We start from the raw sequence: 57,671 nt of genomic DNA, 5'->3' as shown, positions 1-57,671 counted from the left end.
TTTAAAAGAGGATTATAAATACTTTCTTTCAGATGGCAGTAAAAATCTGTTATAGTTAAAAATTTTAAAAACTTGAAACTAGTCAAGCTTTTTTCGATATATTAAGTTCCTGTGTAAATGCAAAAGTCATACTTTCAGTTTTTAAAGAAATATTTTGATAGTTGTCTAATATATTCCTAACGTTGGCCAAACCTATACCGCGATGATCCCCTTTACTGGAGACACCTCTCTCAAAAAGTGAGGTGATCGAAATGAATTCTTCCCGGGTCGAGTTTTGGACAATAAAGAGCTGTTTATTACCATGGTTGAAGTAGCCAATATGCATTTTTGGTATGTCAGACTGAATCGATGCTTCCATCGCATTGTCTAGAAAGATAGATATGACAGTAATAAAATCGACCATCTCCATACCCTCAAGTTTGATAGTTTTAGGAATATCTAAGGAGACATCAATGTTATTTTCTTCTGCCTCTAGGAACTTAGCTGCAAGTAGGCTTTTAATAGTGTTATCTTCTATGTTTATTAAGCGAGTTAAATCAAATGTTTTCGATTTTAAATGCTTATCGGAATCTTTTAAAACTGAGTCGTAGACTTCTTTTACAATAGCTATATCATTTTGTTCGATACCAAGTTTGAGTGTTGTTAAAATATTGGCATAATCATGACGAAAACTTCGAACCGACTGATAGAGGTTTTCAATCTGTTTGTTATAATTCTTAAGATGCGATAGTTGAATGTCTTTTTGAAAGTCCAATTGACTTTGTATTGTTGCTCGGATATTTCTATCTAGTAAGATAAGCATGATAAAGGACAAGACTAGATAAATAACCACAATTAACTTTCTGATTATCAGAGTGGATGTATGAGTAGTGTTTTCGAGGTAGACGAGATATTGCTGGGTAAATGTATAACCAATCATAATGAAATCAGCAACAATAATACTCTTTGATATGAGAGGGGCTAATCGTCTTTTTTGTATAACTCCAAAGCTTTCTTTGAATAATTTTATTAAAAGAAAGGATAGTAAAATAGTTAGGAAAGAAGATGAGACAGCTATAAGATAATTAACTTTTATTGTTTCAACACTGATTCCAAACAAAGGAAATATAAAGAAAATGATTACTCTAAAACTGATATTATTAAGAGTTGTGAGGAGAAGAGCATTGAATATTTTAAGCTTTGATTGTAAGTAGGGCTTTCGTGATATAAAAAAAGATAATAAAAGATAGAATATTTCTTCGTTAAAGTAGAATAAGAATTTCCAGGATAGACTGTTACATATTTTGGTATATGCTATGCGACAAAATAAGATAATAAGAAAATGCCTAATTGAAACTCTTTTGTTTATTAAGTAAAGAAACAGGCAAATATTGAAACATTCAGAGACAACAGTAAGCAAAAATAAAAAAATAATCATTGAAGGTTCCTTCTTTTAAAAGTATCTATCAGCATTTTAGCTTTGGTACGTGAAAAAGGACAGATACTACCATCAGTCATTTCGACTTCACGTTTTAATTTGTTGATTCTTAAAATGTTTTTAGGATTAATGAGATACGAACGATGGCAAGATACGAGTGAAGGACTAGCTTTTTCAAGATCCTTTAGATTTGCACGAAAGGTCATTTGGTTGTTTGTACCATGAAGTATTACATAATGCTTTTGAGGAGAAGTTTCAATATAAATAACTTGGTTTAAAGGGATGCGAATAGCTGTATGTTGTGTTTGAAAATCAAAAATCTCGTCATTCTCTATTCCAAGTGGTTTCATAGTTATAGCTAAAGCTCTGGTTATCTTTTTCCTAAATTCTATTTCAGAGAGACTTTTGTCGATATAGTCTAGGGCAGATACTTGGTAATCAAAAACTAGTGGCATGAACTCTGAGTGAGTAGTGACAAAGATAATAGTAGCATAGGGATTTTTTCCCTAATGATTTTAGCAATATCAAGCCCTTTTAATTTTTCTCCTTTAATTTCGATATCAAGAAAAAAGAGCTGGTTAGAAGTTGTTGACTCAAACGCTTCTATAAGTTGCTTAGGCTTATCAAACGTGTGGACAATAGATAAGTCTTTGTTGTATTTTTTTAACTCTTGAGACAATACCATCTCCAGTCTTCCTTGTTGAATGAGATTGTCCTCTAAGATATATATATCCAATCGTAGTTCCCTCCAAATTTTTGTATGCTGTTGTTTTTATACTCATAAATATGTAATATTATACCATAATTTACATATTCCATCCAACTATTCTTAAAAAGATTAGAAATAAATGTGATTCATTATCTATCAATACCATTTAGGACATATATTGGTAGTTTGTGACAATATTTAATTTTCTTTAATAAGATTGTTATATTACAATTGTGGTTGAGATATCACAATAAATTTATAAAGGAGGTTGTATAGATTTTTTCCGAAGGATTTAAGTTCATGTGCCACAGCCTCTTCCAAGCGACCCATCTGAATAGGATTATCTTCTAATAGGTAAATTCTCAAGGTTGAGTCCTCCCTTTCATGACGAATACTGTTTATTGAAAAATTGTAACATAAAGAAACGGTTTTTCAATTTTTTATTAGTGGAAAATGAGATTTTTCTTTTTTCTGAATTTTAGAAACAATATACATTAGGAATTACCATTCGGGACATATAGCCACTTTTTGGGACGCTAGCTCTGATAGAGACACTTGAATGCTATACTAAAGATGTGATTGAGAGATCACACGATAAAAATTTTAGGAGGTAGTTGCCATGGCAACTCAAACAATTGAAAACTTTAACACCCTTGACCTCGAAACACTTGCTAGTGTTGAAGGAGGTGGATGTAGTTGGAGAGGCGCAGGTGGAGCGGCTGCTCAAGGAGCTATCGGAGGAGCTATCGCAGGAGCGTTTGGAGGTAATGTAGTTTTACCAGTTGTAGGCTCAGTTCCTGGTTGGGTCGGTGGTGGTGCTCTAGGTGGTGTAGGTGGTACTGTTGCCTATGGAGCAACCTGCTGGTGGAGCTAATCTATGGTATATTTTATTATAGGTTTTGTTGTTGCTTTGTTAGGTAATATCTTTTTCAACAAGGTCAATAAAAATAAACATAAATAATCATCTTGAACATATACGGGTATTTTCATAACAATTTTTAATAATTTGTTTATAAGATAGTGTTATTTTCTTTGAACAAATAGTTTATTTTTATGTAGATGGGGAGTTAACTAATGATTACAGAACTAACATATAACGACCTTGAAACCATCCAAGGTGGAGTATCTTGTATTATGCCTAGAACAAATAATAAAGCTGGTGGTAGCTACGACCCCTTTATAGACGGTAGGGTATCGCCACCTAGATATCGAAGTGGCGAAGCCTATCCGATGGTATATCTTCCTATCTGTGTTCTTATGTAGGAAGTTGAAATCAAGGTTCTTATTCGATAATGACTATTAAGATCACTTTATCATCTTAAAGTGGTCTTTTATATTTTTTTACCGTTCGGGACATATAGCCACTTTTTGGGACGCTAGCTCTGATAGAGACACTTGAATGCTATACTAAAGATGTGATTGAGAGATCACACGATAAAAATTTTAGGAGGTAGTTGCCATGGCAACTCAAACAATTGAAAACTTTAACACCCTCGACCTTGAAACACTTGCTAGTGTTGAAGGAGGACGAGTCAATTGGGAACGATGGGGAGTGTGTGGGGCCTCTGTCGCCGTAGGTGCTTCAGAAGGATTCTCTGCAGCTGCAGGTGGAACGGCTTTCTTCATTGGACCGTATGCAATTGGAACTGGTGCAGTAGGTGCAGCTATTGGAGGTGGAGTAGCCTTACTTGGCTGTTAAGGAGAACAACAATGACACATAGAGTTTCAAAAAGGGATATAGTGCTATTTGTCATTGCCCAAGTAGTTAGCATATCCTTACTGGTACTTTTTTTTAGTCAATTACTTCATAACTTATCATCCGTATTCCAATTGGTCTACATCGTAGCAGCCCTCTTAGTGGTTGTGGTTGATATATTGCTCATTCGAAAAATAATGACAAGAAGAGAAGAACCAACTGTGTTAAATCAATTAAAAGCTTCCCTAGCTTGTTTCTTGTTACTGACACTTAGTTGCCTTCGTTTTTTGACAACAGATTTCTATTATCAAAAAGTTATCGCTATATTTGTAGGTTTTTTTTCATTATTGGGTTTCGTACTATTTTTATGGGGCATCAAGTATATCAACCATAATATAGAGAAGTAAGTAATTGACAAAATAAGGAGTATAAGCAATGTTTACAAAATTAACTCATAACGACCTTGAAGTAATTCAAGGTGGTGCTGTTTGTCTTATGCCAAATGTGAATAACAAGGAGGGTGACCCCCTTAAAGACGGTTGGGTATCACCACCTAGATATCGAAGCGGTGAAGCCTATCCCATGGTATATTTACCTGTCTGTGCTATTATGTAAGAACTTTAATTTAAAGGCTCTTATTTGATAAGAATATAAAAGTCCCCTTATTACCCGAACCTTCTGGTGATAGTGGGATTTTTTATATTCTTACCATTCGGGACGTATAGTCACTTTTTGGGACGTTAGCTTCTATGAGAGTTGTAAATTGTTAAACTAGACTAAGTAATCGAAAGGAGTTTATGATGAAAAAACGGACATTAACGCTATGGCTGATGAGTTCAGCCTTGTTACTGAATCTATCGGTAGGAACTGCTTTAGCGGATGAGGTGGTAGAAACGGGAGTTGATAATTCTCCAAAGGTTGAAGCAACTGAACCTACTCCAGTAGAACAACCATCAGATAGTCAGGAGCAGTCAAAACCTGAGGATAGTCAGACATTACCTACCACTGAATCGGTAGCCTTGGCTGAGTCCGAGGAGGAGACTGCAGATGATATTCCTGAGGTCTCTCGTGAGGAATACGAGGCCAATGTTGCAGATTTATCTAAGATAAGCTTAGATGATGTGCGTAATGCTTTCACTGAGGATGGTCAGGCACATACGATTTATTTTGGACGTGGAACCTGTTATTATTGTCGTCAATTTTCACCAGAGTTGAAGGTCTTGAACCAACTGATGGATGGTCGTTTAGAGTATTACGATACAGATCGTGAGGATTTTGACCGAAACTATGTGTTTGGTGAGATTGGTATTCCAGGTACACCTACACTACTTTATCTGGAAAATGGTCAGCTATTATCAGGATGGGTTGGTGGTGGACCTGCTCAAACAGTTTATGACCATTTAGCCAGCTCTAGTCCACGTTTTATGACTTTGAATCAGGAACAAACAACCATCTCTGAACCTCAAACTAAAACTGTTCGTCCTACACGAGTAACCGAAGAGAGTACGAAAGAGAAATCTTTGCCAACTGTTCAACCACAGCCGATGTCAACGGTTCAGAAGGAACTGAACGCTCAAACAGGGCAAATGGCACCAATGACTGATAAAGTAGCAGACACAAAAGAACTTCCTAAAACAAATGATGGTGAGCAATCACTTGTCTCTTTTGTGGGGGCATTAGCAATCTTAGCTTCACTCATGTTAGCACTGAGATATTATATTAAATAAGTAAAAAGATTGAGTATCTCCCTCAATTTTTTTCATTTTGTATATGAATGACCATTCAGGACGTATAGCCACTTTTTGGGACGCTGGCTTTTAAATGACTATCAGGGTGCTATACTAAAGATGTGATTGAAAAATTAGTTGAAAGAAATAAGGAGGTTTTCTTAATGACAGGACTTAAATGGTTTGCAGGAGGCAAAGAGAGACGAGAACAAGCAGTAGCTATCATCGATGAAGTAATTGAAACTATTGGAGATAAGCCAGATTATGCTGATTTGAAGCAGGTCCTGCATTCCTACCGAACGGAACTTGCAGACTCTCGTTCAGCCACTCCCTATATCTTAAGCAGGATGTCACTGGAAATATCCGAAGTGGTCAGAAAAGACCAGCTAACCTTGTCTCCATTTATCGAGGAGCGAATGGCAGAGTTGCGGAAATTGCTAGCGATTCGTTATGGCTATTGATGTCATTAGGGAGGATTTCTTGGTTTTAAGGTTGAGTTGTCCATTGAGAAAAGGAAAATGGGGCAAAAAGGTTCTTTTCCAACCTGTTGAGGAGCAGAGAAAGACCCTTAAGTCCTAGTTATGATTATGCCAAGCGGACAAGTGATTGTGATGAAAGAATAGCCGATACTTTCGATGATAATGCCCTTATAACTTGTTTAAATTGCTCTAGTAGAAAAGGAGTAAAAATGGTGATATTACAAAAATTTAGTTCTGCTGTGTTACGTTAGTTACGTTTCCTATCAGCAATCTAAGGGGTAGTCATTGGGAATATAGCTTTAAATCCTCTATCTAGTCAGCATCCAATCTGGATTTGGCTACCTTTGGCATTGCTATCAATCTTTTTACTTGTGTTGCCCCTGTTGATTAAGCGAGAGCTTGACCGTCGTCCACTTGAAGAACGACAGTTTACTCTTAAACAAATTTACGCTGGTATGGGCTTGGCGCATTTGGCTATTATTTTAGCTGGTATTTATCGTTTGCTGACGGTGAGAGATGCCGAATGGCGCCTAATCATTATTGTTGTGATTGTTTTGGATATTTGTTTACTAGCTTTTCTGACGCCCAGAGTGCTTAAAATCATTAAACAAAGTGAACGAGGTTAGAATAGCAGTTTATGATAGATGCGCTTATAAAAATAGCGAGGCTGTAAGTACTTATCTATGCTTTGGTAACTTTCTAGGTGTTGTGAAAACTTTCTGTTTGAGAGAAGTGTGAGGTTTCAGTTTTATGTCAAAAAGTCTACGTGCTCTTACGGCCATTGTTTTGTCCCAATTGCTTATTGAGTGGATGGGATTCTTTTTAGGTATTCCTCTAAGTAAGATTCTGGTTTTAACAGTACTTAGCAGTCTAGTAGAGATCTTGATGCATCTTTTCCTAAGCAAAAAATCTAAAGTTACTTTGGGGGATAAAGAGATATGGCATCAATATTTGTTATTCGTTAAGAAGACGCTGTGGTTCTCTATTTTATTAGTTGCAATTTTTCTTTTTATACGATAATCAAATCTGATAGCTTTATGCTCTATTTTTACTGGCATATCTTTGTGTTGTTCCACTGTCTTGGCTACATCATTTGTTTAAATAACATTAAAATGAATCGTAAAAATTGAAGACTAAATCTTGTTTATTTCCACACAATAAAAAAATCCCATGGGAGTTCTCATCCTATGGGATTTTTGCGATAAAGACTAATAAGGCAATGTCATCTGACTTTGGCTTAGGTCCACAGTTAATTCATAGTCACTATTGTCACGAATAGTGTGTTCAAAGTCTGTGGTATAGAGAACAAGTCGGAGTTTGTCGCCCTTGTTGAGTTTGTAGATGGTTGGTTGCAAGTCCAAACCGATAGTCATCCATTCATTTGGAGTGACATTCTCAATGCTAAGGAGGTTCTTGCGATTTTGCAGGTTAAGGTGTCCTTTGGTAATGACACGATATTTTGCCTGCTTGAATGGCAATTCACGTAAGACTTCTTCCTTGAAGAGACGGCCGTTATCTAGATTCATGCGTTTGAGTGCGGGAATAGGTGCGAGATACTTCTTGTCACCCATTTCTAAAACTTGGGCCGAAATGAGACCACGGTTTGTGTTAGACTTAACCTTGAGCTCTAGGTGGACACGACCATTGATTTGGATATCTTGGTCCAGTTCAAAGTCCAAGGTAATGGCATTGGCTTTGTCTGCAAAGAGGTCATCCTTGAAGCTTTGGTAAGCTTTACCATATTTGGTGAAGGTTTCCTCTTCGTAATGGTTAGCGATGTTAGCTTCAGCCTCACCAAGCTGAATGTTTTTCCCATTGTCGTGTCCAAAGTTATCGAGGACTTCCCAGGTCTGTTCAGACTGGTTGTTCTGCCAGATAAGAGTAGGCAGTGTGTAGCCGTTATCTAAACCGAGAAGTTTTTGACAAATTAAAGCATTCATACTTTCTCGGAAGTCAATAGACTGCCAAGCGTTCATGTAAACGTGGGCACCATTGTGGAAGAAGAGGTGTTTTTCAAGAGATTCTGGAAGGGCTCTGAACATTTGATAGACGTTAATCGGTTTAACGTTCCAGTCTTGGCTACCGTGTGTAAAGACAACAGTGGCTTTGACACGATCTGCGAATTGCACATAGTTACGGTCATGCCAGAACTGGCTATAATCACCATGCTTACGGTCAATAGCCGTGCTTAGCTCCTTAAGGTAGGTCTCATAATCTTTTTGGTGGCGTAGGTATTCTCCAGCTAATAGGGCACGAGAATAGGTGAATTCAGTCAAGGTATCGAGATCCTCACCAGGGTAGCCTCCAGGGCTGACGAGGAGCCCATTTTCACGATAGTAGTCGTACCAGGAAGAAATACCTGCTTCAGCGATTACCATCTCCAAACCGTCAACGCCAGTTGTAGCAAGGGCGTTGGACATGGTACCCAAGTATGATAGTCCAGTAGTAGTCACTTTACCAGAAGCCCAATCTGCAGTGATTGTATGCTGTCTGTTGCGGCTAGTAAAGGCGCGTGCACGACCATTGAGCCAGTCAATGACAGCTTTATAGGCCAGAACCTGTTGATAGTCTCCGGAGGTCATGAAACCTTCAGAATTGAAGGTACCGACACCCGATACATAGATAGAAGCCACGCCACGAGCCAACATGTAATCATTGAGCGTGTAGGTATCTGTGTGAGCAAAACGCTCCTGAGCCTTTGTGACAGGATTGATAGGCGTAAGGTCTGCTTCAGGTGCCTTGATTTCAGGGTGGCTAAGAGAGATATCACCAGCTGTTTTGACGAGCAAGTCTCCCTCCATCTTGTGGGTGAGCTTATCTGAAGCAGGTTCATTAGTCCCTTGTTGATAAGGACTTGCGGTCATCATGGCTGGAACTGGGAAGTTCACATTAGGGCGTAAGATAGTTACTTTGACCAAGTCTAGCTGCCCATCTTTGTCGGTATCTACTGGTGCTTCCACATAAACCACCTCACGGTGAAGTTGGTTAGTGTCAAATGTAGCCAAGCTCTTACCATTAAAGAAGACGTAATCATTACTTACAGGGATTAAATCTTGGGCTACCAACTGATCAATTAAGGTATTGCCAGACTGTGTGCGTGTCGCCAACAATTGATGCAGGTTATTAAGACTACCATCAAAAGTGATTGGGAAGGCCATTTTCTCTAGGAAAGCCGCACTGTCTGTAAAGTCTACATTAGGGACAAATCCTAGCAGTTGAAGAGCTACCAAACCAAAGACGTCAGCAGTCAAAGGACGGTCTGATTGGAAGAAGGTTAGGAGGTCAGTCTCCCCATCAGCAATCCAATTTTTCAAAGCTAAGTCGGTGTCTTCAAAGAAGAGGAAGGACTTACGAACAAAGGCTTCAAAATTATCCTTGGCACTAGCGTTTAAAGAGACTTCAAAGCCCAAAGAACGGAGTTCCTGACAAGCCATTTCAGGACTTACTGGGATGTAACTAAACTGATTAAATTTCATACTTTAAAACCTCAAAAAAAGAATACGTAAACATTTCAGAAATATCTTTACATCAGACATTATACTTGATAAAATGATAGATGTCTAAATTATTGTAAAATGTGAAAGGAAATAAAGAGACAAATGAATGATTTTCTAAAAGAAGCGCTCAGTCATGATTGGATTATAAAGTACATCACTGAGTTTATTGGGACAGCTTTGATGGTTGCACTTGGTAATGGTTCGGTTGCCAATGTTGAGCTTAAAGGGACTAAGGGTAATAAGTCTGGATGGCTTGTTATTGGTTTTGGTTATGGTTTTGCGGTAATGATGCCAGCACTTATGTTTGGTGATGTTTCTGGTAACCACATCAACCCAGCCTTCACAATTGGTCTTGCGGTTGCAGGTATCTTCTCTTGGGTAGCCGTTCCAGGTTACTTGATTGCTCAACTTCTAGGAGCTTTCGTTGGTCAAGCTATCGTGGTTTGGGTTCACCAACCTTATTACCTTCAAACTGAGAATCCTAACAACATCCTTGGTACTTTCTCTACAATCTCTGCTGTTGATAATGATGATGAAACTCCAGAAAATCACAAACGTGCTTGGCTTAATGGTTTTGCCAACGAGTTTGCAGGTTCATTTATCTTGTTCTTCGGTGCGCTTGCTATGACAAACAACTATTTTGGTCATAAGTTGATTGCACAAGCCACACAACTTGGCTATGATAAAGAAGCTATCGCAGGTCAAATGGCTAATGGGGCACTTGCGGTTGCCCACATCGGTGTTGGTTTCTTGGTTGCAGCTTTGGTTATTTCATTTGGTGGTGCAACAGGTCCAGCTCTTAACCCAGCCCGTGACTTGATGCCACGTCTTCTTCACCACCTCTTGCCAACATCAGTTCTTGGTGAACACAAAGGTGATTCTAAATGGTGGTATGCTTGGGTTCCAGTTGTAGCTCCAATTGTTGCGGCGATTTTGGCTATCTGGTTGTTCAAATCACTCTACCTTTAATAATACTTAAAAATCTGAAGTTTAAGCTTCAGATTTTTTTATGCTTAAAATATTGAAAGTAATAAAAAACTGAGAAAATATTCTCAGTCACATCGGATTAGTCATTACTAGAATGGTAGCACCTAAGGTGTAAAGATTCCATAAAACATGAAGTGTGATACTTGCAGATAAGTTCTCTCTTTTTTGGTAGACCATAGAGAGAGCCAAGCCCATTCCGATATAAAGAGTGAGGTAGGCAAGATTAGTTGGCATATGAAAGAGACAAAAGAGCCCAGTGCTGACTAGCACAGCTGTTTTCGAATAGGGGGCCAACCAGGTGAAAATCCACTTGCGAAAGAGGATTTCTTGGAGGAAGGCTGTCGTCATCATACCAATCGCTACAGGTAGGATAGGAATTGTTGTGAGCGTCTTTTGAAGTTCTGCATGGTAGTTGGTATGGGTCAGTAACATGAGGTTACTTCCGATGAGTTCCATCAAGAAGATAATGGCAAAGCCCCAGATAATGGCTTTAATATCCTTTCGATTTAAGCTAAAGTTGTGAATCATACCCTCACTCTTAGCCCAGAGATAGGTAAGGTAAAAAATGATAAGATTGATAGCAATGATTCCCCAGCTTTCAGGGTTCGTAAAAGTCAATCCAGTCTGACTATTGTAGGAGGTCATCAGACTCAAAGCAAAGTTTGGGATAACAATCATTAGCATTAAAAACAAACCTTGATAGGTCCGCCTAAATACTATGTGATTAACGAGAATTTTCATACTCTCAATTATACCCTAAAATGAGGAAATAGCTACTCAAAAAGTGAATAAACTATAATGTTTTTCACAATTTATGCGAAAGAAAGTGAAAAAATTACAATCCTATTTTTTCTTTGGAAAATCCTTGTCACACAGCCTCTTTTTGGATAAAATAGAAAAGAATGGAGGTTGTCATGACGCAATCAGGGAATTTTAAGTTTCACACACCAATCTTTCGTGTGAATAACAGACAAGAAAATATTGAGTTTTACCAAAATACACTAGGATTTAAACTATTAACAGAAGAAAATGCTCTTGCCGTCTTCACAGATTGGGCAGACCACCAATCACTCTTTGTGATTGAAGAGTCTCCAGCTTACCGTTGCCGTGCAGTTGAAGGCCCTAAGAAAATTAATAAAGTGGTTATTAAGGTTTCAGATCCACTTGAGATTGAGTACCTTTTGGCGCGTGACGATCACCAAGCCAAGGCTATTTTCCAAGGGGAAAATGGTTATGCCTTTGAAACAGTTTCACCGGAAAATGGTCTTATTTTGATGCACGCGGAGGATGACTTGTCAACGCTCAAGACAATCGAGTATGCAGATGTTGAAGAAAATGAAGACTTTAAAGGTGTTTCAGACTTTACCGTTCAATCCTTGACTCTGAATGTTGTGGATACGGTTAAAGCAGCCTTCTTTTATGACAATCTTTTTGGTGAAGAACTACCTTTATCTATCCACTTTGAAAAGGCAGAAGGCCCTGACCTTCAAGTAACTCCTGATCAAACTTGGGATTTGGAAATTCTCGAGTTTAAGGTGGCAGAAGACTATGACTTAGTTGCCTTGCATGATAAACTTGAAGAGGAACAGTTCTCAAGTTACTTGGATAGCAAAGGACACCTACTTGCGTTGACTGATATGAGTAATATTGAGGTTTGGCTAACAAAATAATGACTGATTTTCAACAAACATTAGCAACAATTACAGACTACATCAAGGCTGACATCTTTCCGGGTGCCAGCCTTGCCCTTTATGATGGAAAGGCTTGGCAGGAGTACTACCAAGGGACTCAAGATGGCTATGTTCCAGTAGTTTCAGGTCTCACCTATGACCTAGCCAGTGTATCCAAGGTGGTCGGGGTTGGGACCCTCTGCCTTTTCTATCTGCAGACCAATAAATTAGACTTGGATGAGAAGCTGTCAACCTACTACCCCGCAGTAGAAAATAAGACGTTAACATTACGTCAGCTCTTGTCTCATAGTAGTGGGATTGATCCTTTCATTCCTAATCGTGATGAATTAGATCAGGAGGGTTTGATTGCTGCTATAAACGCCATCAAGGTTAGGGATGATAAACCTTTCTTGTATACCGATATTAACTTTATTCTTTTAGGGCTGATGCTTGAGAAACTATCTGGACAAAGTCTGGATAAGCTCTTTGACTCCGAAGTTTTTCAACCCTTTGGTATGTCTGAAACACAGTTTGGGCCAGTTGGGGTTGCTGTTCCTACGGTTAAGGGCATTCCAGGCGGAACTGTTCACGATCCCAAAGCTCGTGTTCTTAAAGAGCACACAGGTTCAGCAGGTCTCTTTTCAACCCTTAAAGACTTAGAAATTTTTGTTAATCATTATTTAACGGATGATTTCGCTAAGAATCTGACAAAAAATATCAGCCAATCCAAGAAGGAACGTAGTGTCGCTTGGGACCTTCAAGGAGATTGGATTCTTCATACTGGTTATACAGGGACCTTTGTTCTGATTAACATCCCAGCTCAACGTGCGGCGATTTTCCTAAGTAATCGTACCTACTACAAGGATGAGAGAGCTCAATGGATTAAGGATAGAGATGCCTTGATTGAGATAATAAAGGAAGAGTTGATCAGTGAAGCGGTCAAGTAGGCACTCCAAGGAAAGAAAGCTTGTCTCTTGGTTTCTGAGTCTGCTCTTTTGCATACTTAATGGGAGTAATCTCTTTGTCTGTGGTATGTTTTTTGTAGTGATAGAAGGCTTGTTAGCGTTTGATAAAGATTCCTTTTCTTTATCTTCTTTTCTATTTTTAAGTATAGTGTCCGCTGTAACCGCTTCTTCCTATATTTTGATAAGAGAGCTACTATACAAACTGATTCATTACCTTGGTTATCGTGCCCAACCTGATTTGAAAGTCATTCGTATGAGAAGAGGGCTTGATATTTCCTTTCCTGTATTTGAAAAGTACAGTCAAGACTATAGGTTACTGTATAAGAAGTGTTCTAAGAAGCTTCAAATAGGGTATTTGCTGATATGTTTAGGATACTTTAGTGGACTTAGTCTTATAATGATCATCTGTACAGTCCTATTGAGAGGACTGTTTGAGCTCCTAGAACTAGAATCAAAACTGTCATCTTCTGAATATAAACAATTTCTTGGTTTTTTGGTCTACATGGGAGTATTTGTCCTTCTTTTTACAGGGCAGAAATACTGGAGAAAAATCGTAGAGGCTTTAAAGAAAAGAGAAAATGTGACAGTGCTTGCTGTCGAGCATGGTTATCCGATATTTGCGACAAAAGAAGAAGCTTAAGCAGTTGCTATACTGCTTAAGCTTTTTACTTATTAAGGATTTTTTAACAGTAATATGTTGGATTCCAGCTTCTTCAAAGATTTGACCGACTTCTTGATAGCCATTATTAAGGTAGAACTTAAGTGCCCCGAGTTGAGCATGGAGAGAAATAGATTTAAAGCCCTGTTCTTGGGCAAAATCTTCAGCCTCTTTTAGGAGGATGCTCCCTAGCCCTTGACCTTGGTAGGCATCAAGCACAGCCATGCGTTGGAGGGTGACCTGAGTCAAATCCTTGTTGGGCAGTAAGCGCACGGTTGCAGCAGCCTGGCCCTTATCATCATAGAGGACAAAGTGAATGCAGTAGGCTTCATTGGCATCAATTTCGATGGAGCGTGGGACTCCTTGTCCCTTAACAAAAACAGTGTTTCGAATGGCTACGGCATCTAGGTAAGTTTCTGAAAGTGTATCTCTTGTATGTTTAATGATCATAGGGTCATTGTAACAAAGCTTATAGCTAATCGTCAATGGAAAATAGCTTGATGAGAAGAGGGGACATCAAGCTTTCTGTAAGCCTTTATTCTTTGATTTTTCGACCGTTTGTTTCTTGGATAGGACGATTATTTTCAAATCCAAGGGTTTGGGTGAATTTTTCCACCTGTTCCTTGCTGACAGTTTCTTGGTTTTTGAAGACAATCCAATTAACACCTTCGGTACATGGTGGGGTTGTTAAGGAGCCTTCAAAGTTGTAGTAGCCTTTGTCTTCAGGATAGAAATCATCTAGTGAGATAGGCTGAGACAACTCAGTTTCAGTATTAGCAGCCTGAGGCATCTTATCCCAGATTTGTTTCAAGGCTTGGTTTTCATCCCCATAATTATAGAGAACAGAGACAACAGTGATTTTACCAGTATCGGTTTTGTAGACGAAGTGTCCTTCAAGAGGATAGGTTTTGCCGTCAATTTCATTCTCACTGGGTGCGTGAAAATGAAACTGTTGCAATTTATAGACATCATCATCAATCGTTAGGCTATTCTTAGGATTTTTAAAGCTGACTTCAATCGTATGACCATTGTTTTCAACTTGGCCTTTTGATTCTTGATTATGAAGGTTTAGTTCTGGGAGATCAACATCTTCAGCTCCTGTGATATTGATTGGAGATTGTTCTTTACCATTTTTGCTGAGTTCATAATCTTTGGAGAGGTCACCCCAATGTTCAGGACCAGTTGCACCAGTATACCCCCATGGAACATCTTTGGATTTAGAGGTTTCAGTGTCAGTCTTGGATTGGCAGGCTACGAGTAGAACGGCACTAGCCATGAGTGATAGTACTCCAGTTAAGGTTGAACATTTCTTAGTCATCTTTCCTCCTTGTCGTCCCTAGTCCCATCACAAAGAGCTACACTTGTCATTAGTAATGTCTCTTTATTATGACAGTGATTAAGGCTGATGTAATGATAGCTCTTCTGAGAAAGAAGTGTTTGGAAATTCCAAACGGAAATGCTTATATTCTATAGCTTATCTAATAAAATGTCAATATATATTATAAATTAGTTATAATAATATGATAAAATAACATGATTTTTTATAAAAATAAAAGAACTCGCACTAGCGAGTTCCTTATTATTTAGCTTATCCCAAAGCATCGTCCATTGAAAGAACTTCGTGGAAGACACGTTGAGTCAATTCAGTTTTTTGTTCTGGAGTGAGGTATTTAGTGTTTACACAGTAACCAGAGATACGAACGATAACGTCCTCACCATTCATAATCTTTTCGTAAACGTCTGACAAGTCCATAACGTTCAAGTTAACGTGTTGTCCACCGTTTTCGAAGTAACCATCAAGGATTGTTACCAAGTTGTCGACTTGTTCGTCACGAGTTTTACCAAGAGCACGAGGTGATACTTGAGTTGTCAATGAGATACCGTCAGCAGCATAACCGAAGTCAAGGCTAGCAAGTGAGTTCAAGTTTTGCAACCATCCACCTTTAGCTTTGTTAGATGGGTTAGCACCTGGTGAGAAGAATTCAAGTTTAGACAAGTTCACTGAACCATCTTCGTTGAGGTATACCCCTTTGTGAACTGGAGAGTTACCAGTTTGTTTAGAGTAGGCAACGTTTGAAGTGATTGTAAGAAGTGAAACTGTAGCTTCTGCATCTTTGTAAAGTTTGTGGCTACGAAGACGAGTAGTGTAAGCTTCAATCAACCATTCTGCCAATTCGTTAGAACGTGGGTCATCTTCACCCCAACGTGGGTAATCACCGATTGTTTCGTAGTCGTAGATGTAGCCATCTTCGTCACGGATTGGTTTAACAGTAGCGTACTTGATAGCTGCCAATGTATCAACAGTATTTGCGAAACCACAGATACCGAATCCCATGTTAGCACGTTGTTTAGTTGGCAAGAAGGCCATTTGAACAGCTTCGTAGTTGTACTTATCAGTCATGTAGTGGATGATGTTAAGGGCATCTACGTAAGTGTCAGTCAACCAGTCAAGAGATTTTTCGAAGTTAGCTTTAACAGTATCAAAGTCAAGAACTTCGTCACGGATTGGATCGATGTCAAATACTTTGTAGTCTTTATGAACATCGTCGTAACCACCGTTCAAACCAGTAAGAAGGGCTTTAAGAACGTTAACACGAGCACCGAAGTATTGGATGTTGTGGCGTTGTTCTTCGTTTTCTGGGTCAAGTGGTGATACACAACATGAGATACAGCTCATTTCACCGTATCCGTCTTTAGCCATAGTAGTCACACCTTCGTATTGGATAGAAGAGTGTTTGTGAGACATTGACATACAATAACGACGGAAAGCGTATGGCAATTTATCAGTCCAAAGAACAGTCAAGTTTGGTTCTGGAGAGTTACCAATGTTGTCCAAAGTGTTCAAGAAACGGAAGTCCATCTTAGTAACACGGTGGCGTCCATCAGCACCCATACCAGCCATTGAAGTTGTGATGAATGTTGGGTCACCTGAGTACAATTCGTCGTAAGCTTTAGTACGAGCGAACTTAACTGTACGCAATTTCATAACGAAATCGTCAATGAATTCTTGGATTTCTGATTCAGTGTAAGTACCACGAGCAAGGTCACGTTCTGCGTATACGTCAAGAACGATTGGCACACGTCCAAGTGAAGTAGCGGCACCATTGATGACACGACATACTGCCATGAAGGCGATGTTTGTCCATTGGATAGCTTCTTTAGTATCGAAGGCTGGACGACGAACATCTACTCCGTAAAGGTCACCAAGAGCAACGACTTGTTGAAGTGCTTGATATTGAAGGTTAACTTCTTCACGAAGACGGATAGTTTCTTCGTCGATTTCTTTGATAGCATTCCAGTCGTTAACTTTTTCTTGCATCAAGTAGTCAGCACCATAAAGGGCAAGACGAGCGTAAACCCCGATGATACGTCCACGTGAGTAAGCATCTGGAAGACCAGTAACTGTGTGAGCGTGACGTGCACGACGGATGTTTGAAGTGTAAGCACGGAAGATACCGTCATTAACTGTAGTTACGTATTTAGTAAAAATTTCGTGTACAGCTGGATCTGGTTCATAACCGTGTTCTTTCAAAGCAGTTTCCGCCATACGGATACCACCTTTAGGCATAAAGTTCAATTTGAAGAGCTCATCATTTTGGATACCATAGATAAGTTCATCTTCTTTTGAAATGTAACCTGCAGGGATGTCAGCGATTGAAGTTGGACGAGTATCCATTGGGAAGCGTCCTTCAGCTTCATATCCTGCTTTAGTTTCATCTACGATTTTTTAATTTTTAGAGAGCGTTCAGTTGGTCCTGCAAGGAAGCTTTCATCACCATCATAAGGTTTGTAGTTTGCTTGAACGAAGCGAGACACACTTGCTTTTTCTTTCCAATCAGTTCCCTTAAAGCCTTCCCACGCTTTTTCGAAAACATCAGTGTTAGTTTTTACGGTTGCCATAGTTTGTACTCCTATAATTCTAGTAACAAATCATCTGTTACATTCTCTAAAAGTATTCTATCACACAGTAACCGCTTACACAACTTTAAAACTGTGATTTTAGAGACATTCTTTTATAATACAGATTTGAAAATACGTAATCTGTATTATAAATTTCTGTTTTGTGATAGATTTTGGTATTATAAGAAGAGAATGCTTTGTAGGCCCAAAGTTTTCTGTGAAGAGCTTTACAAGGAGACACATCTGAGAAAGGAGGCGGTAAGCCATGTTAGAATTTCCTCTGATTAACGACACGAGCCGAAAGATTATTCATATTGACATGGACGCCTTTTTTGCTCAGGTCGAGATGAGGGATGATCCCAGCCTTAAGGATAAGCCGGTTATTATCGGTCATGACCCTAGAAAAACAGGAGGTCGTGGGGTGGTGTCTACTTGTAATTATGAGGCTAGAAAATACGGTGTCCACTCAGCCATGTCTTCTAAGGAAGCTTACGAACGTTGTCCAAATGCTGTCTTTATCTCAGGCAATTATAGCCATTACCGTGAGGTAGGGATGCAGATACGTGAGATTTTTAAGCGCTATACTGACTTGGTTGAGCCTATGTCTATTGACGAAGCCTATCTCGATGTGACGACCAATAAACTTGGCATTAAGTCGGCTGTTAAGGTCGCTAAACTCATCCAGTATGATATCTGGCAGGAACTCCATCTGACCTGTTCAGCTGGTGTTTCCTACAATAAATTCATTGCCAAACTCGCCTCTGATTTTCATAAGCCTGCTGGTTTGACGGTGGTATTGCCAGAGGAAGCTCAGGACTTTTTGGAAAAGCTACCCATTGAAAAGTTTCATGGGGTAGGTAAAAAATCTGTGGAACGTCTCCATGATATGGACATTTACACTGGTGCAGACCTTTTGAGGATTCCCGAGATGGACTTGATTGACCGTTTTGGACGCTTTGGATTTGACCTCTTTCGCAAGGCTAGGGGGATTTCTAATAGCCCTGTCAGGCCCAACCGTGTCCGTAAATCTATCGGAAGTGAGCGAACCTATGGCAAGCTGCTTTATAATGAAGATGACATCAAGGCTGAGTTGACTAAAAATGCTAGGAGGGTAGCTGATAGCGCCCAGAAGGCTAAGAAAGTCGGACGTATCATTGTCATCAAGGTCCGCTATTCGGATTTTTCGACCTTAACCAAGCGTATGACCTTGGACAAATCAACCCAGGACTTTGATACCATTGAAAGGATTGCTCACACCATTTTCGATCAACTGGAGGAAAATAGCAGTGGTGTTCGCCTCTTAGGTGTTACCCTGACAGGTTTGGAAGACCAAGAGGGCAGGCAGTTAGATTTGGATGATTTGGAGTCATGATTTGAAAACAATTTAATAGGTAGAGTTTTACTTCATACCCTGAAAAGTGACCTTGAAGAATCATCAGACCTATGCTATCTTAAATAGTAACCAATAGAAATGAGGGAATAATCTTAATGAAAAAACTGTTTACTTACTTAGGACTCGTCCTAGCAGCATGTTTGATTCTCGTAGCCTGTGCGTCAAACAAGCCAGCGGAAAAGAAAAAGGCCGCACCAACACCAACAGAGCGTGCCAAGGCTGATGCGACAGTCTTGATTGATACCATGCTTGGAAAATCAAGTAATGGTTTCTCAAAACTCTACGGAAAAAATTACGAAAGTTGGACCGAATCGAATGTCTTCGAGAAGCAGGTCGCAGATACTATTGAAAAGGAAGGCTATACTCCTGAAGCTGACTATACCTTTAAGTATATTGAGGGCTATGATGCCAAAACACCAACCCAAGTGCTCTCTAAGTTTCTTAAGGTTCGCCGTAATATGATTGGGAAAATTCAGGACTATAAACTGAAGGATGTCAAAGTTAAGGGCAATGAGGCGACGGTTACCTTTACGTCACGATCTGTCAGTGCCTATGGAGCTGCAGCTGCCGTTCGTACTCTCCTGATGAGCCTCTATGATAACGATATTGATAAGTTGAAACAGTGGAATCAAGCTGACAAGAATGACGATGAAAAGGGTAAGGCCAAAGATCTCACAACGAAGTTCCTTTATGGTGAAAACTTTAACGGTGATTTAACGCAATTTAAGGATATTGATAAAGAAATGTCCTATACACCTTTAACCGGTGCTGATGATCTGGAAAAGACCTTCAAGCTTACCAAAGATGATGGGGGTAACTGGACTATTTCTGTAGAAGATTATAAAGAGCTTGCCGAAGCCTTGGTCGACCATGACGAATCAGGAAGCAGAGCCGTTTACGCCGAACGTATCCATAAGAATTTGTCAGACTATCAACCTGAAGACAGTAGCGACTCAAGCAGTAAGTCATCAGATAAGGATAAGTAGTGTTTTAGCACAAATTGATTTTATCCATCACCACCCCAGCCTCTCGCTGGGGTTTTCTAATACCCAAATCCTAATAATTTTGTCCCTCTCATAATGTCATGAAAGCTTATTTTCCATGGTATAATGGATATTGTAGTCTGTATTCAGAATATTTTGATAAATGATTTAGCGAAGATTTTGGAAAGGATAGGTTGTGACAGAAAACTCTCATCTCTAGACGAAAAAAATTTATAAGGACAATATTGATAATGAATTTAACTAATACTAAGCATGAAGATATTTTCAAGAGAGTTTATGCTTTCAAGCTAACTATACTTATTTTAGGAATAGCTATTTTTTGTCTTGCAACATATAGTTACTTAGCTGATAACTTAGTGCTTCTCTGCTGTTGTGCTGTGTTGATGTATTTTCTTTTGGCATTAAAGATTTATGCAAATTATTTGATTACTTCTCAAATGAGGGAGATTCTATTTACTCTGACTGAACTTGATAAGTATCAAAAATATTTTGAATATGCTTATCGTCATACATTTAAACAGGATAAAAAAGCAGTACTACAAGAATCCTACCTAGCAGATGCTCAGTATCACTATTTTCGAGGAGAATTTGATCAGTCCTTGCAGTCACTGAATGAAATTAATATAAAAAAGGCGAGGTGGAAGCGACGCAAAGTATTGTTAACAAGCCTTTCCTACTATCGTATACTTAACAAAATTAATCAAAAAGATTTTGCTGATTTTGAGGATAGCCTTGCCTTGTATCGCAAAATGAAAGGGAAAAATGTTCCAGAACGTTCTGCAAAATTGTTAGCTATCTATAGGGTTGTTTCAGGTCAATCGACTGATTATTTTGAGAGGATAGCACCAAAATATAAGCTTTACCAAATTGAAGCTAAGTATTATGATGGTCTCAGTTATCTCAACCAAAGCCAACCCGAAGAAGCCAAAGCCTGCTTCCAAGAAATCGTCAACGAAAATCCAGATTTGTTTTACGTGAAAGAGGCTAAGAAGTATTTGGAGGAATTAGCATGATTAAAGCAACAGAGACCCAGGAACGTCAACACTTGCCTATTGGTAGTGTTGTTCGAGTCCATGGCAATGACAACAATATGATGATTACCAGTCTATTTCCAGTAACAGAAAAAGGTGGTGAGCAAGGCTACTTTGATTTTGGAGCAGTCCTTCTACCTCTTGGTGCTGTTACTAGGGATTTAATGTTCTTTAACAAAGAAGACATCGACCAGATTATTTATCTAGGCTATGTGGATGTGCATTTCCAAGAACTCATCGCAAATTATGATGAGCTTGTTGATAAGATTGAATATCCAAAATTTACAGTGCAGGAGTTCAAAGAAATGGATGACCAAAATCCTTTCAAAAAGAACTAAGTAAGAATTCAATAGAGTGAACCAACCCGAAAAGTTAGGTTTTTAGAGTTGTCACATGAGTGGCAGCTCTTTTCTATCTTGTTATTTCTACCCTTACCCCTATAACCATTTTCTATCACCACTTAGGTTTTTATTATTAGACGACTAAGGATGAAGATGGTAAACTGTTATCACTAACTATTAATGAAAGTTTCGAGGAATATAGATATGAAAAAATGGCTTGCAGGTTTAGGAATTCTTGGCTTGTCAGTTCTGACTTTGGCTGCTTGTGGAAACAAGAGTGACGGTAAGGCATCTGGTGAGAAGCAGACGATTACTGTTGCGACAGACTCTGATACGGCGCCCTTCACTTTCAAAAAAGGTGACGACTTCAAGGGGTATGATATTGATTTGGTCAAGGCTATTTTCAAGGATTCAGACAAGTATGAGGTCAAGTTTGTGACGACACCTTTTGATTCCATCTTGACAGGGGTGGATTCTGGACGTTATCAGATTGCGGCTAATGATTTCAACTACAATGAAGAGCGTGCGCAAAAATATGGTTTCTCAGATCCGATTTCACGTTCTAACTACGCCATCACTAGTGCTGAGGGGACCAAGTATACCAGCCTAGACGATTTGTCTGGTAAGACGACAGAAGTACTTCCTGGCTCTAACTATGCTCAGTTGCTTGAAAATTGGAATCATGCCAATGCGGACAAGACACCAATTACAATCAACTACGCTTCTAGCTCAACTGGTCTTTCAACACGTGTTCAACATATTCAAGAAGGAAAAATTGATTTTATCCTTTATGATGCTATTTCGTCTGAGTACATTGTCAAAGATCAAGGCTATAAGTTGGCTGTAAACAAGATCAAAGACGATATCGGTATGAAGACTGATGGTCTTGAATATCTTCTTTTCTCAAATGATAAGCAAGGTAAGGAACTCAAGACTTTTGTCAATAAACGTATCAAAGAGCTTAAGAAGGATGGAACCCTTGCCAAACTCAGCAAGGAATACTTCGGTGGCGATTACGTCAGTGATTTGAAATAAGACTGTTAAAAGTTGAGACTGCTGTCTCAGCTTTTTGACGTTAATAAAGCTGAATTATCAGTGATATGATTTCCTTATCACTTTGATAAGAAAAGACTATTTCACAGACTTTCTGAGTCGTGCTAAAATGAATATTATAAAATTTATGATAAGATATTTGAACGGTTAGCACTAGGCTAACCGACTTTTTTAGAAAGAAAGGGCGACATTGTGAAAAAGAGTATAGAAGCATTTAATCGGTCACCTTGGTATCTCCAAGTTGTCTTTGGCTTAATTGGTTTAGCAGTAGTTGTTGCTTTGGCTATTCCCTTATCATGGTTAGTGGAAATCCTTTGGGGTTATATTTTGCAATTGGTTGCAATTGTCTTCAAATGGATTGCATCTTGGATGCCAGCTGGTAAGCTCTTCTCATGGAAGGCTGTCTTTGATGCGGTTCCTAAGATTGTAGAACGCTTGCCTTTAACCTTGGGCTTGACCATTGCAGGTGCCTTCTTTGGGTTGATTTTGGCCCTCGTCTTTGCGGTGGTTAAGATTAACCGAGTACGTATCCTTTATCCGATTCAAGCTGTTTTTGTGAGCTTCTTGCGTGGGACACCAATTCTTGTCCAACTCATGTTGACTTACTATGGTATTCCACTCTTCCTTCGTTACTTGAATGGTGAGTTTGGTTTGGACTGGAACATTAATGAGATTCCGCCAGCTATCTTCGCTATTACGGCCTTTGCCTTTAACGAAGCGGCTTACATGAGTGAAACCATTCGTGCAGCGATTCAAGCTGTGGATGCTGGAGAAATCGAAGCTGCCCGCTCTCTTGGGATGACATCAGCACAGGTCTACCGTCGTGTCATTATTCCAAATGCGGCGGTTATTGCGACACCAAGTCTGATTAACAGTTTGATTGGTTTGACTAAGGGAACATCACTTGCCTTTAGTGCAGGTATCGTCGAAATGTATGCGCAGGCTCAAATCTTGGGTGGTGCTGACTACCGTTACTTTGAACGTTATATCTCAGTAGCCCTCGTTTACTGGGGCATCTCAATCTTGATTGAAAATATTGGTCGTTCGGTTGAAAATCATATGGCCATTAAGGCACCTGAAGTAACTGACATTTCTGGAATTGGAGGTGACCGCTAATGATTAGCATCAAAAATTTGACCAAGGAATTTTCAGGTCAAAAGGTTCTTGATGGGATTAACTTTGATATCGAAAAAGGCGAAGTGGTAGCGCTTGTCGGTGCCTCTGGTGCAGGTAAGTCAACCATCCTTCGTAGCTTAAACTATTTGGAACAACCTGATTCTGGCACCATTGCCATTGATGACTTTAAGGTGGATTTCGAAGCAATTACCAAGGAGCAAATCCTTACCCTTCGTCGTAAGTTGGCCATGGTATTCCAACAGTTTAACCTCTTTGAACGTCGCACAGCCTTGGATAATGTTAAGGAAGGTCTTAAGATTGTTAAGAAACTTTCTGACGAAGAAGCTACCAAGATTGCGAAAGAAGAGCTCGCTAAGGTTGGGCTGTCTAATCGTGAAAATCACTACCCACGTCATTTGTCAGGTGGTCAAAAGCAACGTGTGGCCTTGGCCCGTGCCCTTGCCATGAAGCCTGATGTGCTCTTGCTTGACGAACCGACATCTGCCCTTGACCCTGAGTTGGTTGGTGAGGTTGAAAAATCAATCGCTGATGCAGCTAAGTCAGGTCAGACCATGATTTTGGTTAGTCACGACATGAACTTTGTTTATCAAGTGGCTGACAAGGTGCTCTTCCTTGAGAAAGGGCATATCCTTGAACAAGGAACACCTGAAGAACTTTTCAACCACCCAAAAGAAGAAAGAACGAAAGAATTTTTCGCTTCTTATTCAAAACAATATCTTTAAGATGGGATTTTTGTTACAATAGAAAAAGGTGATACGACAGGACTCCATTTATAGTCCGTAGTCGGATCCTGTAAGGATGATTAGGAGCTTTTGGAATTTTTGAAGATGCCCCGAAAGTCCAATCAGATACTGCCTTCGGCAGTTATTACTAATCGGATTCAGAGGTTGGAGAATGTTGTCTCAGCCTTTTCTATTTCTCACTTTAGGATGATTTATGTTATTAAATATTTTTAAATTTTACCTTTTGGGCCTTGTGATTGCTTTCTTTATGTGCTTGGTGATTGGTGCCTTTTGGCTTGGATGGCGTGCCCTACGTCGTGCTGACAAGACGGTTAAGGAGCGTCAAGGTGCCCTCTATGATGCTATCATGATGTCGATGGTTTCGATTCCTGTCTTGGCTTTTGCTTTTATGGCAATCCTCATCGTGCTGAATGCATAATACTAGCTTTGATGGCCTATTAGGTGTAAGATATCTCTACAAGAAATGCGTAAAAGGAGTGACTCATGTACGATACGATTATTATTGGAGCTGGTCCTGCAGGGATGACAGCAGCGCTATATGCAGCCCGTGCCAACCTTAAAGTGGCAACTTTGGAGCAAGGTGCTCCTGGCGGACAGATGAATAACACGTCTGAGATTGAAAATTACCCTGGCTTTGAAAATATCTCTGGTCCAGAATTGTCTATGAAGATGTTCGAACCTTTGGAAAAATTGGGCGTTGAAAATCTTTACGGTATTGTGTCTGGTATCGAGGACAAGGGTGACTATAAAGTCGTCAAAACTGGTGACGAGGAGTACCAAACCAAGACAGTTATCATTGCGACGGGGGCCAAGCACCGCCACATCGGTGTTGCTGGTGAAGAAGAGTACAACAGCCGTGGGGTTTCTTACTGTGCGGTATGTGATGGGGCTTTCTTCCGTAATCAAGACCTCTTGGTCGTTGGTGGTGGTGACTCTGCCGTTGAAGAAGGAATTTATTTGACACGCTTTGCCAATAGCGTAACCATTGTTCACCGTCGTGACGAGTTGCGTGCCCAAAAGGTCCTTCAAGACCGTGCCTTCGCCAATGAAAAGGTCAAGTTTATCTGGGATTCTGTCGTTGAAGAAATCAAGGGTGATGACATCAAGGTTCGCAGTGTTGATATCAAGAATGTCAAAACTGGTGAAGTGACTAATCACGAATTTGGTGGTGTCTTTGTTTATGTCGGACTTGATCCGGTTTCAGATTACGTGACAGGTCTGGGTATCACTGACCAAGCTGGTTGGGTTATTACAGATGATAAGATGGCGACAAGTATTCCTGGTATCTTTGCCATTGGGGATGTCCGCCAGAAAGACCTTCGCCAAATCACAACAGCCGTAGGGGATGGTGCCACAGCTGGTATCGAAGCTTACAACTACGTGACTGCACTTGCTGATAAGTAAAATAAATGAAAACTCGGGAGGCTCTCGAGTTTTTTGTGTTTGCTTGATGGTTTTCAGCTTGTCTAGCATCCTTTGAAGCAACATCTATGTGTGGTTTTTTGGTATAATAGAAAAGTCTTACTAAAATCAGTAAAAATGAGGTGACCAACTTGCGTGTTGTAGCAGGTGATTTTGGCGGGCGTCCGCTTAAAACGTTAGAAGGCAAAACGACTCGTCCAACAACGGACAAGGTCAAGGGTGCCATTTTCAATATGATTGGTCCTTTCTTTGATGGAGGGCGTGTTTTGGATCTTTTTTCTGGGAGTGGTAGTCTGGCCATTGAGGCTATTAGTCGTGGCATGTCGTCTGCTGTTCTCGTGGAAAAAGACCGTCGGGCACAAGCTATTATTCAGCAAAATATTAAGATGACCAAGAGTGAGAAACAGTTTCAGCTTTTGAAGATGGATGCGGCGCGTGCACTGACCCAATTGACAGGTCAGTTTGACTTGGTGCTTTTAGATCCGCCTTATGCCAAAGAGCAGATTGTGGCTAATATTACTCAGTTAGAGGATCAAGGGCTCTTGGCTAAAGAAGTGATGTTGGTTTGCGAGACAGATAAGGCTGTAGACCTGCCTGAAGAAATTTCAAACTTTGGGATTTGGAAGCAGAAAACCTATGGTATCAGTAAGGTGACGGTTTACGTGCGCTAGGTACCTGTAGCGGGTGTAGAAAGGAAATGCGATGACCCAAATTGCTATGTTTACGGGGTCTTTTGATCCGATTACCAATGGGCATATGGATATCATTGCCAGAGCCAGCAAGCTCTTTGACGAGCTTTATATTGGCCTTTTTTATAATAAAACAAGCAGGGCTTCTGGGATGTTGCGACTCGCAAGCGTATCTTGGATGAGGTTGTGGCAGATTTTCCCAATGTCAAGGTCATAACGGCTCACGATAGTCTGGCTGTAGATGTTGCCAGAGACCTTGGCGTGACCTATTTGGTTCGAGGCCTTCGTAATGCGACAGATTTTGACTATGAGGCCAATATGGACTATTTCAATAAGGGGCTGGCGCCTGAGCTTGAAACGGTTTATTTGATTGCTAGTCATGAGGTGACACCAGTCTCCTCAAGTCGTGTGCGTGAGTTGATTTATTTTGAGGGGGACATTAGTTCTTATGTTCCTCAAGCAGTTGTTAAGGAAGTGGAGGCCAAGCGTGGCAAACAAGACAAAATCTAAATCGCTATTAGGGAAAATGTGGCGGATTAAGTGGTGGCTCTTAGGTATTTTTACAGTACTTTTCCTCCTTTTTGCCCTCTTTTTCCCGCTCAATAATTACTATGTAGAGCTTCCGGGTGGTGCTTTTGATACCAAGGAAGTCTTGACTGTGGATAAGAAAGCCGATGATTCAAAAGGTTCCTACAATTTTGTGGCGGTGGCCCAAACCAAGGCGACCTTGGCCCTCATGCTCTATGCTCAGCTCAATAATTTCGCTAAGCTTCAAACGGCTGAAGAGGCAACGGGTAATTACTCTGATGAAGATTACATGCGTATCAACCAATTTTACATGGAGACTTCCCAAAACCAAGCCATTTATCAAGGCTTGACGCTGGCTGGTAAAAAGGCGAGCTTGGACTATATGGGTGTCTATGTGCTTCAGGTCAATGATGATTCCAGCTTCAAGGGCGTTCTTAATATTGCGGATACGGTGACGGCTGTCAATGACAAGACCTTTAATAATTCGGCTGATTTGATTAAATACGTTCAGGGACTTAAGTTGGGTTCAAAGGTTAAGGTCACTTATACGACAGATGACAAATCAAAGTCGGCCACAGGTAAGATTATCAAGATCGCCAATGGTAAGAATGGTATTGGTATCGGCTTGACGGACCATACTGAGGTCAAGAGTTCTGAGAATGTGAAGTTTAAACTTGATGGTGTCGGTGGACCAAGTGCGGGTCTTATGTTTACCTTGGCTATTTACGACCAGGTTTCTGGTCAAAACCTCAAGGATGGTCGTAAGATTGCTGGAACGGGAACCATTGAAAAGGATGGTTCTGTCGGTGACATTGGTGGTGCCTACCTTAAGGTGAAATCAGCGGCCGATAGCGGTGCAGACATTTTCTTCGTGCCAAACAACCCAGTAACCAAGGAAATGAAAAAGGCTGATCCGGATGCCAAAACCAACTATCAAGAGGCTAAGGAAGCTGCCGAGAAACTGGGAACCAAGATGAAAATCGTTCCTGTAAAAACAGCTCAAGAAGCCATTGATTATTTGAAAAAGACGAAATAAGAAGAGAGAGTAGGACAGGCAGAAATCCTTGATTTTTGTCTCTGTCTTACCCTCTTTTTTAGGTCAAAGTGTTATAATAGTCCTTATGAAAAAACGTTATAGAACAGTTAATGATTACTATCGTGAGCTTTTTGGCGAAAAGATTTTCAAACTACCAATAGATGCGGGCTTTGATTGCCCCAACCGTGATGGTACGGTGGCTCACGGTGGCTGTACCTTTTGTACGGTTTCGGGATCTGGGGATGCCATTGTAGCTCCTGAGGCACCGATTCGTGAGCAGTTTTACCATGAAATTGACTTCATGCATCGCAAGTGGCCAGAAGTTCAGAAATATCTGGTTTATTTTCAAAACTTTACCAATACCCACGCGCCGCTTGAGGTTATCAAGGATCGCTACGAACAGGCTATCAATGAGCCTGGTGTTGTTGGCATCAATATCGGTACCCGCCCAGACTGTTTGCCTGACGATGTGATTGATTATCTGGCCGAACTCACAGAACGTATGTACGTGACCGTTGAACTTGGACTGCAGACCACTTATGAAGAAACGTCAGAGCTCATTAACCGAGCACACAGCTATGATCTCTATGTAGAGACGGTTAAGCGTGTGCGTGAGCGTGCGCCCAAGGCTGAGATTGTATCGCATTTGATTAATGGTTTGCCAGGAGAAACCCACGAGATGATGGTGGAAAATGTTCGCCGTTGTGTGACGGATAATGACATTCAGGGGATTAAACTCCACCTCCTCCACCTGATGACCAATACCCGTATGCAAAGAGACTACCACGAGGGGCGTCTGAAATTGCTGAGTCAGGAAGAATATGTGTCCATCATCTGTGACCAGTTGGAAATCATTCCTAAGGATATCGTCATTCACCGAATCACTGGTGATGCGCCCCGAGACATGCTGATTGGTCCTATGTGGAGTCTCAACAAGTGGGAAGTTCTTAATGCCATTGACAAGGAGATGGAACGTCGTGGCTCATGGCAAGGCTGTAAAGTAGCTAAGGAAAAGGAGAAAGAAGCATGATGAAACGTCCGATTCAGATGTCTCATGATTTTCTAGCTCAAGTGCTAGATGATGGGAGTATCGCTGTTGATGCGACTATGGGAAATGGCAATGATACCGCCTTTTTAGCTGGTCTTGCCAAGAAGGTCTATGCCTTTGACGTGCAGGAGCAGGCGCTTGAAAAGACCAGTCAACGCTTGTCAGATTTGAAAATTGACAATGCAGAACTCATTTTAGATGGGCATGAAAATCTGGACCGATATGTCACGGAACCTATTCGAGCTGCTATTTTCAATCTGGGCTATCTGCCATCTGCAGACAAGAGTGTCATCACCAAGCCCCACACGACTCTTGAGGCTATTGAGAAAATTCTTGACCGCTTAGAAGTTGGTGGTCGCTTGGCGATTATGATTTACTACGGTCATGATGGTGGTGATATGGAGAAAGATGCTGTTCTTGAATATGTCATTGGTTTGGACCAACGTGTTTTCACAGCCATGCTTTACCAACCCCTCAATCAAATTAACACGCCACCATTTTTGGTGATGCTGGAGAAATTACAATGATTACAGATATTAAAGAAAAATTGGCGGAGATGCAGGCCAAATATATCGATAAGCAAAGTGCCGAGGACACCTTGAAAAAAGTCGAAAACCGTAAAACGGCAAAAATTAAGAAAAAGCTGGCTAGTCTTGAGGTCGAACGTTGCCATAAACTTTTGGCCAAGGAAGATGTGACGGCTATTGATAAAAAAATCAGTAAGCAAAAAGAATTATTCTCAAACTGTTGCCATAAAGAAGATTAGGAGGAGCTATGCATCTATCATCGGCTTTACTGGTTCTTCTTTTTAGCTTGATCTTATCGAACGTTATCAACCGTATCTTTCCACGACTTTCTCTGCCCTTGATTCAAATTATTTTTGGAGTGGGCATTGGTTTACTTTTCAAAGGTCGTGTTTTTGAGCTTGAAACAGAACTCTTTCTAGCTTTTATCATCGCTCCCTTGCTTTTCCGAGAGGGGGAAGAGAGTGATATTACCAGCATACTACGTAACTGGAAATTGATTCTATTTCTGATTTTTCCAGTCATCTTCGTATCGACATTGGGAATCGGTTATCTGGCTAAGTCCATCCTGCCTGTATCAGTGCCTCTATCTGCCTGTCTAGCTATCGGGGCGGCCCTTGGACCGACTGATTTTGTGACCTATTCAGCTATTGCCAAACGCTTCAGTTTTCCAAAGTGGATAGGTTATATTTTGCAGGGTGAAGGGCTTTTGAACGATGCTTCAGGTCTGGTCGCTTTTCAAGTAGCGGTGACTGCCTTGACAACGGGAGCCTTTTCGCTCCTTGATGCTAGTTGGAATTTGTTCCTTTCCGTTATGGGGGGCTTTCTGGTCGGCCTAATCACGGCCCTCCTTAATCGGCTCTTCTTGACTATCCTGGACAATATGGATGCAGCAGATGTCACTGGGGCACTCCTACTAGAACTTGTGCTCCCTATTGCCTCTTACTTTGTTGCGGAGGAGATTCATGTCTCGGGCATTATTGCCGTAGTAGTGGCTGGTATTTCTCTAGCCAGCCGTTTCAAAAAAATTACGGTTTTTGATGCCAAATTGGATAGTATTTCGCATACCATTTGGGGAACCATTACCTTTATGCTAAATGGTATGGTCTTCTTCCTTTTGGGGACGGAATTACCAACCTTGGCCATGCCCGTTCTGCAAAGTAGCACCTACGATAATCTCTGGTTGTTGTTAGCAATCGTGCTTTTGACAGCGACCATGTTTGCCATTCGATTTGTCATGATTAGTGCGGTATTTGCCCAAAAAGCCTGGAAAAACAAAAGATCCCTAAAAAGAATTTGGAAGAGTGCCACTCTTCTGACCTTCTCTGGGGTTAAGGGAACAGTGTCCATTGCGACGATTCTCTTGCTTCCTCTCGCCGATATGACGACGTTAGAACATAGCCTTCTCCTCTTTACAGTGGCGGGTGTCACCCTCTTAAGTTTTTTAACAGGCATTTTAGTCCTACCAAAATTGGCAACGGGGGCCGCCCATACAACCAACCACTATATGCAGATTGCTATTTTGAATGATGTCGTTGGAGAGCTTGGGAAGGACCTGAAGCAGTCTAAGCATCAGGGTGCTGTTTACGCCACTATTGACAATTATAATCAACGTCTGGAAAACCTCATCTTGGAGCAAGAGTCCAATGATGTCAAAGAAGAGCTAGCCAATATCCGTGTCATGATTATGGAAATTGAGAGTGAAGGGTTAGAGTATGCCTACAAGAAGGGGCAACTTTCAGAACTTGAATACAATCTCTATCAGCGTTATATCAAGGGATTGGAGCGTCGTATTAACCGTGGCTTCGTCTCCAGCCTTTCCTATGCCTTCGTTGTCTTTGTACGAGGCCTACGTAGGCTCCTACACCTTGCCTTTACCTTTAAATTTCATCTTGGCAAGGAGGAGACGTTACGAGCTCCTCGTTTAACAGAGGAAAATCGTGATCACATGGCGGAGCTTTATTTGACAAATACTGAGCAAGTATTGGAAGCTCTAAGTAATCTGGAAGGTGTCTATCACTCCGACCTCTTGTCTTATCTAAAGCGTGGCCGTTTACAAGAGGCTGAGATTATCCAGTCAGGAGCCTTTGTTGAACGGGTTATTACCCACCTTAGTCCTGACAATATCGACGAGATGTTGCGAGGCTACTATTTGGAACGTAAAGTAATCAACGAATATGAACAAGATGAGTTAATCTCTAGCCGCTACGCCAAACAGCTTCGTAAGGAGGTCAATACTTTGGAGGATTATTCTCTCAAAGAGACCAGCAATACCTTGACCTATGATATGATTAATCTAGCCCGAGGGCGAGTTTAAGTGAAGAAGCCAAGATTTTTCTTGACTTCTTTTTAATGTTTCTCTTTTTCATTACCGTGATTTGGAAAAAGAAAGCCTAGACCAAGGCATGTTAAAATTCCTGCAACAATCAGGATGCTATTTGATATAGGGAGCACGCCATAGATTGCATTAGCAATCATTAAACCAATCAAAGTACTCATGAGGCTAGATTTATAATCTTTTTTGATAAGATTTTCTATTGCAAAGAAAGCAAAAAGAGCGACTGGAAAGAGTGGCCAAAGCGACATCTCAATTTTGGGAAGCCGAGAATACTGTAAGTGATAACTGTTACTGCTGTACCGATTAATCCAATACCTATTACTTTAGTCATGTTTCTACCTCGTTTTCTATATCTGAAAGATATTTTGCTTTAACACCTACTAAATTATCAAAAGGTTAACTTACGGACAATATTATTTGTCTATGTGGTTCATTCTAGAATCTATTCGGTCAAAAAGGACAGTTTTGACTGAATCGGTAAAAGTCAAAAGATTTTATCACATGGTGAAATCTTTTGACAAAAGTCGTCTATAGTACAGCTCATCGTTCCAGCCTTAATTTTGTATGGCGTATCTCAAATAAAAGAGTAGTGGTGATAAAAGAACAAGTCCCCCAGTCTATGGTCTGAGGGACTTGTTTCTATGATGTTGTTCATAAATAGTGATTAATTCTTAGAGAAGTGGGTTAATGTAAAAACGATGGTCATCAATGGGAATAATTTGAACAGGATTTTGGTAGAAATCAGCCAAGACTTCCGGTGTGATGATGTCATTTTTAGCCCCTTGAGCCACAATTTTTCCTTGGCGGAGCAGAAGGATGTGGTCCATATTTTCAGTGATTTCCTCAGCATGGTGGGTGACATAAAGGACTAGTGGAGCATGAGGAAGTGAAGTGATGCGATCAATCTGACGCAAGAGTTTTTCACGAGCAAAGAGGTCTAAGCCAACAGTCGCTTCGTCTAGGATAATGATGTCAGGGTCTTCCATAAGGCTACGAGCAATCAAACAAATTTGTTTTTCCCCTTGAGAGAGGCCGTGATATTGGCGGCCAATCAGTTCCTCAGCTCCAAGTGATATCAGCATGTCCTTAGCTTCTTGTAATTCTTTGTCGCCGTATGCCTTATAGAGGATTGAACTCTTGTACTTACCGGTAAGTACGATCTTTTCAGAGGTCATATGCTTGGGCAGACGCTCGGTGATAAAGGAACTAACAATACCAATCTGTTTGCGGAGGCCTGTGATATCGCCATTACCAAAGCTATAGCCAAGGATCTCAGCTTGACCTTCACTTGGGAAAAAATCAGCGGTCAAAAGACGTAGGAGGGTGGATTTTCCAGCACCATTAAGACCTAGAATGGCCCAGGTTTGCCCTTTCTCCACTGTCCAGTTTAAGTTGGACAAGAGTGTTTTTCCTTGGCGAGTCAAACTGACATTTTCTAATCGTATAAGTGACATAAGTCTCTCCTTTGATGGTAAATTACTCTAATTATAGCATAAAATAAGGGCTTTTATTGGAAAACTGTGGTATAATGAAAGTCAGAATTTTTTTAGAGGAGAAGAAAAAAATGGAAGACTCTAGTGGTCAGTCCTTATTATTTCAATTTATTTTACTAGTCATTTTAACCCTGCTTACAGCCTTTTTCTCAGCGTCTGAGATGGCCCTAGTGTCACTCAATCGCTCTCGTGTCGAGCAAAAGGCAGAAGAGGGAGATAAGAAATTTATTCGCCTGCTCAAGGTTCTTGAAAATCCCAATAACTTCTTATCAACTATTCAGGTTGGTATTACTTTTATCAGTCTTTTGCAAGGGGCCAGTCTCTCTGCTTCGCTAGGAGCAGTTATAGCGACCTGGTTTGGTCATGTAGCCTGGGCTAAAACAGCAGGTAGCGTGGTATCTTTGGTAGTCTTGACCTACATTTCTATCGTTTTTGGTGAGCTTTATCCTAAGCGTATTGCCATGAACCTTAAGGAGAATCTGGCCATCTACTCAGCACCTGTCATTATCGTAACTGGTAAGATTGTCAGTCCTTTTGTATGGATCCTTTCGGCATCAACCAACCTTTTGTCTCGTTTGACACCTATGACTTTTGATGATGCGGATGAGCAGATGACACGTGACGAGATTGAGTACATGTTGACCAAGAGTGATGAAACACTTGAAGCTGAGGAAATCGAAATGCTTCAAGGTGTCTTCTCTCTTGATGAATTGATGGCGCGTGAAGTTATGGTTCCTCGTACAGATGCCTTCATGATTGATATTGAAGACAACACTCAGGAAAATATCCAAGCCATTCTTAAGCAAAGCTTCTCTCGTATCCCTGTCTACGAAGATGATAAGGATAAGATTATCGGTGTTATCCATACCAAAAACCTCCTTCAAGCAGGTTATGAGCTCGGTTTTGAGAATGTTAAGCTTCGTCGCATCATGAACGACCCCCTCTTTGTTCCAGAAACAATCTTTGTTAACGACCTTTTGACGGCATTTCGTAATACCAACAATCAAATGGCTATCTTGCTTGATGAATATGGCGGTGTGGCTGGTCTAGTGACCTTCGAGGATTTGTTGGAAGAAATCGTCGGCGAGATTGATGACGAAACAGATAAAGCTAGTGTAGAAGTTCGTGAAATTGGAGAAAATACCTATATTGTTGAGGGAGTTATGACCCTTAACGACTTCAATGAATACTTTGACACTGAACTTGAGAGTGATGATGTTGACACTATCGCAGGTTACTATTTGACTGGTGTAGGAGCTATTCCTACCCAAGAGGTCAAAGAACACTATGAAGTGATTAATAAAGATAAACACCTTGAATTTATCAATGACAAGGTTAAGGATGGTCGAGTAACCAAGCTGAAAGTCATCATCACAGAAGCTCCAGAGGAAGTAGAAGAATAGCATTAAGAGTATTTTGATTAGAAAACCCTAGAGCTATTAGAACAGAAAATGATAATTGAGCGTTCCATCTCTTTATGAGAGGACGCTTTTTTCTTATCTTCGTTTTAAATTTCTTTAGCTAAATGACAAAATGAGAAAACTGCCTTAGAGCATGATATTAAGCCATTTTTACTTACTTGAGGAGAAACATCTTTATCAGACTTGTCATTTTTGTTTAAAGGATTTTAAACACATTTAGCTCTTTTGATAGGCTTAGAATAAAAAATGATAAGATTTTGATTAAAATAGTCTTTTATACCTTTTTTATGGTAGAATATAAATTAACTGACAAATGAAAAAAGGAGAATTTTAATGGCTTCTAAAAAATCTATTTATAGTGGATTGCTTTTCCTTACCCTAGGAGCTTTAGTACCAGTAACTTCTTTTGCGGATGATGGCATTGCTACAAATGATGCTTTAATCACGCAACCAACAGCAGAGCGTGGAACAACAGGCTCTTCTACAGCGCCAAGTGATGGCGATTTGGCTCGCAGTAATGATTCAAATACAGGAGCGACAACGCCAACTGCTCCTGCTGTCCCTGAAGTACCAGCGACGCCTGAGACTCCTACGACGCCAACAGCGCCAGCGACTCCAGAAACGCCAGCAACACCAGCTCCAACAACTGAGTCGTCAGATAAACCTGCTGAAAAACCAGCTGATAAGCCTGATACAGCAGCACCAGCGGCTAATACTGAAACAAAAGAGAACCCTCAAACACCTGAGGTTCCTTCAGTGAATGTCAATGGACAACCTGTTGTGACTGTTACACCTGCAGCTCCAGTTGTGACAGCAGCTGGCCAAACAATTGTTTCTACACAAAATAGCCAAGTTGTTATTGCAAATACTGATGGTACAACAAGTGTCGTTGCTCCTGAAGCGGTAGGATTTAAGGTTAACACTGATGGAACATTGACAGGTAAAGATGCTAAAGGGAAAGAAGTAACCCTTCCTAAGACCGGTGAAGAAGCAGCAACCTTTTTGACAATCGCAGGGACTTTCTTCCTTGCAGCAGCAGCTTTTTTGGGCTTCAAAAAACGTGCTTAACCTATCAGAAAAGACTGGATATCTTCTGGTTTTAGATTTAATATAAACTCTTATTTTGAGATTTTCCTGAGGTGATAATGGGCGTAGGCGAACTTTCTCGAAGTTCCATGCCTCATTTTTAAGCTTTAAGTCTCAACATTATGAACGCCTGAAACTAAAAAGTTTCAGGCGTTTTTGTCGTAGCGGAGAGTCTCAATTTATATTTTTTGTGCTTACACTAAAGACTTTACAGAAATGCTTATTTATGGGATGTTCAGATGCGTTTGTCTGTGTTCTAAGACTGGTTTATTTCCGATTTTTCTTTCTGGTATAGTATAGTTTACACCTTACTAGAGATGTATTATAGTATAACCTTTGCTTTAATTCGGGCAGATAAGAAGCATGTTTTTCGTAAAAAAGGTATAATGAGTTTATGTAAAAAGCGTTTTCAAGGAGGCTGCCATGGCAGAAATTGATTACAGTCAGGTGACTGGACTGGTTCATTCGACTGAAAGTTTTGGATCCGTAGATGGTCCGGGTATCCGTTTTATTGTTTTTATGCAAGGCTGTAAGATGCGTTGCCAATATTGCCATAACCCAGATACATGGGCTATGGAGTCAAATAAGGCTGTTGAGCGTACTGTCGAGGATGTCTTAGAAGAAGCTCTTCGTTTCCGTCATTTCTGGGGAGAGCAAGGTGGTATCACTGTATCCGGTGGTGAGGCCATGCTTCAGATTGAGTTTGTTACGGCTCTCTTTACAGAGGCTAAAAAGTTAGGCATTCACTGTACACTTGATACCTGTGGTTTTGCCTACCGTAATACTCCTGAGTATCATGAAGTCGTTGACAAACTCTTGGCTGTGACTGATTTGGTTCTGCTTGACATCAAAGAGATTAATCCAGAGCAACACAAATTTGTAACTCGCCAACCTAATACGAATATCTTGGCCTTTGCAAAATATCTGTCTGATAAACAAGTGCCAGTCTGGATTCGCCATGTCTTGGTACCTGGATTGACCGACTTTGATGATCACTTAATTAAGCTGGGTGAATTTGTTAAAACCTTGAAAAATGTTGATAAGTTTGAGATTCTTCCTTATCATACTATGGGCGAATTCAAGTGGCGTGAGCTGGGTATTCCATATCCTTTGGAAGGGGTCAAACCACCAACTATGGACCGTGTTAAAAATGCTAAGGCCCTCATGCATACTGAAACCTATCAAGAATACAAGAACCGTGTTGGTGTCAAAACTTTGGACTAAAATGATAACTGTTTGAGATTTAGGATCAGCCTAAAACAGTTTTCCTAACGGTTTTAAATATTATGGAGTGCTTGAAACAGACTGTTTTAAGCATTTTTATCATAAGAAAAATTCTAGACCGATGTTCACTTTGCTTGTGAAATAAGTTCTTATTTCACGTTTTTTGCAGAAGTTCTTAGTCTATGACGTATTTAAAATTGTTTGTATCCATTCGACAAGCTCTTGACAAGAGCTTTTTAACTTTGCTATTATTTATGAAGTACTAAAAAGCAGGTAAATTATGTTTCGTATATTAAAAATTGATGATGATTTTGTCTATCTTAGTCATCCTGATGGGCGCTTAAAGAAAATAGATAAAGCCCTATTTGATTTTGCTATCAATTTGGGAGACCGTGTAGAAGTCTACCAAGATGGCGAATTGACCGTGGTTACTCCGGCGGAAGTCCAAACAGACTTGAGTCTTGACGGAGATAAGTCTGTTAAGTCAAATCTCTTGCAAGGTATTTTGGATCTTTTCCTTGAGACCCTTAATATCCACAATAATCACTTAGGTGATTTGAAGAAGATTTTCACGCAGTTGTTGATTACACTCTTCATGGCTTGGAGTTTGTTGGGAGTCATTATAGTAGAGATTCTACTTTTTGCAGAGTCCATTGTTGTCTTCCTTTGGAGACTTTTGGTTCGCCTTGTTAAGTTGATGCGTATTAAGGACAACACGAAGGTCTTAATTGATGAGACGCAAAAACGCCATGCTAAACGTGAGCGTCAAAGAGCTCAAAGACGTGAGCAAGAAAGACGACGTCAGGATGAACTGGAAGAACGTGAATACCAACGTGAGACTGAGCGCCAAAAAGAATTGATGATTGTTGAAGCTAGCCTTAGTCAGGAAGCTGAGCATGCGAGCCTTTCAACTAGCCTTGCTTTAGAGCAAGCAGGTGTTTCAAGCCAGTCTGCTAGTGAAGAGTCAAAAGAAAAAAGTCAAGCAAGTTCAGAGTCTGAAGAGGTATCTGAATCGGCTAAGTCTGAAAAATAGAACAAGCAAAAGAACTGAGACAAAAGGGTCCCAGTTCTTTTTCGTATGAAAAAAAGCACCGTAGGTGCTTGTGAGAGGCGACTAAAGTGTTTTTTCTGAGTCACGAACAATGAGCAAGTCAACTTTCGCGTGACGGAGAATGTATTCAGAAGATGAACCGATAAGCAAGCGTTCGAAAGTATTAAGACCAGTTGCACCAACCATGATGAGGTCAACGTTTTCCTTTTCAGGAATGTCAACAGCCAAAAGACTCTTAGGATTACCGAACTCAATGACTTTACGAATCTTGGTTAATCCAGCTTCCTTGGCTTGACGTTCAAAATCGGCCAAAACAGCTTTAGCTTCGTCTTCTAGTTTTTCATAGATGTAAGAGTCGAAAGTCGCAACGCTTTGAAGGGCGCGTGTATCGATAACGTGTACTAAAAGTAACTGTGCATCGTTACGTTTTGCAACATGCACACCTTTGATAAAGGCTAGTTCGGATTCGTAAGAACCATCGATAGCTACCATAATACGTTCATATTGTTGAGACATAAGCTCTACCTCCTATCTTTAGCCCTATTATACTCTTTTAATTTAAAAAGTGAAAGCGTTATTATATGTTTTCTGAAATCTTTTTTTAAATCTTTACCTAAAAAGAGCCTTTTACGCAGTGAAGGGATTTTGATATTGTCCAAAATTGAAGATTACTTGAAAAAGAGGTATAATACAATCTGTTATTAGCTTCGTAAGAAACGTGATAATTGAGAAGAGAATGAGTCTTCTTAACTGATGCCATGGGTTAAGCCTTAGATGGTGTCAATAAAAGTAGAGTTTCCCATCAGGTGTTGAATTTTTTATTTTCTACTAGATGTATCTACTTTTAGTATTTTTTGAAAGGATTAACTTATGAAAACATTTGATAAATCATCAAAGTTGGAACACGTTGCCTATGATATTCGTGGACCGGTTTTGGATGAGGCCAACCGCTTGATTGCTAACGGTGAAAAGATTCTTCGTCTTAATACGGGAAATCCTGCGGAATTTGGCCTTACAGCACCAGATGAAGTCATTCGTGACTTGATTATGAATGTTCGTAACAGTGAAGGGTATTCAGATAGTAAGGGGATTTTCTCAGCTCGTAAGGCTATTATGCAGTATTGCCAGCTTAAGGGCTTCCCAAATGTGGATATTGACGATATCTATATTGGTAACGGTGTTTCAGAGATGATTTCTATGTCTATGCAGGCCTTGCTTGATGATGGAGACGAAGTATTGGTGCCAATGCCAGACTATCCTCTTTGGACAGCCTGTGTCAGTCTAGCTGGCGGTAACGCTGTGCACTATGTCTGTGATGAAAAATCAAACTGGTATCCAGATATTGATGACATCAAGTCTAAGATTACTTCAAATACCAAGGCAATCGTCGTCATTAATCCGAATAATCCGACAGGTGCTCTTTACCCTAAAGATATTCTTGAACAGATTGTCGATATTGCACGCCAAAATGATTTGATTATCTTTGCGGATGAAATTTATGACCGCTTGGTGATGGATGGTAAGAAGCACACTGCTATTGCTAGTCTTGCACCAGACGTTTTCTGTGTCTCTATGAACGGTCTTTCTAAGTCACACCGTATCTGTGGTTTCCGTGTGGGATGGATGGTTCTTTCTGGACCAAAGAGAAATGTCAAAGGCTATATTGAAGGTCTTAACATGCTGGCTAACATGCGTCTTTGTGCCAACGTGCTTTCTCAACACGTTATCCAAACCTCACTTGGGGGCTACCAGTCTGTAGATGAGCTCTTGATTCCTGGTGGTCGCATCTATGAACAACGTGAATTCATCACTAATACCGTTAATGCTATTCCAGGGCTTACAGCTGTGAAGCCAGATGCAGGGCTTTATATCTTCCCTAAAATTGATCGTAATATGTATGATATTGACGATGATGAAGAGTTCTGCCTTCGTCTCTTGAAGAAGGAGAAGGTTCTCTTGGTTCCGGGTAAAGGCTTTAACTGGAATGAACCAGATCACTTCCGTATCGTTTACCTTCCTCGTGTGGAAGAGTTGGCTGATCTGGGAAATAAAATTGAACGTGTCTTGTCATATTACAAGCGCTAATATGTCAACAACTGGGCAAAAGGATTTGTCCAGTTTTCTTGATACCTAAAAAGCAGAGATTTCGCCTAAAATCCGAACGTTTTAGCTGAAAAAGACATAATTGACTTAATATAATGAATAGTAGAATAATAAATAATTTTCAGACAATTGTTTGCAATTTATAGGTTAAGTGTGCTATAATGATAGGGCTAGTGGGTCTTGACGGATATGTTTGGTACAGGACCTGAGATTATTAAGATTACAAATAGAAAGTGAAGACAATAAATATGGCAAATTTGCTGGCTAAAACTCGTAAAATTACATCTATCTTGCAACGCTCAGTAGATAGCTTGGAAGGAGATCTTCCATACAATAACATGGCTGCTCAGTTGGCAGACATCATCGATTGTAACGCTGCTATCGTTAATGGTGGTGGGGCCCTCCTTGGTTATGCCATGAAATATAAAACCAATAACGATCGTGTAGAAGAGTTTTTTGAAGCCAAACAACTCCCAGAAGAATACACACGTGGTATCAGTCGTGTCTATGACACTCAAGAAAATATTGGTATTGATAGTGACTTGACTATTTTCCCAGTGGAATCAAAGGATGACTTTCCAGATGGTTTGACGACTATTGCGCCTATTTATGGTGGTGGTATGCGTCTTGGATCTTTCATCATCTGGCGTAATGACCATGACTTTGTGGATGAAGATCTTATCTTGGTTGAGATTGCCTCTACAGTAGTTGGTTTGCAATTGTTGAACCTTCAAACAGAAAACTTGGAAGAAACTATTCGTAAACAAACAGCTATTAACATGGCTATTAATACCTTGTCTTACTCAGAAATCAAGGCGGTTTCAGCTATCTTGAATGAGTTGGACGGTTTGGAAGGTCGTTTGACAGCTTCTGTTATCGCTGACCGTATTGGTATCACCCGTTCAGTTATCGTTAATGCCCTTCGTAAGTTGGAATCAGCTGGTATTATTGAAAGCCGTTCACTTGGTATGAAAGGGACTTACCTTAAAGTTCTTAACGAAGGTATTTACGATAAATTGAAAGAATACGAATAAGAAAAATTTTGACATAAAAGTGAGGTAGGTGGTAACTGCCCACTTTTTTTAAAAAGGAGAAAGTAACATGACAAAAGCATTGATTTCAATTGATTACTCTTATGACTTTGTAGCGGATGACGGGAAGTTGACGGCTGGAAAGCCAGCTCAGGCCATTGAAGACCGCATTGCTCAGGTGACTCAGGAAGCCTATGATAATGGAGATTATATCTTTGTCGCTATGGATCGACATGATGAAGGGGATACCTTCCATCCTGAAACCAAGCTCTTTCCACCGCACAATATTGCAGGGACATCTGGACGAGAACTTTATGGCAAATTAGCTGGAGTGTATGACGCCATCAAGGATGATAGTCGTGTCTTTTGGATGGATAAGCGTCATTACTCAGCCTTTTCAGGAACTGATTTGGATATTCGTCTACGTGAACGTCGTGTGACAACAGTCGTTTTGACGGGAGTTTTAACAGATATTTGCGTGCTACATACGGCTATTGATGCTTATAATCTAGGTTATGATATCGAGGTTGTAGCAAGTGCAACAGCATCTTTGACGCCTGAAGCACATGATTTTGCGATTGGGCATTTTAAAAATGTTCTTGGAGCAACAATTGTAGAGTAAGACTGAGTTCTTACTCTTTTTTTGATAAGCCCTCTCTATCAACTGATTAAGAATATGAATTAGTCAAGCGGCTGTATTCGTGTTAGACTAAAGGTATTGATTTGTCTGAGAGGAGAGAAAATGATGAAAATAAAACGATTATTAGGTTTTGTAGCTATTGCTGTTGCTTCTGTAGGTATTTTGGCAGCTTGTGGTAAGGATGCTGCTAAGGATAAGACAGTGGTTCGAGTAGGGACCATGGCTAAGAGTGAGTCTGAACAAGCACGCTGGGATAAGGTTGAAGAAATCTTGAAAAAAGAGGGAGTTACGCTTAAATTCAGCGAGTTTACGGACTATTCTCAACCAAACGTAGCCCTTAATAATGGTGACATTGATATTAATGCTTTCCAACACTACAATTTCCTGGATAACTGGAATGCGGATCATAAGACTGACTTGGTCCCAATTGCTGAGACTTATTTCACAGCCTTCCGTGTCTATTCTGGAACAGAGGGTGGTAAGAACAAGTATAAGGATATTAAAGAATTGCCAGAAGGTGCTACGATTGCCATTCCAAATGATGCCGTTAATGAAAGTCGTGCCCTTAATCTCTTGCAGTCTGCTGGCTTGATTAAGCTTAGTGTAGGTGCAAATGACAAGGCTAAGTTGACTGATGTTAGTGAAAATAGCAAGAATTTAAATATTAGAGAAGTTGATGCTGCTCAGACAGCTGCCAACCTTGATTCTGTTGATGCAGCCATTATTAATAATGACTTCGTTACAGAGGCTGGTATTGATCCTAAGACAGCTATCTACGTAGAACCTGCTAGTAAAAATACTAAGCAATGGTACAACCTACTTGTAGCCCAAAAAGGTTGGGAAAAATCAGATAAGGCTGATGCTATCAAGAAAGTTATCAAGGCTTATCATACTAACGAAGTCAAAGAGGTCATCAAGAAATCATCTCAAGGTTTGGATGAACCAGTTTGGTAAGAGAGGACGCTATGGAAAGAGCTATTTTTGCCGGAGGGTGCTTCTGGTGCATGGTGCAACCTTTTGAGGAGCAAGAAGGTATTCTATCTGTTCGCTCTGGTTATACTGGAGGACATGTGCCAAATCCAACTTACGAGGAGGTTTGTCGTAAAACGACTGGCCACACTGAGGCTGTGGAGATTATCTTTGACCCAGAAATCATTTCTTTTGCTGATTTAGTCGAAATTTATTGGGCTCAGACCGATCCGACGGATGCTTTTGGGCAATTTGAGGATCGTGGTGATAACTATCGTCCTGTGATTTATTATTTTGATGAGCGTCAAAAGGAAATTGCTGAACAATCTAAGGCTAATCTTCAGGCCTCAGGACGTTTTGACCGTCCAATCGTGACAAAGATTGAACCTGCGGAGACTTTCTACGAAGCCGAAGCTTACCATCAGGGATTTTATAGGACTAATCCCGAACGTTATGCGCAAAGTAGCGCTATTCGTCACCAATTTTTAGAAGACAATTGGAAATGAGTCATCATCGAGAGTAGGAATCTATCCTATTCTCGATTTTTTGTTGTGAACTATAAGAAAACGATTGCAAAGTATTGTATACTATTACTAGATAAAGTTGACATACAGAAGGGGTAAAAGAATGACTAAAAAATTAACGTTTCCTGACGGATTTTTGTGGGGTGGAGCGACGGCAGCCAACCAATGTGAAGGAGCCTATGATGCCGATGGGCGTGGTTTAGCCAATGTTGATGTGGTGCCGATTGGTAAGGACCGCCTGTCTATTATCACGGGTCATCGTAAGATGTTTGATTTCGAGGATGGGTATTTTTATCCTGCCAAGGAAAGTATTGATATGTACCACCGTTATAAGGAAGATATTGCTCTCCTTGGTGAAATGGGCTTTAAGACCTACCGTCTCTCTATTGCCTGGTCACGTATTTTTCCTAAGGGGGATGAGGCTGAGCCAAATGAAGCTGGTCTTGCCTTTTACGAGGACCTCTTCAAGGAATGTCACAAACATGGCATTGAACCCTTGGTGACCATCACACACTTTGATTGTCCCATGCACTTGATTACCGAGTATGGGGGATGGCGTAATCGTAAGATGCTTGGTTTCTATGGAAATCTTTGTCGTACCCTTTTCACACGTTATAAGGGTTTGGTTAAGTACTGGCTCACTTTCAACGAAATTAACATGATTCTCCATGCCCCATTTATGGGAGCAGGACTTTGCTTTGAAGAGGGTGAAAATGAGGAGCAGGTTAAATATCAGGCTGCTCACCATGAGTTGGTAGCCTCAGCTATGGCGACGAAATTGGCTCATGAGATTGACCCTGAAAATAAGGTCGGTTGTATGTTGGCAGCAGGTCAATATTATCCAAATACAGCCCATCCACGTGACTACTGGGCAGCCATGCAAGAAGACCGTAGTAGCTATTTCTTTATTGATGTTCAAGCTCGTGGAGAGTATCCAAATTATGCTAAGAAACAGTGGGAACGTGATGGCATTGAGCTTGAGATGACGGAAGAAGATTTGGCCCTTCTTAAAGAGCATACTGTTGATTTTATTTCCTTCTCTTACTATGCAAGTCGTGTGGCTTCAGGTGATCCAGAAGTTAATGAAAAGACTGCTGGAAATATCTTTGCCTCTATTAAAAATCCCTATTTGGAAGCCTCAGAGTGGGGCTGGCAAATTGACCCACTAGGCCTTCGGATTACCCTCAATGCTATTTGGGATCGTTACCAAAAACCGATGTTTATCGTTGAGAATGGTCTTGGTGCTGTGGATACGCCAGATGAAAATGGCTATGTTGAAGACGATTATCGTATCGACTACTTGGCAGCCCACATCAAGGCTATGCGTGATGCTATCAATGAAGATGGTGTAGAGCTTTGGGGTTACACAACCTGGGGCTGTATCGACCTTGTTTCTGCTGGAACTGGTGAAATGAAGAAACGTTATGGCTTCATCTATGTGGACCGAGATAACGATGGTAATGGTAGTCTTAAACGCTCTAAGAAGAAATCATTTAACTGGTACAAAGAAGTTATCGCAAGTAACGGTGCCTCTGTAGAATAGGGTGTGAGTTCTCGACTAATGACATCTATGAGTTGAGAGGTGTTGGGTGTTCTAAGCCATGTGCTAGTCTGAATCCTGTTTTACGCATATAAGGAGCACTAAGAGAAAATTGATCTCCATTTAAAGTCAGCCTTAGGGTTGGCTTTTTTTGTAAGGGATAGAAATTGTAATGTTTTCTAAAAAATGATATTCTTGTTAGAGTTTGAGAGGAAGAAAACATGGGTAAAAAATCAGTTGTATTTGTAGCTGAGCTATCCTATATGGAAAAGTTAGAGGTAGCTCTTAAATCTTTGTGTGCACATCAAGGGCAGTGGAAAATTTATGTGCTAAATGAGAATTTACCAACAGAATGGTTTACGTTGATGAATCGTCGTTTAGAGGCTATTGATTCTGAAATTCTTAATTGTCGTGTGTCTGCAGAAAGCTTTAAACAATTTTCGCTTCCGAGTGCGCATATTCATTATGCGACTTTTTTCCGTTATGCGATACCTGAGTTTGTTCAAGAAAATCGTGTTCTCTATTTAGATAGTGATATGATTTTTACACAGGATTTGTCACCACTTTTTGAGGTTGATTTGAATGGTCTTGGTATTGGAGCAGTAGTGGATTGTCCGACGACGACGGAAGGTTTCAATGCTGGTTTGATGGTTATTGACACTGCCTGGTGGCGCCAACATAAGGTAACAGAATCTCTCTTTGATTTAACGCAGAAACATCACCAAGAAGTCTATGGTGATCAGGGAATCTTGAATTTGTATTTTAAGGATGCTTGGCTCAGACTTCCTTGGACTTATAATCTTCAGGTAGGTTCTGATAAGGACCAGTATATATACGGGGATCTGGATTGGTATGATGCGTTTAAAGGGGTACCTGCAGTTATCCATTACACCTCTTACAATAAGCCTTGGACTGCTAAACGTTTTAATCGTTTCAGGGATATTTGGTGGTTCTATTACGCCCTATCTTGGGAAGATATCTTATTGAGAAAGCCAGCTGTAAAGCTCAACTTTAGTGATATGGTGGGAGATTTTTCTTATCATACGGCTGTTTATACCAATACGGCAGATATTTTTGAGTTGGAACGTCTGTTACAAGCCCTTCCCGATGTGGCTTTTCATATTTTGGCCCACTCTCATTTTGGTTTTAATTTGGTGAAGTTGGAGCAGTATCCAAATCTTATCCTCTATCCCTCATTTGATCCTCTAACCAGTCGCAAGGTTTTGGAAAAAATAGATTTTTATTTGGATATTAATCCATTTGACGAGGTTGATCATATTACAGAAACGGCTCATCAGTTGGGGCTTCCTGTTTTCTCTTTTGAAGTGACCAATCATGACCAAACTGGGAAGAATCAAGTGTTTAAGAATGACCAAGTGGATGAAATGGTGAAGGCTGTTCGAGAATATCTAGAGACGATTGAGAGATAATCAATGGAAAATAAAGAAGTAGTTAGTATTGTTATTCCCATTTATAATGTGGAAGCTTATTTACGGAAGTGTTTGGAAACGATAGTCAACCAGACCTATCCTCATCTTGAAATCATTCTTGTTAATGATGGTTCTCCTGATCAGTCAGAAGCCATTTGCAAGGAATTCTTCAAGCAAGATTCACGTATTCGCTATGTCCGACAAGTTAATGGTGGCTTATCTGCAGCTCGAAATACGGGGATTGATTTGGCTACAGGTAATTACATTACTTTTGTAGATCCAGACGATTGGGTGACAGAAGATTATGTGGAGACCTTGTATGATCAGCTGAAAAAGTATGAGGCAGATGTTTCTACTGGCAATTATAATTTGTTTAATGATAGTACGAGTAAGTTTTTGATTAAGCTGACAGAGGATGATTATTCTGAAACCCTTTATGAGGGAAGAGATATTATTGATCATGATGCTATCCAGGAGACAAGAGATATGGCTTGGGCATGTGCCATGATGAAGCTCTATAAAATCTCCTTATTTGAGGACCTGCGTTTTCCGGTTGGAAAGAATGTCGAAGACAACTTCCTTATGTATAAGCTTTTGTTAAAGGCCAATCGTGTGATTCACACTGAAAAATGTATCTACTGGTATCGAGTAGGGCGCAAGGATACCTTGTCGCAGGTCTGGACGGAAAAGCGTGTCTTAGATGAGATGGAAGCTAAAAATGAAAAACTAGCACTGCTAGGGATGTTGGGCTATGATTTAACATGGCATCGTTACATTTATAAGACTCGTTTGAAGCGTGCCATTGAAAAATTGGAAGAAGCCAATCTTCAAGATACGGAGACCTATCAGACAGCAAAGGTCAACTTGAGATTTTTGGAGCAATAAAGGGATAGGTTAAAGCTATTTATTGCTTGAAATAGTTAGAAAGGATAACTATGCTCATTATTGCACAAGAACCCAGTCAAGCGACGGATAAACTGAGAAGGTTGCTAGACTCTTTGGGGATGAAATCACGAGTGTTCTACACTAATTTTGAAACGGATGTAGATGGAAACACTATAAGTTTAGCATCGTCATTTAGTTATTCCTCTGAGGATGATTATCAAGGCAAACCTCTCTTTTTTAATGATTTGTCAGTTCCTCTCTATTGGGAGCTTTGGACTTTGGGAATTACGACTTATCTTTTTGACGGCAAAGATCGTCGAGCTAATATTATTTTTCGTGAAAATGTTAGAGAGCGCACGGTCAAGCAGGTTGAGTGGTTCGGCCAAGGGGAAAAGATTGTCGCTATTGATGACTATAACCGTTATGGATGGCGGACCAAGCAACGTCTTTTAGATGATGAGGGGCAAGCACTCATGGATATTTACTTTAATTGTGCGCAAGAGGAAGTCTTATTGCATTATATCCAAGAAGATTATTTGATTCATCAGGGTTCTGTGGGAAGAGATAAGATTTTCTCAGGTAAGGAGGATGTAATCAAGTTTGTTCTTGGGCAGGTCCTAAAGTCAGACGAAGCTATCATTTGTATGGATCCTAATTTGCTTCCACTGTTACAAGCTGAACGACTGGTCTATTGTTCTGCTAGTCACGATGGTCTTGAGCACATTCAAAATCAGGTAAGTCATACGTTGATTGCTAATTATTATCCTCAAGAGGAGCGTAGGTCGGGATTGATTTATCTCGCTGGTGCAGAACAAGAAGGGAATCAGACTTTTGTTGCCCAGGCAATGGTTATGACTGCTTCGGAAAATATTGAGGGACTAGCTAGTTTGGTTGATGCCTTTCCTAATCTCGATTTTCATATTTCGGCTCAGACTAGTATGGGACCTAAATTGACTTGCTTGGAGGAAAAGACGAATGTCCATCTTTATCCTGGAATTAATCGTGATAAATATCAAGAATTACTAAGAGAGTGCTCTATTTATTTAGACTTGAATTATGGCAGTGAGGTTACTGATGTGACGCTTGAGGCTATTTAAAATGAGCAACTATTGTATGGTTTGGAATCAACGGTCCACCGTCAATACTATAAGGCCCTATCAACTGTTTTTGCTTCGGTGGAGGAAGTGGGTCAAAGTATCCGCCAACTTTTGCAGGAACCAGATGTCTATCCTAGAGCGCTTAAGGCTCAAAAAGAGGCTTTAAAACTGGCTGATAGGGCAGAAATCATGGCTTTCTTTAATCAATTGGAAGGGGGACAAAGATGACGATTTACACCTTTAACCTACTGGTAGGCTATGAGCCTAATGGTGTTGATGTAGCCCAAGCATCTAGAGCCTTAATGCTGCGTGAATTAAATGCGCCTGCTAAATTTGTTTTCACAACTTGGCCTCAACCCTATAAATTGGATTATTATCTTTCTCTGGGACATCGCTATGAAGAATTCCTACATGCCTATGTCTGTTTTACCGACCAAGATGGTTATATTCCGTCGTTGACAGTGGGAGCCTTGCAACAGCAGTTCCAGTTAACGCGACTGGATTTGAAGAAGCAAGATGAAACAGAGTTCCTTTATGAGTTTTCATATGGAAGTAGACTCATCTTTACAATGGACCCTTATAAAAAGGGGTGTGTCCGATATGTCGATTACCTTACTAATGGTATTTTGTTGAAGCGTGAGTGGTATGGAACCCGTAAACTGGTTACAGAATACTTTGAAAAGGGTATCCTCATCAGAAGAAGTTTCCATAACCAAGATGGTCATATTGCTTTTGAAGAACTCAAGCAGGGAACTACTTGGTTGTACAGGTTGGAAAATGAGATTTTAGTGTCACAAACGGAAGTCATGCGTCGCTTTTTGGATTGCCTTTCCTTGACACAAGAAGACACCCTATTATTAGATAGGGCTGCCTTGATTGCATTTGCACGACCAATTTTAGAGCTTCAATCACCTGCAAAATTAGGTTTTGTTTTCCATTCAGAGCATGAGTTTGAAAATGGTGGACTCTACTATGAGTATTACTATATCTTTAAGTATGCCCAGCGGTTTGATTTTTTTATCACAGCGACTGAAGCACAAAAAGCAGTACTAGAGACTACCCTTCAGAAACAAGGGCTAAACAATGCTACTATTTATGCCCTACCTGTAGGTCACTTGGATAATCTTAGTTATCCAGATGGTCAGAGAAAGCCCCTTAGTTTGATAACGGCCTCTCGATTAGACCCACGCAAACGGCTGGATCTAGCCATAAGAGCGGTTGCCCTGACCCATGACAAAGTGCCTAATCTTCACTTTGATATCTATGGTAAGGGTGTTGAACAAGAAAATCTGGAACAACTGATTGATGACCTTGGAGCAGGTAGTTATATCCATCTAAGAGGTCATGCGAACTTGCAGAAGATTTACCCACAGTATGAACTTTATGTGACCACCTCTCAGTGGGAGACCTTTGGTTTGACCCTGATGGAAGCAGCTGGAGCAGGTCTGGCCTTGGTTGGTTTTGATGCTCGCTATGGTAATCCGACCTTTATCAAAGACGGAAAGAACGGTTATTTGGTTCCGTATGATGAGACCATGGATGAGGATTTGCTTGTTTCTGATATGGCGGATAAGCTTGTAGCAGTCTTAGAAGGCAATCTTGAGTCTATGCATCAAGCTTCGTATGATTTGGCGAAAAAATACTTGAAGCCAGAAATCCTAGAAGCTTGGAGAAAGCTCTTGGTAGCCATAGACTAACTATCTTTCAAATATTGTGGTTTAAGCTAAACCTATGGTATCTGTAGTGACAAAAAAGTTACTACAGTTTTTTTATCCTCCAAGCAAAATAGGCCTAATTATGGTAAAATAGAACGTATTGAAAAATCATCATTTCACGAAAGGAAGCAAGATGAAAATTACGCAAGAAGAGGTAACCCACGTTGCCAATCTTTCAAAATTGAAATTCTCTCCAGAAGAGACAGCTGAGTTTGCGACAACCTTGTCTAAAATTGTCGACATGGTGGAATTGTTGGAAGAAGTGGACACAACTGGTGTGGCCCCAACAACGACTATGGCTGATCGTAAGACCGTATTGCGTCCGGATGTTGCTGAAAAAGGGACTGACCGTGACCGCTTGTTTAAAAATGTACCTGAAAAAGACAACTACTACATCAAGGTACCAGCTATCCTAGAAGATGGAGGAGATGCCTAATGTCATTCAACAATAAAACCATTGAAGAGTTGCACGACCTCCTTGTCTCTAAGGAAATCTCAGCAACGGAATTGACCCAAGCGACACTTGACGATATCAAGGCGCGTGAAGAAGCGGTCAATGCCTTTGTGACGGTGGCTGAAGAAGCAGCACTTGACCAAGCTAAGGCTATTGACGAAAAAGGAATCGATGCAGATAACCTCCTGTCAGGGATTCCGCTTGCTGTCAAAGATAATATCTCAACAGATGGCATCTTGACGACTGCAGCTTCAAAAATGCTCTATAACTATGAGCCCATCTTTGATGCGACAGCTGTTGCCAATGCAAAAGCCAAAGATATGATTGTCATCGGGAAGACCAACATGGATGAATTTGCTATGGGTGGATCTGGTGAAACTTCATACTATGGACCAACCAAGAATGCTTGGGACCACAGCAAGGTTCCTGGTGGATCATCAAGTGGTTCAGCAGCTTCTGTAGCCTCAGGACAAGTCCGCTTGTCTCTTGGTTCAGATACAGGTGGTTCTATCCGCCAACCAGCAGCTTTTAACGGGATTGTTGGTCTTAAGCCAACCTACGGAACGGTTTCTCGTTTCGGTCTCATTGCCTTCGGTAGCTCACTCGACCAAATTGGTACCTTCTCACAAACCGTTAAGGAAAATGCCCAATTGCTTAATGTTATTGCCAGTGAAGATGCCAAGGATTCAACATCTGCACCTGTTCGTGTAGCTGACTTTACTTCTAAGATTGGTCAAGACATCAAAGGCATGAAGATTGCTCTTCCTAAGGAATACCTTGGTGAAGGGATTGACCCTGAAGTTAAAGAAACCATCCTCAATGCGGCCAAACATTTTGAAAAATTGGGAGCAACTGTCGAAGAAGTTAGCTTGCCTCATTCTAAATACGGGGTTGCCGTTTACTACATCATTGCTTCATCTGAAGCTTCATCAAACTTGCAACGTTTCGACGGGATTCGCTATGGTTTCCGTGCGGAAGATGCCAAGAACTTGGATGACATCTATGTGAACACTCGTAGTCAAGGCTTTGGTGATGAAGTCAAACGCCGGATCATGCTGGGTACTTTTAGTTTGTCATCTGGTTACTACGATGCTTACTACAAGAAAGCCGGTCAAGTCCGTACCCTCATTATCCAAGACTTCGAAAAAGTCTTTGCGGATTACGACCTCATCCTTGGTCCAACAGCTCCAAGCGTGGCCTTTGATTTGGATTCGCTCAACCATGATCCGGTTGCCATGTACTTAGCAGACCTCTTGACCATCCCAGTCAACTTGGCAGGTCTTCCAGGGATTTCGATTCCTGCAGGTTTTGCGCAAGGGCTACCAGTTGGTTTGCAGTTGATCGGTCCTAAGTATTCTGAAGAGACTATCTACCAAGCTGCAGCTGCCTTTGAAGCAACGACAGATTACCACAAGCAACAACCCGTGATTTTTGGAGGTGACAATTAATGAACTTTGAAACAGTCATCGGACTTGAAGTCCACGTTGAATTGAATACAAATTCAAAAATTTTCTCACCAACCTCTGCTCACTTTGGGAACGAGCAAAATGCCAATACCAATGTGATTGACTGGTCTTTCCCAGGGGTGCTTCCTGTCTTGAACAAGGGTGTTGTAGACGCTGGTATTAAGGCTGCTTTGGCGCTGAATATGGATATCCACCAACACATGCACTTTGACCGTAAGAACTATTTCTACCCTGATAATCCAAAGGCCTACCAAATTTCGCAATTTGATGAGCCTATCGGCTACAAGGGTTGGATTGAAGTGCAATTGGAAGACGGCTCAACTAAGAAAATCGGGATTGAACGTGCCCACTTGGAAGAAGATGCCGGTAAGAATACCCACAGCCCAGACGGTTTCTCTTATGTGGACCTTAACCGTCAAGGGGTGCCATTGATTGAAATCGTATCTGAAGCAGATATGCGTTCTCCTGAAGAAGCCTATGCCTATTTGACAGCTTTGAAAGAAGTCATCCAATACACAGGCATTTCTGATGTCAAGATGGAAGAAGGATCAATGCGTGTGGATGCCAACATTTCCCTTCGCCCATACGGTCAAGAGGAATTTGGTACCAAGACGGAGTTGAAGAACTTGAACTCTTTCTCAAACGTCCGTAAAGGTCTTGAGTATGAAGTGCAACGCCAAGCAAAAATCTTGCGTTCAGGTGGTGTCATTCGTCAAGAAACACGCCGTTATGATGAAGCCCACAAGAGCACCATTCTCATGCGTGTTAAAGAAGGAGCAGCGGATTACCGATACTTCCCAGAACCAGACCTTCCCTTGTTTGAAATCTCAGATGAGTGGATTGAGGAAATGCGTACTGAGCTGCCAGAGTTTCCAAAAGATCGCCGTGCTCGCTATGTGGCAGAGCTTGGCTTGTCTGACTATGATGCAAACCAATTGACAGCGACGAAAGTCACTTCTGACTTCTTTGAAGCAGCCGTAGCCCTTGGTGGAGATGCCAAACAAGTCTCTAACTGGCTCCAAGGTGAGGTCGCTCAATTCTTGAACGCGGAAGGTAAGACGCTGGAAGAAATCCAATTGACACCAGAAAACTTGGTCGAAATGATTGCCATCATCGAAGATGGAACGATCTCCTCTAAGATTGCCAAGAAAGTCTTCGTTCATTTGGCGAAAAACGGTGGCGGTGCGCGTGAATACGTCGAAAAAGCTGGCTTGGTACAGATTTCAGACCCTGAAGTCTTGATTCCAATCATCCACCAAGTCTTTGCAGACAACGAAGCAGCCGTGGCCGACTTCAAGTCAGGTAAACGTAACGCTGACAAGGCCTTTACAGGCTTCCTTATGAAAGCAACCAAAGGCCAAGCCAACCCACAAGTAGCCCTCAAGCTACTTGCCCAAGAATTGGCGAAGTTGAAAGAAGAATAATAGATTTTTTCTAATATAAAAACTAGTCTCATTCTTTGTTGAACATAGAATGTAGGCTAGTTTTTTTGGTATACTCGGGAATGGAGGGTTTTTATATGAAAAAGTTTGTAGAAAATTTAGACCCTGAAATTGGGTTGGTCACTATCTTATTATTTTTAAGTATTGGAGTTTATTATTTTGGATTAAACTTTAATTTAATTTTATTGCTGTGGTTTGTTATAAGTCTTTTGATACAAATAGTTTCATTCTTTTATCAGAAGTGTCATAAAAAAAAACAGTTTCTAGCTAATAAAAATAAAGCAGAAAAATGTTTTATAGTTTTATTTAGGACCTTGTTTTTATTTATCGAGATTTTGTTTTTCTTTGAAGTTTTTGCTACTATTTTTTTAGTTCTCTTTTATTTTTGGAAAAGCAGTTTCAGTGGGATTCTATCGTTAGTTTTGTTTTTAGGAACTATGTTTGGATTTAGTTCTCTCTATAAGAGAAAAACAATTTCCCAAAAAATGGATAAACTATTATCCAAATTTGTGTTAGATGGATTTATTTTAGGGTTGATATTTTTTGTAGCGATTTTCTTAGTTTTTGATTTATTTGTCTTTTATATTTCTCTTGATTCGACTACCGGAAAAATATCAGAAAGTGCAATAACTATCCTAGTTTGGTTTCTTCCATTACTTTTGCCATATTTAAAAGAATTTGTTGTAACTCAAAACCAATTTCTTTATGGATCTAAAATAGAAACAACACCAGTTTATGATTATTTTGAAACATGTTTTAAAATAATATGGTTTATCTACCTAATAGCAATTAGAGTCTATTATATTTTATTATCTAAGGAAGATCCTTTTAAATTCAAGCTTTTGAATAAGAATCTTGAGTTTAAATTAGATCATCCAAATAATTTATTAGATTTTATTATTCCTTCCTTAATTGCATTTGGACTATCAATATTTTTGTTTTTCGTAATGCAGATGTTATATGAATATGTTTTTGTTACCAAGAATATCAACAAATATATAATCAAGACGAACAAAAATCTTAAAGATTTTGACTTTATATTTAAGGTAAATAAGTCTGACAATAGTATCCAATTTCAAGGAGTCGTCTATTGTAACAAATTATATGGAATAGAGAAAGAGGAGAAATTAGATGTCTTAAAGGATTGTCTTATTTTTAAACCATTTATTAATGGAGAAGTTGAACCACACTTATTGTATTCTACTACACCTAAAAATGTATATAATAATTTTTTGTAAAATCTATGGGAGTGAAAACAAAAGATGTTAAAAAAGCAATTAAAGATCCATGGAAATCTAAAATATTGAATTATGTTGGAAACTATTGTCCTAATAATTAACGAACAAATTTAAAGTAAAGTTTTTTTCGACAGATTATAATCAACTTCAAAGACCTAGGTTATACTTAGGTCTTTTTTGTTATACTAGTGATATCCAATAAAGCATCTTTTAAACAGGAGCAACCCTATGAACAAATTTTTAAGAGTCCTATTTATCCTCGTCATCCTGGCCATGACTGGTGCCATTATTTTTCAGCTATTTTTCCCAACCTATATGGGAAGTCACTCGGGGTATGGCATTTCAGTTGGTTGGCAGAGGGAGATTGGTATCTGGAATGTGGCAGTTCTGATCATTCTTCTTGCCGTGAATCTCAAGTACGATTGGTTTTATCTGAGAGCTGTACTGATAGCTTTGATTATTGGAGGTCTTGGAATTGGGACCAATCATTTCCTTAGCTATCTTCAACATCATCACTCAGTCAACGCCATAGGTGCTCTTGAAAATTATCTTTTAGTCTTTGGCTGGATTGTCGGTTGGTGGCTTGAAAATTCCTCAAGAAAAACCGCTTAAGTTTTATGGAGTAACCGCTTACCTTATCCACTCTGTGATATAATAATTAAGCATTATCATAATCGAGGAAAACACATGTCTAAACAACTAAAAGGGAGCTTGATGGTATTGACAGCAGGAATTGCCTGGGGATTTTCAGGAGTTTCTGGTCAATACCTAATGGCTCATGGTGTTAATGTCAATCTTTTGACGAGTTTACGTTTGCTTCTGTCTGGTATTTTACTAACGGCTTCGGTCTTTTTTAGGCAGCGAGACAAATTGGTTCAAGCTCTTAAAGATAGAAAAACCTTAGTAAGTATCGCCTTATTTGCTCTCTTTGGTCTGGTACTAAATCAGTACGCCTATCTTAGTGCTATTCAATACACTAATGCTGGGACAGCGACGGTCTTGCAGTATGTCACCCCAGTTATCATCCTGGCTTTTGTATGTGCAAAATATCGTAGGTTCCCAACAGCAGCAGAGCTAGTGGCTATTATCATGGCTATTGTGGGAACCTTTACCATCGCAACGCATGGTCAGATAAGGGAGCTGGCGATTACACCTCTGGGCTTGTTCTGGGGTCTCTTTTCGGCGGTGACCTATGCAATTTATATCTTATTGCCTGCTAAGGCTATTGAAAAATGGGGCAGTTTGATTGTCATTGGTTTAGGCCTGTTGCTCGGTGGTTTAATCTTTCCGATTGCTATCCAAGCCTGGAAGTATAAGCTTTCTTTGACTGGTGGAAATCTCCTAGCACTTTTTGGATTGGTCTTCATTGGGACAGTCTTTGCTTACACCGTTTTCCTTAAGGGGACAACCATGGTTGGAGCTGTCAAAGGGAGTCTCTTGGCTTCGGTAGAACCCGTAGCATCGGTCATTTTAACCGTATTAATTATGGGGGACCACTTCTTTGCCATTGATGTGCTTGGAATGTTTTTAATTGTTCTTGCTGTTATCATCATATCGCTTAAGAATTTAGTTGCCCTTAAAAAACAAGAAAAAATTCAAAGATAAGGAGAGAGTTCAGTGATTGCTGGCTCTCTTTCCTTATTGTCTTGTATGCTCTGTTCTTAAAAATAGGACTTAAGTCCCACACATAAACCTTAAAAATATGGTAAAATAAGAGGTAAACTAACATTTTGGAGAAAAAATGAGTATAGACGATTACAGGCCCCATTTTATGGTGGAGGCTGTTTATGATTTGAAACCTGACCAGCTACGTGAACACGGTATTCGTGCCGTCTTGGTTGATTTGGATAATACCTTGATTGCTTGGAACAATCCTGATGGAACGCTTGAGCTACGTGCTTGGTTGGATGAGATGACGGAGGCTGACATCCCAGTGGTTGTGGTCTCTAATAACAAACACGACCGTGTCGAACGTGCGGTTGCTAATTTTCATGTGGACTTTGTGAGCCGCGCCATGAAACCTTTTACCAAGGGAATTAATGAAGCGATTGAGCGCTATCACTTTAACCGTGAAGAGGTTGTAATGGTGGGCGACCAGCTCATGACTGACATTAGGGCCAGTCACCGAGCAGGTATTCGCTCGATTTTGGTTAAGCCTTTGGTGAAGTCCGATTCTTGGGTGACCAAGTTTAACCGTTGGCGTGAACGTCGCATGTGGAAAAAGATTGAAAAAGCGTATGGTCCTATGACCTTCGACAAAGGAATTTAATGGAAGAATTATTTTGTATTGGGTGTGGAGCCCAAATTCAAACAGAAGATAAAGAAAAAGCTGGCTACACACCTGCTAGCTCTATCAAAAAGGCTGAAGAAACGGGAGACTTGTACTGCCAACGCTGTTTCCGCCTTCGTCATTACAATGAAATTGTGGATGTCCATATCACAGATGACGAGTTTTTAAAGCTTTTACATGAAGTTGGTGATAGCGATGCCCTCGTTGTCAATGTCGTTGATATTTTCGATTTTAACGGATCAATCATCCCAGGCTTGTCACGCTTTGTTTCTGGTAATGATGTGCTCTTGGTTGGCAATAAAAAGGATATTCTACCTAAATCCGTTAAAGATGGTAAGGTAACCCAGTGGTTGACAGAACGTGCCTACGAAGAAGGCATGCGTCCAGTGGATGTCATGTTGACGTCTGCTCAAAATCATCATGCCATCAAAGAGTTGATTAAACGTATTGAAAAACTCCGTAAGGGTCGTGATGTCTATGTTGTTGGTGTGACGAATGTTGGTAAATCAACCTTAATCAATGCCATTATCAAGGAAATTACTGGTGATAAAGATGTCATCACTACCTCTCGTTTCCCAGG

58 protein-coding genes and 4 pseudogenes (2 of these 62 running past the window's edge) are annotated in these 57,671 nt (G+C 40.3%); 51 read left to right on the top strand and 11 right to left on the bottom strand.

Annotated features, from left to right (window positions below):
- Window positions 1-55, top strand: partial view of a ComC/BlpC family leader-containing pheromone/bacteriocin gene (locus tag HSISS3_RS11800; protein WP_021152520.1) — the final stretch only. It extends 101 nt beyond the left edge of the window; the window shows 55 of its 156 coding nt (coding positions 102-156); the start codon falls outside the window, past its left edge; it ends in the stop codon at window positions 53-55.
- A gap of 27 nt (window positions 56-82) precedes the next feature.
- On the opposite strand, the gene HSISS3_RS12430 is transcribed toward HSISS3_RS11800, so the two are convergent.
- The 3 genes from HSISS3_RS12430 to HSISS3_RS12420 all read right to left on the bottom strand — a co-directional run bounded on the left by HSISS3_RS12430 (window position 83) and on the right by HSISS3_RS12420 (window position 2,153).
- Window positions 83-832 (bottom strand): sensor histidine kinase, encoded by a 750-nt coding sequence (locus HSISS3_RS12430; RefSeq protein WP_240472088.1) that lies wholly within the window; start codon window positions 830-832, stop codon window positions 83-85.
- Window positions 833-1,413: 581 nt separating this feature from the next.
- Window positions 1,414-1,872, bottom strand: a complete 459-nt coding sequence (locus HSISS3_RS12425; protein ID WP_240472087.1) for a LytR/AlgR family response regulator transcription factor — start codon at window positions 1,870-1,872, stop codon at window positions 1,414-1,416.
- Entirely contained in the window at window positions 1,863-2,153 is a 291-nt protein-coding gene (locus tag HSISS3_RS12420) for a hypothetical protein (RefSeq protein WP_240472086.1), read from the bottom strand. The genes HSISS3_RS12425 and HSISS3_RS12420 overlap by 10 nt, the downstream gene beginning before the upstream one ends.
- Before the next feature lie 592 nt (window positions 2,154-2,745).
- Between HSISS3_RS12420 and HSISS3_RS09415 the strand changes: the two genes are divergently transcribed.
- The 8 genes from HSISS3_RS09415 to HSISS3_RS09380 all read left to right on the top strand — a co-directional run bounded on the left by HSISS3_RS09415 (window position 2,746) and on the right by HSISS3_RS09380 (window position 6,654).
- On the top strand, window positions 2,746-3,000 hold the full coding sequence (locus HSISS3_RS09415; RefSeq protein ID WP_021152515.1) for a Blp family class II bacteriocin: 255 nt from the start codon (window positions 2,746-2,748) through the stop codon (window positions 2,998-3,000).
- 200 nt (window positions 3,001-3,200) lie between these two features.
- Window positions 3,201-3,389 (top strand): hypothetical protein, encoded by a 189-nt coding sequence (locus HSISS3_RS09410; protein WP_008535499.1) that lies wholly within the window; start codon window positions 3,201-3,203, stop codon window positions 3,387-3,389.
- Between the two features lie 196 nt (window positions 3,390-3,585).
- Window positions 3,586-3,825 carry a Blp family class II bacteriocin gene (locus HSISS3_RS09405; protein WP_021152514.1) on the top strand — a complete coding sequence of 80 codons (240 nt, stop codon included), beginning with the start codon at window positions 3,586-3,588 and terminating at the stop codon, window positions 3,823-3,825.
- A gap of 11 nt (window positions 3,826-3,836) precedes the next feature.
- A complete protein-coding gene (locus HSISS3_RS09400; protein ID WP_003094909.1) occupies window positions 3,837-4,229 on the top strand; it encodes a hypothetical protein in 393 nt (130 codons plus the stop codon).
- 28 nt (window positions 4,230-4,257) lie between these two features.
- Entirely contained in the window at window positions 4,258-4,437 is a 180-nt protein-coding gene (locus HSISS3_RS09395) for a hypothetical protein (protein ID WP_011681564.1), read from the top strand.
- 185 nt (window positions 4,438-4,622) lie between these two features.
- Window positions 4,623-5,549, top strand: a complete 927-nt coding sequence (locus HSISS3_RS09390; RefSeq protein WP_021152513.1) for a thioredoxin family protein — start codon at window positions 4,623-4,625, stop codon at window positions 5,547-5,549.
- Window positions 5,550-5,713: 164 nt separating this feature from the next.
- Complete coding sequence (locus HSISS3_RS09385; protein WP_021152512.1) at window positions 5,714-6,010, top strand: bacteriocin immunity protein; 297 nt, start codon at window positions 5,714-5,716, stop codon at window positions 6,008-6,010.
- A 362-nt stretch (window positions 6,011-6,372) separates the two neighbouring features.
- Window positions 6,373-6,654 (top strand): hypothetical protein, encoded by a 282-nt coding sequence (locus HSISS3_RS09380; RefSeq protein WP_042771992.1) that lies wholly within the window; start codon window positions 6,373-6,375, stop codon window positions 6,652-6,654.
- Window positions 6,655-7,236: 582 nt separating this feature from the next.
- Here the strand turns inward: HSISS3_RS09380 and HSISS3_RS09370 are convergent.
- Window positions 7,237-9,504, bottom strand: a complete 2,268-nt coding sequence (locus tag HSISS3_RS09370; protein ID WP_021152509.1) for a Xaa-Pro dipeptidyl-peptidase — start codon at window positions 9,502-9,504, stop codon at window positions 7,237-7,239.
- A gap of 123 nt (window positions 9,505-9,627) precedes the next feature.
- Here HSISS3_RS09370 and gla point away from each other — a divergent pair, with 123 nt between their 5' ends.
- Window positions 9,628-10,494: an aquaglyceroporin Gla gene (gla, locus tag HSISS3_RS09365; RefSeq protein WP_021146412.1), complete on the top strand. Its 867-nt coding sequence runs from the start codon at window positions 9,628-9,630 to the stop codon at window positions 10,492-10,494.
- Between the two features lie 87 nt (window positions 10,495-10,581).
- Here the strand turns inward: gla and HSISS3_RS12130 are convergent, their stop codons facing one another.
- Entirely contained in the window at window positions 10,582-11,196 is a 615-nt protein-coding gene (locus tag HSISS3_RS12130; protein ID WP_021152508.1) for a CPBP family intramembrane glutamic endopeptidase, read from the bottom strand.
- 230 nt (window positions 11,197-11,426) lie between these two features.
- Between HSISS3_RS12130 and HSISS3_RS09355 the strand changes: the two genes are divergently transcribed.
- Window positions 11,427-12,182, top strand: a complete 756-nt coding sequence (locus tag HSISS3_RS09355; RefSeq protein WP_021146410.1) for a CppA family protein — start codon at window positions 11,427-11,429, stop codon at window positions 12,180-12,182.
- Window positions 12,182-13,129: a serine hydrolase domain-containing protein gene (locus HSISS3_RS09350; RefSeq protein ID WP_021152507.1), complete on the top strand. Its 948-nt coding sequence runs from the start codon at window positions 12,182-12,184 to the stop codon at window positions 13,127-13,129. The genes HSISS3_RS09355 and HSISS3_RS09350 overlap by 1 nt, the downstream gene beginning before the upstream one ends.
- Before the next feature lie 679 nt (window positions 13,130-13,808).
- Here the strand turns inward: HSISS3_RS09350 and HSISS3_RS09345 are convergent.
- From HSISS3_RS09345 to pflB, 3 genes and pseudogenes are all read right to left on the bottom strand, one after another.
- Window positions 13,809-14,255 (bottom strand): annotated as a pseudogene (locus HSISS3_RS09345) (GNAT family N-acetyltransferase); the annotation flags it as partial.
- Between the two features lie 85 nt (window positions 14,256-14,340).
- Window positions 14,341-15,123: a carbonic anhydrase gene (locus HSISS3_RS09340; protein ID WP_021152505.1), complete on the bottom strand. Its 783-nt coding sequence runs from the start codon at window positions 15,121-15,123 to the stop codon at window positions 14,341-14,343.
- Between the two features lie 270 nt (window positions 15,124-15,393).
- Window positions 15,394-17,705: pseudogene (pflB, locus tag HSISS3_RS09335) on the bottom strand (formate C-acetyltransferase).
- A 265-nt stretch (window positions 17,706-17,970) separates the two neighbouring features.
- Between pflB and dinB the strand changes: the two are divergent.
- The 16 genes and pseudogenes from dinB to HSISS3_RS09255 all read left to right on the top strand — a co-directional run bounded on the left by dinB (window position 17,971) and on the right by HSISS3_RS09255 (window position 31,971).
- Complete coding sequence (gene dinB / locus HSISS3_RS09330) at window positions 17,971-19,077, top strand: DNA polymerase IV (protein ID WP_021152502.1); 1,107 nt, start codon at window positions 17,971-17,973, stop codon at window positions 19,075-19,077.
- A gap of 116 nt (window positions 19,078-19,193) precedes the next feature.
- On the top strand, window positions 19,194-20,084 hold the full coding sequence (locus HSISS3_RS09325) for a hypothetical protein (RefSeq protein ID WP_021152501.1): 891 nt from the start codon (window positions 19,194-19,196) through the stop codon (window positions 20,082-20,084).
- Between the two features lie 248 nt (window positions 20,085-20,332).
- Complete coding sequence (locus HSISS3_RS09320; protein WP_021152500.1) at window positions 20,333-21,115, top strand: tetratricopeptide repeat protein; 783 nt, start codon at window positions 20,333-20,335, stop codon at window positions 21,113-21,115.
- A complete protein-coding gene (locus HSISS3_RS09315; RefSeq protein WP_002891708.1) occupies window positions 21,112-21,471 on the top strand; it encodes a DUF4176 domain-containing protein in 360 nt (119 codons plus the stop codon). Before HSISS3_RS09320 ends, HSISS3_RS09315 begins: the two co-directional genes overlap by 4 nt.
- Before the next feature lie 207 nt (window positions 21,472-21,678).
- Window positions 21,679-22,509: a transporter substrate-binding domain-containing protein gene (locus tag HSISS3_RS09310; RefSeq protein WP_021143679.1), complete on the top strand. Its 831-nt coding sequence runs from the start codon at window positions 21,679-21,681 to the stop codon at window positions 22,507-22,509.
- Between the two features lie 387 nt (window positions 22,510-22,896).
- On the top strand, window positions 22,897-23,643 hold the full coding sequence (locus HSISS3_RS09305) for an amino acid ABC transporter permease (protein ID WP_134954306.1): 747 nt from the start codon (window positions 22,897-22,899) through the stop codon (window positions 23,641-23,643).
- Complete coding sequence (locus tag HSISS3_RS09300) at window positions 23,643-24,386, top strand: amino acid ABC transporter ATP-binding protein (protein WP_021152498.1); 744 nt, start codon at window positions 23,643-23,645, stop codon at window positions 24,384-24,386. Before HSISS3_RS09305 ends, HSISS3_RS09300 begins: the two co-directional genes overlap by 1 nt.
- A 214-nt stretch (window positions 24,387-24,600) precedes the next feature.
- On the top strand, window positions 24,601-24,825 hold the full coding sequence (locus HSISS3_RS09295; protein WP_002888207.1) for a DUF4059 family protein: 225 nt from the start codon (window positions 24,601-24,603) through the stop codon (window positions 24,823-24,825).
- Window positions 24,826-24,890: 65 nt separating this feature from the next.
- On the top strand, window positions 24,891-25,811 hold the full coding sequence (trxB, locus tag HSISS3_RS09290; RefSeq protein ID WP_021146396.1) for a thioredoxin-disulfide reductase: 921 nt from the start codon (window positions 24,891-24,893) through the stop codon (window positions 25,809-25,811).
- A 149-nt stretch (window positions 25,812-25,960) separates the two neighbouring features.
- On the top strand, window positions 25,961-26,500 hold the full coding sequence (gene rsmD / locus HSISS3_RS09285; RefSeq protein ID WP_021146395.1) for a 16S rRNA (guanine(966)-N(2))-methyltransferase RsmD: 540 nt from the start codon (window positions 25,961-25,963) through the stop codon (window positions 26,498-26,500).
- 31 nt (window positions 26,501-26,531) lie between these two features.
- A pseudogene (gene coaD / locus HSISS3_RS09280) lies at window positions 26,532-27,028 on the top strand (pantetheine-phosphate adenylyltransferase).
- A gap of 16 nt (window positions 27,029-27,044) precedes the next feature.
- Window positions 27,045-28,082 (top strand): SepM family pheromone-processing serine protease, encoded by a 1,038-nt coding sequence (locus HSISS3_RS09275; protein ID WP_051176080.1) that lies wholly within the window; start codon window positions 27,045-27,047, stop codon window positions 28,080-28,082.
- Between the two features lie 85 nt (window positions 28,083-28,167).
- The gene (locus HSISS3_RS09270) at window positions 28,168-29,112 is read left to right on the top strand and encodes a TIGR01212 family radical SAM protein (RefSeq protein WP_021152496.1); all 945 of its coding nucleotides are present in this window, start codon (window positions 28,168-28,170) and stop codon (window positions 29,110-29,112) included.
- Window positions 29,109-29,657: a tRNA (mnm(5)s(2)U34)-methyltransferase gene (locus HSISS3_RS09265; protein WP_021152495.1), complete on the top strand. Its 549-nt coding sequence runs from the start codon at window positions 29,109-29,111 to the stop codon at window positions 29,655-29,657. Before HSISS3_RS09270 ends, HSISS3_RS09265 begins: the two co-directional genes overlap by 4 nt.
- Complete coding sequence (locus HSISS3_RS09260) at window positions 29,654-29,896, top strand: hypothetical protein (protein WP_021146390.1); 243 nt, start codon at window positions 29,654-29,656, stop codon at window positions 29,894-29,896. The genes HSISS3_RS09265 and HSISS3_RS09260 overlap by 4 nt, the downstream gene beginning before the upstream one ends.
- Before the next feature lie 8 nt (window positions 29,897-29,904).
- On the top strand, window positions 29,905-31,971 hold the full coding sequence (locus tag HSISS3_RS09255; RefSeq protein WP_021152494.1) for a cation:proton antiporter: 2,067 nt from the start codon (window positions 29,905-29,907) through the stop codon (window positions 31,969-31,971).
- Between the two features lie 32 nt (window positions 31,972-32,003).
- Here the strand turns inward: HSISS3_RS09255 and HSISS3_RS12415 are convergent.
- A pseudogene (locus tag HSISS3_RS12415) lies at window positions 32,004-32,323 on the bottom strand (hypothetical protein).
- A gap of 340 nt (window positions 32,324-32,663) precedes the next feature.
- Window positions 32,664-33,446: an ABC transporter ATP-binding protein gene (locus HSISS3_RS09245; protein WP_021152492.1), complete on the bottom strand. Its 783-nt coding sequence runs from the start codon at window positions 33,444-33,446 to the stop codon at window positions 32,664-32,666.
- Between the two features lie 110 nt (window positions 33,447-33,556).
- Between HSISS3_RS09245 and HSISS3_RS09240 the strand changes: the two genes are divergently transcribed.
- The 4 genes from HSISS3_RS09240 to HSISS3_RS09225 all read left to right on the top strand — a co-directional run bounded on the left by HSISS3_RS09240 (window position 33,557) and on the right by HSISS3_RS09225 (window position 38,249).
- Window positions 33,557-34,888, top strand: a complete 1,332-nt coding sequence (locus HSISS3_RS09240) for a hemolysin family protein (protein ID WP_008535434.1) — start codon at window positions 33,557-33,559, stop codon at window positions 34,886-34,888.
- A 351-nt stretch (window positions 34,889-35,239) separates the two neighbouring features.
- On the top strand, window positions 35,240-35,974 hold the full coding sequence (locus tag HSISS3_RS09235; protein ID WP_021146383.1) for an LPXTG cell wall anchor domain-containing protein: 735 nt from the start codon (window positions 35,240-35,242) through the stop codon (window positions 35,972-35,974).
- 441 nt (window positions 35,975-36,415) lie between these two features.
- Complete coding sequence (gene pflA, locus HSISS3_RS09230; protein WP_021146382.1) at window positions 36,416-37,216, top strand: pyruvate formate-lyase-activating protein; 801 nt, start codon at window positions 36,416-36,418, stop codon at window positions 37,214-37,216.
- Window positions 37,217-37,496: 280 nt separating this feature from the next.
- Window positions 37,497-38,249, top strand: a complete 753-nt coding sequence (locus tag HSISS3_RS09225; RefSeq protein ID WP_021152491.1) for a hypothetical protein — start codon at window positions 37,497-37,499, stop codon at window positions 38,247-38,249.
- A gap of 81 nt (window positions 38,250-38,330) precedes the next feature.
- Here HSISS3_RS09225 and HSISS3_RS09220 read toward each other — a convergent pair whose 3' ends face one another.
- Entirely contained in the window at window positions 38,331-38,783 is a 453-nt protein-coding gene (locus tag HSISS3_RS09220) for a universal stress protein (protein WP_002887404.1), read from the bottom strand.
- Between the two features lie 354 nt (window positions 38,784-39,137).
- Between HSISS3_RS09220 and HSISS3_RS09215 the strand changes: the two genes are divergently transcribed.
- The 19 genes from HSISS3_RS09215 to yqeH form a co-directional block, all read left to right on the top strand.
- The gene (locus HSISS3_RS09215) at window positions 39,138-40,352 is read left to right on the top strand and encodes a pyridoxal phosphate-dependent aminotransferase (RefSeq protein WP_021152490.1); all 1,215 of its coding nucleotides are present in this window, start codon (window positions 39,138-39,140) and stop codon (window positions 40,350-40,352) included.
- A 266-nt stretch (window positions 40,353-40,618) separates the two neighbouring features.
- Complete coding sequence (gene codY / locus HSISS3_RS09210; protein WP_002887402.1) at window positions 40,619-41,404, top strand: GTP-sensing pleiotropic transcriptional regulator CodY; 786 nt, start codon at window positions 40,619-40,621, stop codon at window positions 41,402-41,404.
- Between the two features lie 67 nt (window positions 41,405-41,471).
- Window positions 41,472-42,023, top strand: a complete 552-nt coding sequence (locus HSISS3_RS09205; RefSeq protein WP_008535425.1) for a cysteine hydrolase family protein — start codon at window positions 41,472-41,474, stop codon at window positions 42,021-42,023.
- A gap of 123 nt (window positions 42,024-42,146) precedes the next feature.
- On the top strand, window positions 42,147-42,995 hold the full coding sequence (locus tag HSISS3_RS09200) for a MetQ/NlpA family ABC transporter substrate-binding protein (protein WP_042772108.1): 849 nt from the start codon (window positions 42,147-42,149) through the stop codon (window positions 42,993-42,995).
- An 11-nt stretch (window positions 42,996-43,006) separates the two neighbouring features.
- Entirely contained in the window at window positions 43,007-43,516 is a 510-nt protein-coding gene (gene msrA, locus HSISS3_RS09195) for a peptide-methionine (S)-S-oxide reductase MsrA (protein ID WP_021152488.1), read from the top strand.
- 121 nt (window positions 43,517-43,637) lie between these two features.
- A complete protein-coding gene (locus HSISS3_RS09190) occupies window positions 43,638-45,077 on the top strand; it encodes a 6-phospho-beta-glucosidase (protein ID WP_021152487.1) in 1,440 nt (479 codons plus the stop codon).
- A 218-nt stretch (window positions 45,078-45,295) separates the two neighbouring features.
- Window positions 45,296-46,504, top strand: a complete 1,209-nt coding sequence (locus tag HSISS3_RS09185; RefSeq protein WP_021152486.1) for a glycosyltransferase — start codon at window positions 45,296-45,298, stop codon at window positions 46,502-46,504.
- A gap of 3 nt (window positions 46,505-46,507) precedes the next feature.
- Window positions 46,508-47,389: a glycosyltransferase family 2 protein gene (locus HSISS3_RS09180; RefSeq protein WP_021152485.1), complete on the top strand. Its 882-nt coding sequence runs from the start codon at window positions 46,508-46,510 to the stop codon at window positions 47,387-47,389.
- A 50-nt stretch (window positions 47,390-47,439) separates the two neighbouring features.
- Window positions 47,440-48,486, top strand: a complete 1,047-nt coding sequence (locus HSISS3_RS09175) for a GftB: Glycosyl transferase, family 8 (RefSeq protein ID WP_021152484.1) — start codon at window positions 47,440-47,442, stop codon at window positions 48,484-48,486.
- Window positions 48,487-48,498: 12 nt separating this feature from the next.
- The gene (locus HSISS3_RS12410; protein WP_021152483.1) at window positions 48,499-48,714 is read left to right on the top strand and encodes a hypothetical protein; all 216 of its coding nucleotides are present in this window, start codon (window positions 48,499-48,501) and stop codon (window positions 48,712-48,714) included.
- Entirely contained in the window at window positions 48,711-50,183 is a 1,473-nt protein-coding gene (locus HSISS3_RS09170) for a glycosyltransferase (RefSeq protein ID WP_021152482.1), read from the top strand. Before HSISS3_RS12410 ends, HSISS3_RS09170 begins: the two co-directional genes overlap by 4 nt.
- 151 nt (window positions 50,184-50,334) lie before the next feature.
- On the top strand, window positions 50,335-50,637 hold the full coding sequence (gatC, locus tag HSISS3_RS09165) for an Asp-tRNA(Asn)/Glu-tRNA(Gln) amidotransferase subunit GatC (protein ID WP_002884769.1): 303 nt from the start codon (window positions 50,335-50,337) through the stop codon (window positions 50,635-50,637).
- Complete coding sequence (gene gatA / locus HSISS3_RS09160; protein WP_021152481.1) at window positions 50,637-52,103, top strand: Asp-tRNA(Asn)/Glu-tRNA(Gln) amidotransferase subunit GatA; 1,467 nt, start codon at window positions 50,637-50,639, stop codon at window positions 52,101-52,103. Before gatC ends, gatA begins: the two co-directional genes overlap by 1 nt.
- Window positions 52,103-53,545, top strand: coding sequence for an Asp-tRNA(Asn)/Glu-tRNA(Gln) amidotransferase subunit GatB (gatB, locus tag HSISS3_RS09155; RefSeq protein WP_008535412.1), 1,443 nt, complete (start codon window positions 52,103-52,105; stop codon window positions 53,543-53,545). The genes gatA and gatB overlap by 1 nt, the downstream gene beginning before the upstream one ends.
- 95 nt (window positions 53,546-53,640) lie before the next feature.
- Window positions 53,641-54,801 carry a hypothetical protein gene (locus HSISS3_RS09150; RefSeq protein WP_021152480.1) on the top strand — a complete coding sequence of 387 codons (1,161 nt, stop codon included), beginning with the start codon at window positions 53,641-53,643 and terminating at the stop codon, window positions 54,799-54,801.
- A 228-nt stretch (window positions 54,802-55,029) separates the two neighbouring features.
- The gene (locus tag HSISS3_RS09145; RefSeq protein WP_002887387.1) at window positions 55,030-55,413 is read left to right on the top strand and encodes a hypothetical protein; all 384 of its coding nucleotides are present in this window, start codon (window positions 55,030-55,032) and stop codon (window positions 55,411-55,413) included.
- A gap of 75 nt (window positions 55,414-55,488) precedes the next feature.
- Window positions 55,489-56,406, top strand: a complete 918-nt coding sequence (locus HSISS3_RS09140; RefSeq protein WP_021152479.1) for a DMT family transporter — start codon at window positions 55,489-55,491, stop codon at window positions 56,404-56,406.
- Window positions 56,407-56,542: 136 nt separating this feature from the next.
- Window positions 56,543-57,070 carry a YqeG family HAD IIIA-type phosphatase gene (locus HSISS3_RS09135; protein ID WP_002887385.1) on the top strand — a complete coding sequence of 176 codons (528 nt, stop codon included), beginning with the start codon at window positions 56,543-56,545 and terminating at the stop codon, window positions 57,068-57,070.
- On the top strand, window positions 57,070-57,671 hold the 5' portion of the coding sequence (gene yqeH, locus HSISS3_RS09130; RefSeq protein WP_021152478.1) for a ribosome biogenesis GTPase YqeH. 517 nt of this gene lie beyond the right edge of the window; the window shows 602 of its 1,119 coding nt (coding positions 1-602); it begins with the start codon at window positions 57,070-57,072; its stop codon lies beyond the right edge, outside the window. Before HSISS3_RS09135 ends, yqeH begins: the two co-directional genes overlap by 1 nt.

This window comes from Streptococcus sp. HSISS3, assembly GCF_000448605.1.
In the GTDB taxonomy this organism is placed as follows: domain Bacteria; phylum Bacillota; class Bacilli; order Lactobacillales; family Streptococcaceae; genus Streptococcus; species Streptococcus raffinosi.
This window is presented reverse-complemented; position numbering and strand designations above follow the sequence as displayed.

Coding starts and splice junctions, on each gene's coding strand:
- HSISS3_RS09225 (WP_021152491.1), top strand. CDS start 37,497: ATGTTTCGTATATTAAAAATTGATGATGATTTTGTCTATCTTAGTCAT.
- HSISS3_RS09175 (WP_021152484.1), top strand. CDS start 47,440: ATGCTCATTATTGCACAAGAACCCAGTCAAGCGACGGATAAACTGAGA.
- HSISS3_RS09185 (WP_021152486.1), top strand. CDS start 45,296: ATGGGTAAAAAATCAGTTGTATTTGTAGCTGAGCTATCCTATATGGAA.
- msrA (WP_021152488.1), top strand. CDS start 43,007: ATGGAAAGAGCTATTTTTGCCGGAGGGTGCTTCTGGTGCATGGTGCAA.
- HSISS3_RS09415 (WP_021152515.1), top strand. CDS start 2,746: ATGGCAACTCAAACAATTGAAAACTTTAACACCCTTGACCTCGAAACA.
- HSISS3_RS09295 (WP_002888207.1), top strand. CDS start 24,601: ATGTTATTAAATATTTTTAAATTTTACCTTTTGGGCCTTGTGATTGCT.
- HSISS3_RS09215 (WP_021152490.1), top strand. CDS start 39,138: ATGAAAACATTTGATAAATCATCAAAGTTGGAACACGTTGCCTATGAT.
- HSISS3_RS09135 (WP_002887385.1), top strand. CDS start 56,543: ATGAGTATAGACGATTACAGGCCCCATTTTATGGTGGAGGCTGTTTAT.
- HSISS3_RS09265 (WP_021152495.1), top strand. CDS start 29,109: ATGATGAAACGTCCGATTCAGATGTCTCATGATTTTCTAGCTCAAGTG.
- HSISS3_RS09315 (WP_002891708.1), top strand. CDS start 21,112: ATGATTAAAGCAACAGAGACCCAGGAACGTCAACACTTGCCTATTGGT.
- HSISS3_RS09310 (WP_021143679.1), top strand. CDS start 21,679: ATGAAAAAATGGCTTGCAGGTTTAGGAATTCTTGGCTTGTCAGTTCTG.
- HSISS3_RS09140 (WP_021152479.1), top strand. CDS start 55,489: ATGTCTAAACAACTAAAAGGGAGCTTGATGGTATTGACAGCAGGAATT.
- HSISS3_RS09260 (WP_021146390.1), top strand. CDS start 29,654: ATGATTACAGATATTAAAGAAAAATTGGCGGAGATGCAGGCCAAATAT.
- HSISS3_RS09145 (WP_002887387.1), top strand. CDS start 55,030: ATGAACAAATTTTTAAGAGTCCTATTTATCCTCGTCATCCTGGCCATG.
- HSISS3_RS09205 (WP_008535425.1), top strand. CDS start 41,472: ATGACAAAAGCATTGATTTCAATTGATTACTCTTATGACTTTGTAGCG.
- codY (WP_002887402.1), top strand. CDS start 40,619: ATGGCAAATTTGCTGGCTAAAACTCGTAAAATTACATCTATCTTGCAA.
- HSISS3_RS09245 (WP_021152492.1), bottom strand. CDS start 33,446: ATGTCACTTATACGATTAGAAAATGTCAGTTTGACTCGCCAAGGAAAA.
- gatA (WP_021152481.1), top strand. CDS start 50,637: ATGTCATTCAACAATAAAACCATTGAAGAGTTGCACGACCTCCTTGTC.
- HSISS3_RS09150 (WP_021152480.1), top strand. CDS start 53,641: ATGAAAAAGTTTGTAGAAAATTTAGACCCTGAAATTGGGTTGGTCACT.
- HSISS3_RS09220 (WP_002887404.1), bottom strand. CDS start 38,783: ATGTCTCAACAATATGAACGTATTATGGTAGCTATCGATGGTTCTTAC.
- HSISS3_RS09200 (WP_042772108.1), top strand. CDS start 42,147: ATGAAAATAAAACGATTATTAGGTTTTGTAGCTATTGCTGTTGCTTCT.
- HSISS3_RS09395 (WP_011681564.1), top strand. CDS start 4,258: ATGTTTACAAAATTAACTCATAACGACCTTGAAGTAATTCAAGGTGGT.
- HSISS3_RS09320 (WP_021152500.1), top strand. CDS start 20,333: ATGAATTTAACTAATACTAAGCATGAAGATATTTTCAAGAGAGTTTAT.
- HSISS3_RS09180 (WP_021152485.1), top strand. CDS start 46,508: ATGGAAAATAAAGAAGTAGTTAGTATTGTTATTCCCATTTATAATGTG.
- pflA (WP_021146382.1), top strand. CDS start 36,416: ATGGCAGAAATTGATTACAGTCAGGTGACTGGACTGGTTCATTCGACT.
- dinB (WP_021152502.1), top strand. CDS start 17,971: ATGTTAGAATTTCCTCTGATTAACGACACGAGCCGAAAGATTATTCAT.
- HSISS3_RS09385 (WP_021152512.1), top strand. CDS start 5,714: ATGACAGGACTTAAATGGTTTGCAGGAGGCAAAGAGAGACGAGAACAA.
- HSISS3_RS09355 (WP_021146410.1), top strand. CDS start 11,427: ATGACGCAATCAGGGAATTTTAAGTTTCACACACCAATCTTTCGTGTG.
- HSISS3_RS09255 (WP_021152494.1), top strand. CDS start 29,905: ATGCATCTATCATCGGCTTTACTGGTTCTTCTTTTTAGCTTGATCTTA.
- HSISS3_RS09190 (WP_021152487.1), top strand. CDS start 43,638: ATGACTAAAAAATTAACGTTTCCTGACGGATTTTTGTGGGGTGGAGCG.
- gatB (WP_008535412.1), top strand. CDS start 52,103: ATGAACTTTGAAACAGTCATCGGACTTGAAGTCCACGTTGAATTGAAT.
- gla (WP_021146412.1), top strand. CDS start 9,628: ATGAATGATTTTCTAAAAGAAGCGCTCAGTCATGATTGGATTATAAAG.
- HSISS3_RS09410 (WP_008535499.1), top strand. CDS start 3,201: ATGATTACAGAACTAACATATAACGACCTTGAAACCATCCAAGGTGGA.
- HSISS3_RS09240 (WP_008535434.1), top strand. CDS start 33,557: ATGGAAGACTCTAGTGGTCAGTCCTTATTATTTCAATTTATTTTACTA.
- HSISS3_RS09235 (WP_021146383.1), top strand. CDS start 35,240: ATGGCTTCTAAAAAATCTATTTATAGTGGATTGCTTTTCCTTACCCTA.
- HSISS3_RS09305 (WP_134954306.1), top strand. CDS start 22,897: ATGCCAGCTGGTAAGCTCTTCTCATGGAAGGCTGTCTTTGATGCGGTT.
- HSISS3_RS09350 (WP_021152507.1), top strand. CDS start 12,182: ATGACTGATTTTCAACAAACATTAGCAACAATTACAGACTACATCAAG.
- HSISS3_RS09275 (WP_051176080.1), top strand. CDS start 27,045: ATGTGGCGGATTAAGTGGTGGCTCTTAGGTATTTTTACAGTACTTTTC.
- trxB (WP_021146396.1), top strand. CDS start 24,891: ATGTACGATACGATTATTATTGGAGCTGGTCCTGCAGGGATGACAGCA.
- HSISS3_RS09405 (WP_021152514.1), top strand. CDS start 3,586: ATGGCAACTCAAACAATTGAAAACTTTAACACCCTCGACCTTGAAACA.
- HSISS3_RS09340 (WP_021152505.1), bottom strand. CDS start 15,123: ATGACTAAGAAATGTTCAACCTTAACTGGAGTACTATCACTCATGGCT.
- HSISS3_RS09170 (WP_021152482.1), top strand. CDS start 48,711: ATGACGATTTACACCTTTAACCTACTGGTAGGCTATGAGCCTAATGGT.
- HSISS3_RS09270 (WP_021152496.1), top strand. CDS start 28,168: ATGAAAAAACGTTATAGAACAGTTAATGATTACTATCGTGAGCTTTTT.
- gatC (WP_002884769.1), top strand. CDS start 50,335: ATGAAAATTACGCAAGAAGAGGTAACCCACGTTGCCAATCTTTCAAAA.
- HSISS3_RS12425 (WP_240472087.1), bottom strand. CDS start 1,872: ATGCCACTAGTTTTTGATTACCAAGTATCTGCCCTAGACTATATCGAC.
- HSISS3_RS09325 (WP_021152501.1), top strand. CDS start 19,194: ATGAAAAAACTGTTTACTTACTTAGGACTCGTCCTAGCAGCATGTTTG.
- HSISS3_RS09300 (WP_021152498.1), top strand. CDS start 23,643: ATGATTAGCATCAAAAATTTGACCAAGGAATTTTCAGGTCAAAAGGTT.
- HSISS3_RS09400 (WP_003094909.1), top strand. CDS start 3,837: ATGACACATAGAGTTTCAAAAAGGGATATAGTGCTATTTGTCATTGCC.
- HSISS3_RS09370 (WP_021152509.1), bottom strand. CDS start 9,504: ATGAAATTTAATCAGTTTAGTTACATCCCAGTAAGTCCTGAAATGGCT.
- HSISS3_RS09390 (WP_021152513.1), top strand. CDS start 4,623: ATGAAAAAACGGACATTAACGCTATGGCTGATGAGTTCAGCCTTGTTA.
- HSISS3_RS12130 (WP_021152508.1), bottom strand. CDS start 11,196: ATGCTAATGATTGTTATCCCAAACTTTGCTTTGAGTCTGATGACCTCC.